The organism is Candidatus Cloacimonadota bacterium, from assembly GCA_019429305.1.
GTDB lineage: Bacteria > Cloacimonadota > Cloacimonadia > Cloacimonadales > JAJBBL01 > JAHYIR01.
Genome location: JAHYIR010000018.1, coordinates 1 through 40,509 on the forward strand (window position 1 = coordinate 1; position 40,509 = coordinate 40,509).

The 40,509-nt window shown below is 38.2% G+C and carries 24 protein-coding genes; 9 read left to right on the forward strand and 15 right to left on the reverse strand.

All coding sequences use genetic code 11. The features are described 5' to 3' along the window. Positions 1–38 precede the first annotated feature (38 nt). Both K0B81_07240 and K0B81_07245 read left to right on the forward strand, forming a co-directional pair. Positions 39–3,581, forward strand: a complete 3,543-nt coding sequence (locus K0B81_07240; GenBank protein MBW6516390.1) for a T9SS type A sorting domain-containing protein — start codon at positions 39–41, stop codon at positions 3,579–3,581. Positions 3,582–3,918: 337 nt separating this feature from the next. Further along, on the forward strand, positions 3,919–6,321 hold the full coding sequence (locus K0B81_07245; GenBank protein ID MBW6516391.1) for a hypothetical protein: 2,403 nt from the start codon (positions 3,919–3,921) through the stop codon (positions 6,319–6,321). A gap of 133 nt (positions 6,322–6,454) precedes the next feature. Here the strand turns inward: K0B81_07245 and K0B81_07250 are convergent, their stop codons facing one another. Both K0B81_07250 and K0B81_07255 read right to left on the reverse strand, forming a co-directional pair. Next, entirely contained in the window at positions 6,455–7,612 is a 1,158-nt protein-coding gene (locus tag K0B81_07250; protein ID MBW6516392.1) for an FAD-binding oxidoreductase, read from the reverse strand. Next, positions 7,602–9,692: an FAD-dependent oxidoreductase gene (locus tag K0B81_07255; protein MBW6516393.1), complete on the reverse strand. Its 2,091-nt coding sequence runs from the start codon at positions 9,690–9,692 to the stop codon at positions 7,602–7,604. The genes K0B81_07250 and K0B81_07255 overlap by 11 nt, the downstream gene beginning before the upstream one ends. A gap of 262 nt (positions 9,693–9,954) precedes the next feature. On the opposite strand from K0B81_07255, the gene K0B81_07260 reads away from it, so the two are divergent. The 3 genes from K0B81_07260 to K0B81_07270 all read left to right on the forward strand — a co-directional run bounded on the left by K0B81_07260 (position 9,955) and on the right by K0B81_07270 (position 12,711). Next, entirely contained in the window at positions 9,955–10,839 is an 885-nt protein-coding gene (locus K0B81_07260; protein ID MBW6516394.1) for a 4Fe-4S cluster-binding domain-containing protein, read from the forward strand. 18 nt (positions 10,840–10,857) lie between these two features. Further along, complete coding sequence (gene trxB, locus K0B81_07265; GenBank protein ID MBW6516395.1) at positions 10,858–11,820, forward strand: thioredoxin-disulfide reductase; 963 nt, start codon at positions 10,858–10,860, stop codon at positions 11,818–11,820. A gap of 81 nt (positions 11,821–11,901) precedes the next feature. Further along, on the forward strand, positions 11,902–12,711 hold the full coding sequence (locus K0B81_07270) for a lytic murein transglycosylase (GenBank protein MBW6516396.1): 810 nt from the start codon (positions 11,902–11,904) through the stop codon (positions 12,709–12,711). Between the two features lie 2 nt (positions 12,712–12,713). Here K0B81_07270 and K0B81_07275 read toward each other — a convergent pair whose 3' ends face one another. Further along, positions 12,714–14,174 (reverse strand): Do family serine endopeptidase, encoded by a 1,461-nt coding sequence (locus K0B81_07275; GenBank protein MBW6516397.1) that lies wholly within the window; start codon positions 14,172–14,174, stop codon positions 12,714–12,716. A 281-nt stretch (positions 14,175–14,455) separates the two neighbouring features. Between K0B81_07275 and K0B81_07280 the strand changes: the two genes are divergently transcribed. Continuing rightward, positions 14,456–16,726, forward strand: coding sequence for a sodium-translocating pyrophosphatase (locus tag K0B81_07280; protein ID MBW6516398.1), 2,271 nt, complete (start codon positions 14,456–14,458; stop codon positions 16,724–16,726). Positions 16,727–16,789: 63 nt separating this feature from the next. Further along, on the forward strand, positions 16,790–18,943 hold the full coding sequence (locus tag K0B81_07285) for a patatin-like phospholipase family protein (protein MBW6516399.1): 2,154 nt from the start codon (positions 16,790–16,792) through the stop codon (positions 18,941–18,943). Positions 18,944–18,972: 29 nt separating this feature from the next. Here the strand turns inward: K0B81_07285 and coaE are convergent, their stop codons facing one another. The 11 genes from coaE to K0B81_07340 all read right to left on the reverse strand — a co-directional run bounded on the left by coaE (position 18,973) and on the right by K0B81_07340 (position 33,579). Beyond that, complete coding sequence (coaE, locus tag K0B81_07290) at positions 18,973–19,581, reverse strand: dephospho-CoA kinase (protein ID MBW6516400.1); 609 nt, start codon at positions 19,579–19,581, stop codon at positions 18,973–18,975. Positions 19,582–19,656: 75 nt separating this feature from the next. Then, positions 19,657–20,400 (reverse strand): diadenylate cyclase CdaA, encoded by a 744-nt coding sequence (gene cdaA, locus K0B81_07295; protein MBW6516401.1) that lies wholly within the window; start codon positions 20,398–20,400, stop codon positions 19,657–19,659. Beyond that, on the reverse strand, positions 20,400–21,614 hold the full coding sequence (folP, locus tag K0B81_07300; protein ID MBW6516402.1) for a dihydropteroate synthase: 1,215 nt from the start codon (positions 21,612–21,614) through the stop codon (positions 20,400–20,402). Before folP ends, cdaA begins: the two co-directional genes overlap by 1 nt. Positions 21,615–21,846: 232 nt before the next feature. Then, a complete protein-coding gene (locus tag K0B81_07305; GenBank protein ID MBW6516403.1) occupies positions 21,847–22,623 on the reverse strand; it encodes an energy transducer TonB in 777 nt (258 codons plus the stop codon). Beyond that, the gene (locus K0B81_07310) at positions 22,620–23,036 is read right to left on the reverse strand and encodes a biopolymer transporter ExbD (GenBank protein MBW6516404.1); all 417 of its coding nucleotides are present in this window, start codon (positions 23,034–23,036) and stop codon (positions 22,620–22,622) included. The genes K0B81_07305 and K0B81_07310 overlap by 4 nt, the downstream gene beginning before the upstream one ends. Beyond that, positions 23,017–23,652, reverse strand: a complete 636-nt coding sequence (locus K0B81_07315) for a MotA/TolQ/ExbB proton channel family protein (GenBank protein ID MBW6516405.1) — start codon at positions 23,650–23,652, stop codon at positions 23,017–23,019. Before K0B81_07315 ends, K0B81_07310 begins: the two co-directional genes overlap by 20 nt. A gap of 190 nt (positions 23,653–23,842) precedes the next feature. Next, positions 23,843–25,438, reverse strand: coding sequence for a tetratricopeptide repeat protein (locus K0B81_07320; GenBank protein MBW6516406.1), 1,596 nt, complete (start codon positions 25,436–25,438; stop codon positions 23,843–23,845). 174 nt (positions 25,439–25,612) lie between these two features. Beyond that, positions 25,613–26,977 (reverse strand): GWxTD domain-containing protein, encoded by a 1,365-nt coding sequence (locus tag K0B81_07325; GenBank protein MBW6516407.1) that lies wholly within the window; start codon positions 26,975–26,977, stop codon positions 25,613–25,615. Further along, positions 26,949–28,091 carry a GWxTD domain-containing protein gene (locus K0B81_07330; GenBank protein MBW6516408.1) on the reverse strand — a complete coding sequence of 381 codons (1,143 nt, stop codon included), beginning with the start codon at positions 28,089–28,091 and terminating at the stop codon, positions 26,949–26,951. The genes K0B81_07325 and K0B81_07330 overlap by 29 nt, the downstream gene beginning before the upstream one ends. Beyond that, positions 28,078–31,563 (reverse strand): DNA polymerase III subunit alpha, encoded by a 3,486-nt coding sequence (gene dnaE, locus K0B81_07335; GenBank protein MBW6516409.1) that lies wholly within the window; start codon positions 31,561–31,563, stop codon positions 28,078–28,080. The genes K0B81_07330 and dnaE overlap by 14 nt, the downstream gene beginning before the upstream one ends. A gap of 474 nt (positions 31,564–32,037) precedes the next feature. Further along, complete coding sequence (locus K0B81_07340) at positions 32,038–33,579, reverse strand: nucleotide sugar dehydrogenase (GenBank protein ID MBW6516410.1); 1,542 nt, start codon at positions 33,577–33,579, stop codon at positions 32,038–32,040. Between the two features lie 563 nt (positions 33,580–34,142). On the opposite strand from K0B81_07340, the gene K0B81_07345 reads away from it, so the two are divergent. Both K0B81_07345 and K0B81_07350 read left to right on the forward strand, forming a co-directional pair. Further along, positions 34,143–35,102 carry a methionine adenosyltransferase domain-containing protein gene (locus K0B81_07345; GenBank protein ID MBW6516411.1) on the forward strand — a complete coding sequence of 320 codons (960 nt, stop codon included), beginning with the start codon at positions 34,143–34,145 and terminating at the stop codon, positions 35,100–35,102. 743 nt (positions 35,103–35,845) lie between these two features. After that, entirely contained in the window at positions 35,846–36,907 is a 1,062-nt protein-coding gene (locus K0B81_07350; protein ID MBW6516412.1) for an Ldh family oxidoreductase, read from the forward strand. Positions 36,908–37,508: 601 nt separating this feature from the next. On the opposite strand, the gene K0B81_07355 is transcribed toward K0B81_07350, so the two are convergent. Continuing rightward, positions 37,509–39,104, reverse strand: a complete 1,596-nt coding sequence (locus tag K0B81_07355; protein ID MBW6516413.1) for a sugar transferase — start codon at positions 39,102–39,104, stop codon at positions 37,509–37,511. Positions 39,105–40,509: the final 1,405 nt, after the last annotated feature.

Sequence of the window (40,509 nt, forward strand, 5' to 3'; positions counted from 1 at the left end):
TAAAGCTACGATTACAAAAAAAATCTTGGGAGGAAAAAATGAAGCAGAGATATATTATAATGGTAGTCCTTATCGGGCTACTAGTCATATTATCGGTCAATTTATCTTATGCTCAATTTGCCGGAGGTGACGGTTCTGAAGAAAATCCCTATCTGGTTGAATCGGCAGAGCATCTTAATGAGGTAAGAAACTATCCAAAGGATCATTTTAGGCAGATTACCGATATTGATTTAGGTGATTTTGCCCAGGGAGAAGGTTGGGAAACGATAAAAGAGTTCTTCGGTACATACTACGGTTCCGGCTATTCAATAACAAATCTCAAGATCCATAGAACAACAACTGACAATGTCGGTTTGTTTGGTTCAGCAAATGAAGCTACAATAGGAGGAATAAAACTCATAGATGTTGAGATCTATGGTCGAGATAATGTAGGTAGTCTATTAGGATGGAACGAGAACAGTAATATAGAATTGAACTATGTATCCGGTTTTATTCATGGTAGATCAAACACCGGCGGACTTGTGGGATATCAAAATAATGGATTACTCATAGAGAGTTCCTCTACATCACACGTAGAAGGGGCTCAGAACATTGGTGGTATTGTTGGATCATTGAACTATGGTGAAGTAAAGAACTGTTTTGCTTTAGGAACTATTCACGGAGAGAGATACATAGGTGGATTGATAGGGTCCTATGCTGCAAATGGAATAGTATTTAACAGTTATGCTGCCGGTAGAGTATCCGGAGAAAGAGATACCGGCGGTCTAATTGGTTATGGAAACGGCACAGCCGTTAATAGTTATTGGGATATGGAAATAACAGGACAAAGAAGGTCGGCAGGTGGTGAAGGAAGAAGAAAGCAAGAAATGACTTACCCCTACGATCCTGATACCTATGTAGATTGGGATTTTGTTTATAAATGGTTAGAAGATGAACATAATCTCAATGAAGATTACCCTTATCTTTTCAGAGCTCCGAGCGATATAATCCCATGGCCTTTATTCTCAGGCGGTGATGGAACTGAAAACAATCCTTTCTTGGTAGAAAACGCTTTTCAATTAAATTGGATCAGACATCCTAATTTTTTAACAAAGAACTATCGGCAGATAAGTGACATTGATTTAGGAGTTGCTCCATGGAATTTGAATGAGGGTTGGTTACCGATCGGAAATGCTCCCACCCCTTATGGATTTACCGGTTATTACGATGGGAATGGATATAGCATCGTTAATTTGTTTATTGATCGTAATTCCGCTGATGTGAATTGGGATCAGTTAGGATTATTCGGATTCATTTATGACTCAGCTTTTGTGCAAGGTCTAAATCTTGATAATGTTAATATCTCAGGAAGGAATTTTGTCGGTGGTCTTTCCGGTCTTATCCAACTATCGAATATTATACATGTTAAAGTATCAGGGCATATTAAGGGTATATCGTGGGTAGGAGGAATTACCGGTGTAGCTGCTCACTGCTCAATAGAAAGCAACTATTGCTCTGCTCTAATCGAAAACATAGCCGGTAGTCCTGCTTTAAGAGGAGTTTCCGGCGGTTTGGTTGGCTTTAGCAGTTGGTCGGAATTTTCTAATAGTACAGCAACGGGAGATGTACTCTCTGTATTTGGGGGTTTAGTTGGCGGACTGATAGGAGAAGCGACTCATTCAAGTGTAATTGATTGTTCAGCTACCGGCGATATTACTTCCTCAAATCACTCTTTTGTGGGTGGAATTGTAGGTTATGCAGCCAGTATTAATATCACCAATAGTTTTGCTACCGGTAATATTGAGGGCAATGAAGCGGTTGGAGGATTAGCGGGGGAAATTGTAAGCAATTCCGTGATTAATCAGAGTTATGCTACCGGTACGGTAACAGGGGATTTTGCCGTTGGAGGATTAGCAGGATACTCCGGTTTACCGGTACCATTTGCTCAACCCTGTTACATCGAAAATTCTTATGCCACAGGTGATGTACATGGCAATAGTCATGTTGGTGGTTTGGTCGGTTTTCATGGTCCAATAGGAAATGTCGAAAATTGCTATTCTATCGGACCAGTTAACCGCGGAGAAGCCGGTCACCATGTAGGTGGATTGATAGGTTATAATGCAGGTAATGTTGCCAATTGCTTCTGGGACAGAGTAACTTCAGGTCAAGAATACTCTGCTGCCGGTACCGGATTACTTACTGTTGATATGTTACCGTCTAATGATATATACACTAATTGGAATTTTCAGAACATCTGGGATCTAAGAAACTATACAACCTATCCCTATTTGAGATGGCAAGCTGATCCTGCAGTTCAAAACTATCCTCCTCATGGATATCATAAAGTCTTTCGTGATAGAATCTGGTATTGGGAATCTTTCCCGGTACTATGGGACCGTGATCAGGGAGGATATCAAGATGGTAGTATAGTACTTGATCCTCTAACTAATCACATGAATACCGTACTTGTTTATAACGAAGAATATGGAATAATGTTTTTTCATTATACTGATTGGCATAATGTTTATGATTTTCATAGTACCAGAGGATATAAACTGGGTCTTATTGATCAAAATGAGTATAGTTTAATAGTCGAAGGAGACACCGGTACTCCGGAAAACATTGAATTCGACGCTGAAGTAGCTTTATATCCCCGTAGTATGCTCCCCGAAAACTTTATCGGCTATTTCATACCACAAACACAATGTGTCTTCGATGCCTTCTCTGAGATCATTGACGATTTGGTTATTATCCAATCGGAAGAATGGGGTTTATACCGTAACGAATTTGACCAATGGGAATATGATGTTAATATCGAACCGAAGGTTCTCTATGGCAAATTTTACGCTGTAACCCCTCGCGAAGATCTGACCGAAACCATATATTTTCAGTGGAATATTCCGACAGAACCAGAATATTGGGTGCCGCGTCCTAAACCTGAATTTTTTGTTTATACAGAGAAAGCCGCTTATGAATCGTTTTTCATAGAATATATCGAAGACGATGAAGATGTACTGGAGGTTGCCGTCTTTGCCGATGACGAATGTGTCGGTGCAACGGTCTTTCTTGGCGGTTATCCCTTCGAGATTCTCGCTTATACTGATGAATCGCATATCGGTGCTGAGATTAGTTTTGTCATTCATCGTAGCGGTCAGAGAAGCGAACCGGAGGTCATAAGAGTCGTTGATGCAAAGGATAATATCAGTGGTGAATACTCATTGCAGATTCTAAAACCTCTACGACAGAGATACACTGTAGTCAGGTTAGGAACAGGCGAATATGAACCGGAGACAGAGATCAAGCCGCTAATCATGTTGTCACAAAACTATCCTAATCCCATTGTCTTTAAAACGGCAGACCGGTTCAACATAACCTCTATACCATTCTATGTCTCTCAAGACAGAGAAGTTACACTCAGTATTTACAATATCAGGGGTCAACTTGTTAAGACACTCTATTCAGGTATTGTCATTGAAGGGAGACACTCTATCGGTTGGAATGGAATGAATGATCAGAATCGTACGGTTGGTTCCGGTGTCTATTTCTACCGCTTGGAGAGCGGAGATACTGTCATCACCAGAAAGATGCTGATCATCAGGTAAAAGAATAGGGACACAGATGGGCACGAAAAAAGGATCTATAGGGCATATTGATAGATGTGCTTTTCTGTTGATAGAATGAATAAATGTATATAATCAGTAACAAAGGTATAGTATGGGGTCAATGCCCCATACTATACCGCATTTATAAGGAATAACAATGAACATAACCGACAAATGTCATTCTGAGTGTTCTGCCAGCGGCTTTGTGTTTTACCCGAGCAGAATGTATCGCAGGATGACAAATGCACAGACTGAAGTCTATGTTACGAACAACTGTCTTCCTGAGTGTTTAGCAATGAAATGGTCAGACCACTCAGGGTGACAATATGGAGTATCTATGAAATATTGGGTCTTTATTACTATTAACCTACTTATGCTATCAACTCTTCTTTCAGTGACCTGGGAGATCAAGCAAGACGGAACGGGAGACTTTACGACTATAGGAGCCGGTATTACTGTTGCTCAGGATGGTGATACACTCCTTGTCTATCCCGGTATCTATTATGAAAGGATCAACTATCAGGGGAAGAATATTACCATCACCAGTCTCTATGACGGCGATGAATATGATGAGAGTTATATCGCTAATACAGTAATAGACGGCAACCATGAAGGTACTGTGGTGATATTCAATTCCGGAGAGACGAGAGATGCAATTCTTAACGGCTTTACTATCCGTCACGGAAAAGGAGAACCACATAGTGCACCCCATTTCCCTGGTCTAACGGTTGGTGGAGGAGTTTATATTTCTGAGGCTTCACCTATCATTAACAATTGTATCATTGAAAAAAACTATGCTCTTTCCGGTGGAGGTCTTAGTTTAATGAGAAATGGTCATCCCTTACTAAAGGGTAATACCATTAGATTTAACTCTTCAAGTGTTCATGCAGCCGGTATTTTAGCTTCCAGCTTGCCAACCGATTATTCTAACATAGAATTTTCTACTCAATCGATGAATAGCATATATCTTAACAGTGGTCTGTTCGGTAATGACTTATACTTCAGCAACTCTGAACAATCTGCAGTCGTAATAGATACATTTACGGTTCTACACCCTGATGAATTTTTTATCAGATTTGGTATACATAGTGATCCAGAACTAAACATATCAATCAATAATGGTAAGATAGATCCCATATCTGCTGACCTATTCGTTAATCCCTGTGGAAATGATACAAATAGCGGATTATCCCCTTATGAGCCCCTACAAACAATATCTCGGGCAATGGCAACAATTTTACCGGATAGTTTACAGCAACGGACTATTCATCTTGCAGAAGGAGTATACTCACCATCAATCAACAATCAATTATTCCCGGTGCAATTGAGAAAATATATATCACTGCAAGGAACTGGGAAAAATGTAACCATACTTGACGGTGAATTCAAAACCCTGTTATTAGGTGTACTAGGTTCAAGAGAACAAAATGATATACCTGTTGTTAGGAACTTTTCTGTAAAAAACGTGACATTGATAAATGGTGGAAACGAAATACATTATGTCGCTGCAGGAGGCATTACTTTACAATTTACAGCAGATTTTATCTTTCATAACATTGATATAACTAATTGCCATACTGGCAATCCTAGCACTTTTCGTAGTATTAGCGCCGAGGGTAACTATTCTCTTAAAAATATTCATATTTATGATAACACCGGAGGTACTAACGCATTGAATCTCAATCATTTACGTGATAGTTATAATTTTTATGCTGAGAATATAAGGATAAGAAATCAACAACCTGGTCCATCTGATCTCGATATCGTCGGTTATGGTGGTGGGATGAGAGTTGCAATGCAAGGTTCTGAGTTTCAGCTCCCTTTAGTATCAGTAGGAACTATAGTAAATCTTGAAATTACTGACTGTTTCATTGACAATACCACTTCCGGTTTACCTTTCGGAAATCTCATGTTTATAAGACCTGGTTCTTTCAGGGTTATCAATGCAACTATCGGCAATAACCACTCTACTAATAATACCGGCGGTGGTCTATCTATTCTAGAAGAGGGAGTTCATGTAGAAGTTATCAACTCAATTATTTATGGTAATTTTCCTCATAACATAGCATTAAGAAATAACCATGAAATACCCAGCAGTCTAACGGTGTCACATTCTTTGGTAGGTGGTGGACTGGCTGGAATATATTACTCGGGTAATTTTGATGTTCATTGGGGTGAAGGTAACATCGATGCCGATCCTTTATGGCTGGAAGTGGTTGATCCTGACTATGACGGCGATTATCATTATATGTTATCGGAACACTCTCCGGCAAGAAATGCCGGTACTCTCGATATACCGAACTTCGAGTTCCCTCTCTATGATCTGGCAGGTAATCCTCGCATCTATGGTGATTCCATAGATATAGGTGCTTACGAATGGAACCCGGAAGCCAGTATAGATGATAACGATACTTATCATGCTATCTCATTACATAATTACAATCTTCATAACTACCCTAATCCTGTTGTGAGCTTAAAGGGTATGGGTAGAGGAAAAGGTGTAGGCACCAATATCAGTTTTATTATGCCGAAAGAGGGACATGTCGTGATCGATATCTATAATGTCAAAGGACAGTTTATCAGAAGATTGATCAATGCTTATATGGTAGCAGGAGAGTATAATTTCTTATGGAACGGCAAAGATGAGCAGGAGAGGATAGTTGCTACCGGATTCTACATGTATAGATTAGAGATAGACGGAGAAACAGTAGCTACCGGAAGATATACGTTTATTAAATGATATACTTAAAAAACCAAAGGAAGCAGAGCAAGTACTGTCCACTAATACACACGGATGATAAACAATAAACACGAATAAAAAGACAAATTATTATTTACATACAATCTATAAGCGACAGAAGGTCGTCTTTGATTTATTTAAGCAGTTCTGTAGATGAGAATTTGCGGTAGAGAGAGAAACCTTCGAGTATTTCGAGATCTTCAGGAGTAGTTTTCTCGAGAATTAGTCTAGTGATTAATTCTCCTAATCCGGGTCCGAGCATAAAACCCTGTCCACAAACTCCGGCGGCATTGATAAAATTAGGATGTTCTTTAGTTATTCCTACAATAGGGAAACCGTCAGGAGTCATCGGATATTGTCCGCGCCAAGTTCTTCTCACTTTGAGATTCGCCAGACGGGGATAGATATTAAGCATTCTTTTGGTTATCTGAGGAAGAAAGACCGAGGTAGAATCGTTATCAATTCCCCAGATCGGTGGATCAGGGGTTAAACAGAAAACGACCTGCCCTTCATAGTTCTGATAAAAGTAAAAATTTGCCGAATCTTTAGTTGGTCTGATATCAACAACCATGGGACCGAAAAACCTTTTAACCGGCTCTGAAATTCCTGCCTCGTGGTTGTCCGGTCTGACCGGTATTTCGATATTGAGCAATCGGGCAATTTCTGCAGCATAGTTCCCAGCAGCATTTATCACATACCGAGCAGTATAAGATCCCTTATTTGTTATAACTGAGTAGGAGCTATCAACCATCGCTTCTAAAGCAATTACCTGCTCATTGAATCGATATTGAGCACTCTGCTGCAAACTCTTATAGTAGAGAGCGTTAATGGCTAATAAAGGTGAAGCAGAGCCATCTTCCGGTGAATAAGTAGAACCACGCAGATCAGTCATATTGATACCGGGCACAAGCTCTCTGTACTCTTCAGGAGATATCCATTCAATATTCAATCCGTAGGAGTGTTGAATTTTCATCGTCTCTTTGAGAGTATGTTCATCCTTTTCCGTGTAGGCGGGAAAACTATAGCCGTTAGACATCCATTGAATATCGTCACCATGTTGTTCTTGCCAATTGGCGAAGATTTCGAGACTTCTCAGGCAGATCCTTATCTTTCCTTTATCAGAGTGAGTAGCACGTAAACCTCCGATCGCTTTCTTATTATTTCCCTGTCCGGCAGAAGGCAGGGCATCGATGACAAGTACTTTGAGTTTTTCTGCAGAGAGAGCCAGAGCTACAGGTACACCAATTGAACCGGCCCCGATAACGATAACATCATAAATACTATTCGTCATCTGATTTCTCCTTTTCTGCATCAACAAAGTATTTCAAGGGTACTTCAATAAAAACAGGCCTTTTGGTATTGGACACAATTTCAGTTTCGGGAACACCCTCTTCACGGAAGATCTGCCTGATCAAGGTATCACAGGTTTTACTCCCGCAAGGTCCCATACCAAGCCGTGTCAATGCTTTGATCTGATTGATGTCGGTCACCCCTTTTCTGATCAATTCTCTTACTTCACCGACCTTAACCCTCTCGCACAGACAAACCATAGCATCATCATTGGTTTTTGTCGTAATAACCGGTTCATCTAAAGGTTTGGTCAACTCTTCATTCTGTATTCGGAAAGCTACTATTCTTTTAGCAATTGATCTCGGAGCTTTTATTTTAACTAAATTGGTCTTAGAGTTCTTGTGAGTTATAACATTCACCACCGGTAACTCGGCTAAAGAATTACCGTCAATATCAACTGCTATGACCGTGTCACCTTTATTGACAGGATAATTAGAAACCTCATAGGGAACTGTTACGATTGGATTCTCTCTGTCCTGCCGGAAATCAACCAGTGTTATAGCTAATCCGGGACAGATGGTCAAACATTGATGACAACCGGTACAATCATTTTTGAAAATTGGTAATCCCATGATGGGATCATCAAGTAGTTCGATAGAATCGAGCGGACAAACTGTGGTACAAGGATTGCAGGGAATTTCTTGCAGACAGTGAATAACCGGAAAGACTCCCTCCTCTCTATCGGGAAAAATCTGAGGATATGTTTTACCCGGATGTCTCTTCAAAACTTCTGCTTTATCATACCACTCAGCAGGAATATCATCTATCTCTGCTCCTAAATATTTAGCTAACTTCAGTCCGATGATTTTGCCGTTGAACATAGCTGATGATGCTTCTGCTATTTCATCAGAATCTCCGGCTGCAAAAACCTTAATTCCTGCCTTCTCTGCCTCTTCAGTAAATTCATTGAGCGGTTCCAAGCCAACAGCAATGAGAATAGTATCACAGAGAAATGTTTTTTCAGTACCTCTGATCGGTTGAAAATCTTTATCTATTTCTACTATAGTAACAGATTCCACACCATCCTTTCCCTGAGCGGATAGCACAGTATGTGAGGTATATATGGGGACGCCAAGACGTTTAAGTTTGTCACTATGGACTTTATAGCCACCACATGTCGGCATAGCTTCAACCAGTCCAACAACTGTTATTCCTGCCTGTATAGCATGATATCCGGCAATTAAACCGACATTACCACCACCAACGATGAATAATCTCTCCGAAGGTCTCACTAAATCGCGATTCGCCAATGTTTGAAAAGCTCCGGCTCCATAGATACCGGGCAGAGTATTTCCAGGAAAGCGCAAAAACTTCTCTCTCGCTCCAGCGGTATTGAGAATGATCCTTGGTTCGACAATTTTATAAGAATCATCCTTTAAGATACCGACCTTTTTATCTTTAAAAACAAACAGAGCGGTGGAGTTAAGCCAAACACTACAATTGGGATATTCTTCAATTTTATTGGCCAGCATTTTCCCGATATCAATACCCCTTGTTCCGGCATAAGAATCTTCTACCGAACCGAAGAATTTATGGGTTTGAAGAACGAGCTTACCACCCAATTGGTTCTTATCATCTATAAGGATAATTTGATATCCATAATTTGCCAACTCTATAGCAGCAGAAAGACCGGCAGGTCCTCCGCCAATTATCAAGATATCGGTTTTATACTCTTTTATTTCGGATATCTTGATCGGTTCCTCTTCTAATGGTAGTTCTGGTAAACCGTCCATACTTTCGACAATCATATTCTCTTTGACTTTTACCATGCAAGATTTAACAGGAATACCGTTAGCAATTACCCCGCATTTAGCACATTGTCCATTAGCGCAGAACATACCTTGCGGAGTATGATCCAGAGGATGGTAACCAAAGATCTTTATCCCATTTGCTATTAAGGCCGAAGCAATTACCTCCCCTTTCCTTGCCTTCAGAGGTAGCTTATTCCAGTAAAATGTGACCTCTTCCTGCTGACCGATTTCGAGAACATGATGTTCTTTAATACGGTTTTTGTTATCCATCTATCTCTCCAATAATATCATTCAACTTTATTATATACCTTCGCTTTTAAAAAAAAACTCCCGGCAATGTCAATAAAAACTGAAATATCAGCTCTATAATGTTAAGCAGTGCTATATCTTATGAATTATGAGCCATTTCAAAAGATTCATGCTGCATATAAGAAAAATTTGCCATTTCATCAAAGAGTGTTACATTAAGTGATGTAGGAACTATAATAGTATTAATCTGTTTAGGAATAATACTTAGCATGAGGAATAAGCAATGAAACTATCACTGGAAAAGTGTAATCTATGTCCGAGAATGTGTAATGTCAACCGGTATGAAACAGTTGGGTACTGTAAAGCTGGTGATAAAATAAAATTGAATCTTTATCAACTGCACTTTGGAGAAGAACCAAACTTAAGTGGTCAGAATGGTAGTGGCACGATCTTCTTCGCTCACTGCAACCTCAAATGCTTATACTGTCAAAACTTCACGATCAGTCATTTCGGTTGGGGAAGAGAGGTAGAACAATCTGAACTCGTAGAGATCATGTTCAACTTACAAGACAGCGGAGCACATAATATAAACTTGGTTACACCGACTCATTATAGTTTGCAGTTAATTGGGGCTTTAAAACAGGCGAAGTCACAGGGCTTATCTATCCCGGTCATCTGGAACACTAATGCCTATGAGAACGTTGATACATTAAAAGAGCTTGCTGGCTTAGTTGATATTTATCTTCCCGACTTTCGCTATTATGATAATGAAGCTGCCAGAATTTATTCTGATTCAGAGAATTATTTCGAGATAGCATCAGCCGCCATCTTGGAAATGCACAAGCAAGTAGGTCAAATAAAAGAGAAAAAGGGTCTTGCCTATAAAGGTTTGATGATCAGACTGCTAATTATGCCAGATAATAAAAACCGTGTAGATAAGCTATTGGAATGGATATACCAAAACCTTGGTCAAGAAACCTATATCAGTTTAATGGGTCAGTATTATCCAACCTATAGAGCGGTAGCCTATCCGGAAATAAACCGTTCGGTCTCATTGGACGAATATGATTTTGCTTTAGAGGTACTGAATAAGTTTGGATTCGAAAATGGTTTTATCCAGGAACGAGGAAGTACAGACGATTGGACTCCAAAATTCATAAAAACATAGAGGACAAAAAAATAGAAAATGAAAGAACCTTTAAAGTATGATGTTGCTATTATTGGTGGTGGTCCGGCAGGTTTAGGTGCAGCTATCTATTCTGCGCGTGGAGGTTTGAAAACCTTAGTTATTGAAAAGGGGTTAATCGGAGGTCAGATACTGCTAACAGCTGATGTAGATAATTATCCCGGCTTTGAAGAAACTATCTCAGGTTATGAACTCATAGAAAAGATGCAAAAACAGGCACTTAAATTCAATGCAGAATTTAGGGAAGAAGAGGTCAGTGCAATTAGTTTAGAGGGATTATGTAAAATTGTTGAGACTGATAAGAATACTTATCGTGCAAAAGCAATCATATATTGCGCCGGAGCACATCCCCGCAAATTAGCCGTTCCTGGTGAAGAGAGATTTACCGGACGTGGTGTTTCTTATTGCGCCACCTGTGACGGGGCACTCTTCCGTGATAAAACTGTTGCAGTTATTGGTGGAGGAGATTCAGCAGTAGAGGAAGCAGAATTTCTTACCCGTTTTGCTGATAAGGTATATCTAATCCATCGGCGTGATCAATTAAGGGCAGTTCATGCCGTACAGGAACGTGCCTTTAAGAACAAGAAGATCGAGTTTATCTGGGACACGGTAGTACACGAGATTGTTGGTGAAGTTAAAGTCGAAAAACTGATTCTGTTCAACAAGAAAAAGAACATGATTTTTGATTTGAAGATAGATGGTGTTTTTGTTTATGTCGGCATTATTCCTAATAACAGTTTGATCGAATCTCGTATTGAACTGGATTCGCAAGGTTTTGTGCTTACTGATGATAACAGACAGACCAATATTCCCGGAATCTTTGCAGCCGGTGATATCATCCATAAAGTCCTCCGTCAGGTAGTTACAGCAGTCAGTGATGGTGCTACAGCTGCCTTTTCTGCAGAGAAGTGGATACAGGAAAATTTGGATAACTTTAACCCTCCAGCAAAGAAACTTAAATAAAACATCCCGTTATAGTAAGAAAAAGAGAAATGATCTATGCTTACGCTCAAAAAGTATCATATCTATTGTATCATAGCCTTAATGTTATTCATAGTTGGATTAATGGGACCGGAGAACAGTGAAGAATTCTTTGTCGAATATGCACCAAAACTAACTGAACTTGCATCAAGATTAGAAGAACGGGGTATTCCTAAAGAATGGTTTTGGGAACAGATTGAGCGTGAGAACTTTCAATTTCATGCCAATATGGAGAATTATTTTCTCAATATGGCAGAGCATCGATTTGACCGTGGAGAGATCACTGTAACTGATTATAAACAACATTTCGGTGTTGAAAGAAAAATCAGGTTAGGACGAATCTTTATTGAAGAGAACAAGGAATTACTCTCTCAGATAAAAACCCGTAACGGTATCGATTATGAGATAATGGTTGCAATTCTGGGCATGGAAACCAACTTTGCAGAACAGCGGCAACGAGGAAATTTTTATGTTTTTGACGCCTTAGTTTCTCAATATCTCCTTATTCCGAGAAGAGAGAATTATGCAGTTAATCAGTTTGTGGCTCTCTATATATTTATGGACAAAATTAATCGAGATACAGATTACTTTATCGGTTCCTTTGCTGGTGCCAGTGGTTGGGGACAGTTTATACCGGCATCATTAAACAGCTTTTTTATCTCTTTCGATGGTGTTGATGAACATATAGATATATTTTCAATTGAGGATAATCTGGCTAGCATCGAAAATTATTTACATCAACACGGTTTGCGTGAATCTACAATGCAATCTGAACAGCACCGCCGGAACGCAGTCTTCGCTTATAATAGAAACGAAGCTTATGTTCAGGCGGTTTTATACATCTACGAAGAATTGAAAAGAACCTGCTTCTAAGTTTAGTCTGCTAGATTAATCGTTATGTATCTATTGACTCCATCACGATTGAGGACATAGAGGAGGATTATATTTCGTCCTTCTTGTTCATATTGATCTTTGGCTTCTCCAATAGCTCTTTCGTAATCAGTGATCGAATTTATTCTATTATGGTTTACTTCTTTAATAACATCTCCAACTCTTAGTTCGGAACGAGAAGCTGGTGAATTACTTTCTACTGCTGAGACAACTACCCCATAATCAGAGGTGATCTCTAATCTTGTAGCAAACTCACTTTGCAAATCCCTTACTTCTAACCCCAACCAAGGTGAACTGTCCGGTTCAGAAACCTGCCTAGCAACTGTATCATCCGGCATCTCCGCTAATTCTACATATATCGTTCTTTGTTGTTTGTTACGTATGATAGTTACTGGCATTCTTTTACCTATTTCTGCATTAGCAACTAAAATTCTGAATCTTGGAACATTGTTAACCTCTTGATCATTGAGTTTGATGATCACATCACCATTTCTTAAGCCGGCTTTATCGGCTGGGGTATTACCTTCTACTTGAGCGACCAGTACACCGCCAATCTGTTCCAGACCTAATGTTTCCTGCAAATCGGGAGTAATCTCTTGTGGCAATATTCCCAAATAAGCTCTCACTACTCGGCCATGTTGTAGAAAGTCAGAAACAACTTTTTTAGCTAGATTTATCGGTATGGCGAAACCTATACCTATGTTACCACCACTTGTGCTTGTAATAGCGGCATTTATACCAATTGCTTCTCCTCTAATGTTTAACAATGGTCCTCCACTATTGCCGGGATTTATCGCTGCATCTGTCTGAATGTAATCTTGGTACAGGGGAGATGATTCCCCAAAATTGAGTGAAGCACGGCTTGTTGCTGAAATCACTCCTACTGTAACTGTTCTTTCTAATCCTAACTGACCGAAAGGATTACCGATAGCAATAGCCCAGTCTCCAATATCAAGATTATCTGAATCACCCAGAGGAATAGCAACTACCCTCTCATTTCTGGGAACAGAAATTTTAATAATGGCTACATCAGTCATCGGATCTAAACCAACAACCTCTGCCCGGTGTTTGGCTTTATCTGCTAAAGTAACAGTTATCGTTTGATTATCTCCTTTGTCGACGACATGATTATTTGTTAAAATATATACTTCTTGCCCTTCTTGTCTGAATATAAATCCACTTCCTATCGATACGGATCTTCTAGTCTCCGGCATCGGTCCAAAAAAGAAGCGAAACAGATCATCATCAAAAGGAAACCTACCTCTTGGTATGCGCGCTTCTACTTCGGCTTCAACCTGTATATGAACTACGCTCTCCCGTACATTTCTCACTACTTCCACAAAAGGGCTTTTACCATCACTGGTCAATGGATACTGTGCTCCAAGCTGTAAACTCAGCATCATTATTGCTATTACTCCGACAATCATAATACTTTTCTTAGACATCTGAAATCCTCCATCATAATTAGCATTCTCATTTTTATAATATAAATCTTTCCTTACGTTTATACTAATTTCTTATTGTTTACATAATTAACTACAGATTGCTCTTCTTTGTTACAAGACTCTGCATGTTCGTTTATGCTTGTTTGAAATAAAAAACATAGCAACTTACTGACCAAACAATCAAACTCTGGAAACAAACTCTTAAAGTCATGTCTTCTAAAATATTGACAAGATAGGTAAATTCAAAATAAATGAGATCCATTTAAATTTAGGGAGGATTCCTGATGAGTCTCTGGTTTTCTATTGCTCCTTTTGGTGCTATAAGTGCGCTTTTCTTTGCTTATGTTTTTTATAAGAATATGAAAAGCAAACCTGAAGGTAATGAGACAATGGTTGAGATTGCAGAGTATATCAGAGACGGTGCTAAGGCATATCTTAAACAGCAGTATAAAATAGTAGCTCTCTTCTTTCTCTTTGCCTTTGCTGTTTTCCTCTTTCTGGCATTATACTTCAAAATTCAGCACATTTGGGCACCCTTTGCCTTTATCTCAGGTGGCTTCTTCAGTGGATTAGCCGGTTTTATTGGCATGAAAACAGCTACTTATGCATCAGGAAGAACAGCCGAAGCTTGCCGTGAGAGCTTGAATTCGGGTCTCAAAATAGCATTTCGATCAGGAGCAGTGATGGGGCTCAGTGTAGTTGGATTGAGTTTAATAAACATCTCTATCTGGTTTGTTATTCTAAAACTTTCGATGAATCTTCCCGAAACCAATTATTTTCATGTCACGGGTAATACCGAATTAACTTCCATAATGTTAGCGTTTGCTATAGGTGCTTCTTTTCAGGCACTATTTGCCAGAGTTGGTGGTGGAATTTTTACGAAAGCAGCTGATGTAGGTGCCGACTTAGTCGGTAAGTTAGAGAGTGATATCCCGGAAGATGATCCCCGTAATCCTGCTGTCATAGCAGACAATGTAGGTGATAATGTTGGTGATGTTGCTGGCATGGGAGCAGATCTTTACGAATCATATAGTGGTTCTATATTGGCTACTGCGGTATTAGGAGCTGCTGCTTTTATGGCTACACCTAATTTACAAATGAACGCTATAATATTACCGATGTGTCTTGCCGGCTTGGGAATTTTATGTTCAATAGTCGGTATTCATGTAGTAAGAACCCACGAATCATCAAGCCAAAAGGAACTCCTAAGGTCTCTGTCAAAAGGTGTTTGGTTGAGTTCTGCTTTCATTTTCATAGCATCTTATTTTTTAGTACGATTTCTTTTACCAGATAATACAAATCTTTGGCGATCAATTATTGTTGGATTATTGACTGGAATCATTATTGGTAAATCAACAGAATTTTTTACTTCGCATGAGTATTATCCAACCAGAGGAGTAGCTAAACAGGGTAAAACAGGTACTGCTACATTGATTATTGATGGAGTATCTGTTGGTATGATGTCAACAAGCGTACCTGTAATAACACTTGGTATGGGAATAATCCTTAGTTTTGGATTTGGTAATCGCTGGAATTGGCATGATCTAGCTAATGGTCTCTATGGTATCGGGATCGCAGCTGTTGGTATGCTCTCAACTTTAGGTATAACTTTAGCGACAGATGCCTATGGTCCCATTGCCGATAATGCAGGTGGTAATGCCCAGATGAGTAATTTGGGAGAAGAGGTCCGGGAAAGGACTGATGCCTTGGATGCCTTAGGGAATACAACTGCTGCCACCGGTAAAGGGTTTGCTATTGGTTCTGCTGCACTAACTGCTATGGCTCTTTTATCTGCCTATATAGAAGAGGTCAAAATGGCTTTAAGTAGGACAGGAGTAGAAGAGTTTATTATTGGTGGTACTAATATTATTCAAACCTCAACTGCCTCGATACAGCACTTTATTGAGTTTTATAACATCACTCTTGTTAACCCAAGAGTGTTAATTGGTCTCTTTGTCGGCTCGATGACAGCTTTTGTTTTCTGTGCTTTAACCTTGAAATCAGTTGGTAGAGCAGCTGGTAAAATGGTCAAAGAGGTAAGACGGCAATTCAATGAGAAGAGTGGTATTCTTGATGGTAAAGAGAAACCTGATTATGCTATCTGTGTGGAGATTTCAACAAAGGCAGCTCAAAGAGAAATGATCCTTCCCTCTTGTTTGGCATTTGTGATACCATTAATTGTGGGCTTGACATTAGGTGTTGCAGGTGTTATGGGTTTATTAACAGGTGCCTTAACATCCGGATTCACCTTAGCAATCATGTTAAACAATTCCGGTGCTACCTGGGATAATGCCAAAAAATATATAGAAAGTAACAAATATGGCGGCAAAGGTTCAATTGCCCATAAATCTGCTATAACTGGCGATACTGTAGGCGATCCTTTCAAAGACACTTCAGGCCCTTCTCTTAATATTCTGATAAAACTAATGAGTATGGTAAGTATAATTTTTGCTGGTATAGTAGTATCATATTCACCATTTGTTGAGTCCTTCTATGATAGACCACAACAACAAATCGAACAACATTATTATCCAGAAGAGAGTATTGACTAAAAAAACTACTGTTCGGTCTATTGATTCTGTTATTTTTGATAAGTATTTGTGAGAAATGTAAGGATGTTAAAGAAAGTATTCTTATCCCTTGCTCTTGTTTCTATTATCATCAGCCTTAGTGGTATTGAACCTAAGGTTGGATTAGCTCTGAGTGGTGGTGGAGCCAGAGGATTAGCACATATAGGTGTGCTAAAAGTAATCGATGAAGCGGGTTTACAGATAGATTACATATCGGGAACAAGTATAGGAGCTGTTGTTGGTGGACTTTATGCAGTTGGGTATTCAGGAGAAGAGATTGAGGATTTATTCCTCAATCACTTTGATTGGGATCTAATGCAACTTGATACTGTCGCCCGTTCTGATTATTATATCGGAGAAAAACGCTGGAGTAATCAATACAATTTTAGTTTTCTGTTAAGTGATAATTTCATTCCATCTCTTCCACAAGGTTTTATTGATGGGAACAAATTGCTTGGTCAGCTCTTTGATTATTTCTATCCTTACAGCCATATTGAAGACTTTAATTTTCTTCCCATTCCATTTTCTTGTACTGCAACAGACCTTTTAACCGGTGAAACTATAATCCTGAATTCAGGAAATCTACTGGAAGCGATTCGTTCATCAATGTCGGTTCCATCTATTTTTGCACCCTTTTCTCTTGATAATAGATTATTAATAGACGGAGGAATAAAAATGAATTTACCGTCTTCAATTCTGTTGGATAAGGGGGCTGATTTTATTATAGGGGTAAAGGTTACTTCTGAATTGCGAGATAGAGATCGTTTAACTAATCCGATCGCAGTCCTCGATCAAACAATTAACATTAGTTCTTCAGAAAAAACTTTGGAAGCCATTGATGAATGTGCTCTCATAATTGAACCGATCTTAGATAATTTTTTGGCTACAGATTTCAAACATGCTCAAGCTATAATAGCTGCTGGAGAAGAAGCAGCCAAATCTATCATGAATGAACTAATTTCGCTATCTAACCAGCAAGAAAAACTTAATGATCAACAGATTAGTATTTTACCTGATGTTATTGTTTTTGATAATATTTATGTTGAAGGTAATCAATTTATCAGCAGCACAAAAATCAGAGATTATAGTGGTTTGCTATCCAATACCCCTTTAACAAAGAATGATATATTAGCAGGAATAGAAGCAGTCTATAACTCTAACCTTTTTAGATATGTCTATCCGGTTATCAATCAAACAGAAGAAGGATATACCCTAACTCTACGGGTCACTGAGAAAGCCCGTAATCAATTAGGCATAAATATCCGTTATAACGACAGAGATGATCTGATTCTGGGTGGAGTTATTGAGATGCGTAATTATATAGGCAAAAACTCCAACCTTATGGTAGGAGTGAGCATTGGCGGTCAACGCGAGCTGCTATTCGATTACGTTAAGAATTTTGGCAGAGAATGGGGCGTGTATTTCCGTATTTTCCCCTATCTCAATGAACATACTCTCTATTTTTACAACGAGAATCAAGAAAAGATTTATAGTAGTAATTCCCTTGAATATGGCTCTGTTATTGGGATTGGTGCTTATGCGTTTAATCGTTTTATAATCGAGTCATATCTTTTTCATTTTAATAAGAAACTCTATCGTGATATCTCTGAATATGAAATTGATGATGATTTCGTCTCTTCAGGTGTTGGTATCAAATTTTATCATGAAACTCTTGATGATTTAGTATTTCCAATGACCGGACATCAAGCTCTAATAAAGTACTCATACGCTGATGAAAACGTTCTGAGTGATTTTTCATATAACAAGTTCTATGGCAGATTTCAGATTATTCTTCCACTAAATCAAAACTACTCTCTTCGATTACAGTTTGAGTATGGTTCTTACTTTGACGAGGATACTATTAATTTTGATCCTTTTTACGTTGGTGGTTTTGACAGTTTCTTAGGTCTGTACCCTTATGAAAAAAGTGCTCCAAATATCAAGATCTTAACTGTAGGTAATAGGTATCGGCTCGGAAAGAATATATTTGCTGACTTACAATTCAATATTGGTAATACAGGAATATACGATCTATGGGAGATTGATTCAACGACTCTACTTGGTGGAGGATTAAAAATTGGTTATCTGAGTATAATAGGCCCTTTAAGGGGTGGCTTCGGTTTCAATCGGCAGGGTGGCTTTGTTTCTTATATATCAATTGGTTATGATTTCGATATCTTTGAGTTTTCCAGAAGGTAATGTTGTATTAAGTTAAATACATTGTACTCTTATTCATCCCTACCAAATAAGAATTGTCCAAGAACTTCTAATTGGTTGAATAGACATTCTTTGCGGCAGTTGTTTTCAACCGTAATATCAGCCAGTTCTCTCTTGGTCTCATCAGAAAACTGAGAACGAAATCTCTGCTCAATTTCTGCTGCGGATAATTTATCACGTTCAACTAACCTCTGCAATCTAACCTCGTGTGAAGCTGAGATATTGATAATCAAATCAAACATGCCTTCAATTCCGGTTTCGAAAAGTAATGGTACCTCGAATACAATAACTTCAGTGCTTGAAGAATTGATCAAATCTTGAATTTGAGCTATAATTAAGGGATGTAATATACTATTCAGGATTTTTAACTTCTCAGGATCATCAAAGACAATGTCTCCCAATTTTTTTCGATCTATTTGACCATCCAATAGTATCTCTTTCCCAAAAACCTCAACTACTCTCTCTTTAACTTTCTCCTTAAGCAAAAGATCATGTCCGACAATATCTGAGGAAACAGTTATAAAGCCCTGTTTTTTGAACCATTCTACAGCTAAGCTTTTCCCGCTTCCGACACTACCGGATATTCCAATAACAAATAGTTCTCTCTTATTGTCATTCATTTCTTGATTTTACCTTTTTTTTACCTTATTAATCACATACATAATTCTCTTAGTTTCTTTTTCATAAATGCCTTACTATTTAGTTGAATCAGCGATAATCTGAGCTAACAATTCAACATTTATACCTGCCTGAATGACTCCATTCATAGCTACAGATATTCGTCCTGTCTCTTCAGAAACTACAATTGACAAAGCATCACTCTCCTCAGTGATACCGATGGCAGCTAAATGACGAGTTCCATATTGTCTGCGATATTCGATGTTTTGAGATAGTGGTAATACTACTTTAACAGCTATAATCCTCTCTTTACGTATAATTATAGCTCCGTCATGTAAAATGCTATTCTTATCAAATATTGAAGTAATAAGCTTGCTAGAAAGAATCGCATCAATTTTCTCTCCCGTTTCAATAAATTTGCTTAGTTTGATATTATTCTCAATAACAATAATAGCACCTTTCTTGAGGAATGACATTGTATCTACTGCATTTGTCAGAGGAGCATAAATAGATTTTTGGGGTATTCTTTGGAAGGGTGTTAGGATATTTGTATGACTAATCTTGGCTAAGATATTTCTGATCTCGGGTTGGAAGAGTATTATTATAACCAGTAACCAGTAATCTTTCAGTATCCCTATTACTGCCAAGATCATTTCCAAGTTCAGTAATGAGGCAATAAGAAAGAATATTACTAGTAATACTACTCCGATAAGAATCTGATATCCGCCAAACTTTTTGGCTAATAGGATCAGCCGGTATAAAATCGCCCAAACAATTAATATATCAATAATATCGGTAACACTAGGTACTAAAAACTGCATCATTCTCTTCTATCGGCTGAGTAAATACTCTGCAAAGTTTGTAGTAATTGTTGGTGATCTTTTACATCATGAATTCTTACTAAATGTACCATCTTCTGAAAAGCCAAAGCAGTAACAGCTAAAGAACCATTCAACCGTTCTTGTGAAGATGAACTATATATTCTATCTATAAAACTCTTCTTAGATGCTCCAAGCATGACCGGAACACCTAAGGATTGAAACTCCTTCAAGCGCCGTAATATCTCCATATTATGTTCGAAAGCTTTCCCAAATCCAATACCGGGATCAATTATTATCCTCTCATCATTTATCCCTTCTTTTAAGCAATAGGTTATTCGTTCTTCAAAAAAATCAAGAAGTTCATCAACAACATCATCATATCTGGGGTCTTTTTGCATATTTTGCGGTGTGCCTTGCATATGCATTAATATTACTGGTACATCAGGATAATCTCTGAGAACTTCAGTCATCTGTATATCAAACCGTAAAGCGGTGATATCGTTTACGATATCTGCTCCTGCTTCAATGGCTTTTCTTGCTACACTGGCCTTGTAAGTATCAACAGAAATGATTTTTTCCGGTTTCAACTCCCTAATTCTTATAATTACTGGAATTATCCGCGCCAATTCTTCTTTTTCATCTATAGGTAATGCTCCGGGTCTAGTCGATTCTCCACCCACATCAACTATATCAGCACCCTCTTTATACATCTGTAATGCCTGTTTAACGGCATCTTCAAGTTGTAAAAACTCTCCACCATCTGAAAAGGAATCAGGAGTAATATTGAGAATACCCATCAGCTTAACCTGATTTAGAAATAATACCTTTTCACGGCAGTTTAGTTTATATTGATAACCGTTGCTGTGAATTTTCATTAGTTTTGCTAAATCAGTTCTGATCTTGGGAATACCGAATGTTGTGTAATGAGACAGTTTTTGAATCAGTTTGCGGATTTTATCAACTGTTCCCAATAAAATTATATCTGTTTCTTTTCTTTTGCCTTCAACAATACCGCGAGCAATAGCTGCATCACCACCAACTGTTAACATCTCTTGTTTGATAATATTGGCGGCACCTATTTCAACACCGGTTAACTTGACTGGTAAAGCAAACGCTTTGGGTATCATATTCTCAACACCTTGTGAAGAGACATCGATACCTTTCAAAACTCTTCTCATATCTTCATAAGAAGACGGATCTATTATTCTATTCATAGTTCTTTATCAAAACCTGAGTTTTAAGTTTCCTAATTCGTTTACTTTGTCAAGCTGAGTGATATTCGGAATTATTACTTGCTAATCCTGTCTGTGCATTTATCGAAAGTGGCAAAACAACTTAACTGTAAGAGATTTGTTATCCTTTTTTGCATCTGATCACTAAAAGTTAGACATAAAGTGAAAATAAGTGTCTATTTTTTCTTAATGTTTAGTAATATCTATCTGCTTCTTACTGCAACTGATAGACAAAAGTAATCTGTCCTTTTTGGATAATATTTTGAGGGATAGAATTAAATTGCCACTGAGCTAAGGAATTAAGACTTAACTCCTCTAAAATGGCTTCATCTCTTTTTATGATGATCAGATCTGCTACAGAACCATCGGGATACACACTGAACTGTATTGTCACAGTAGCATTTCTTTGTAAACCGGCAGGATAATCCGGTACTACCTCTTTTACGATAGTTCTTTGTAGTATCTCACCTTCTAAGTAATAAGCTGTAGGAGAATCACTGCTCCCCCCTATCAGCGATGCCAAATGGTCGAGATAATCATCTCCCGGCGCAGTAAGTGGTTGTTCCTGGATCCTTGTAGCATCTAAATCCCGGGCATCTTGAGCAATGCTACTTTTCATTCTGCTCATAGTATTACCAATATCATCACTTAATTTTATGGGAGTTGTAGCAACTTCTTGTTGTCGAGGTGTATCAATCCTTTCCAAAGGGTCATCAAATTCAGTCATAACTTTAGGTAAATCAACTCTTAAAGGGGCTAAATTTGTACTCTGTCCTTCGGTAAAATCCCTAATTGCTGGCTCTCCAATAGTCCGTACCGGACGATAATCAGTAACTCGAGTAACAGGTATTCTTTCCATCCGAAAATCGAGAATTTCGATCTGTCTGAACAACTGTTCAGGAATAATTTCGTAGTAGATAAAAAAGCCGATAAGAATCAACAGGACATGTATTCCGATGGAGACAATAAGGGCTTTTCTTATATCTGTCATTGAAACTCCTCCGAGCTTATGATCTCGGTTGCAATAAAGAAACGATTCGTACCCGATAGCTTTGCTATATCGAGTAGTTTTACAACCTGCTTTAGCGGAATTTCCTGATCTGCTCTGATAACTACAACCTGCTCCGGATCATCAATCAACATTTCATTGAGAACTGTTGGTAAGGTTTCCCAAGTCACTGCCTGATCATTTACATACAAGTCTTCTTCTCGAGTTATAGTAACACTAATATTCCTATTATATTCATTCTGCAGCGTACTGGATGCAGGAAGGTTGACTTTTATCCCGGAATGGGTAATAAAATTAGATGAAATGAGCAAGAAGATCAGCAGCAGAAAAATCACATCAGCAAAAGAAATAAGCGTTACTGATGAAACTCTTTTCTTAGCGAGACTTAGTTGCATTTTTCTTTCTCCTGAAATCTAAAAGGAAATGATTTACATAATCCTCGATCTCTCTTGCCAGTGTTTCTAATCTTCCAACCAGATAATTATAGAACAGTATAGCGATAATCCCGACAGTCAAACCACCTACTGTTGTGAGTAGAGCTTCCCAGATACCCTGAGCTAATAAGCTGATATCAACCCCGCCCCCGGTTGATTCGATATTCATAAATACTTTAACCATACCGGTTACCGTACCAAGAAAACCTATTAGAGGTGCAACTGCCGCTATAGTAGCTAATCCACCCAGATTTTTCTCTAATTTATGTATTTCACTCTTGGCAGTAGTATCAACTACTTTCTCAACCTCATCCATATTAACCGAAAAGGCATCAATACCTTTAGCAAGGACATTTGCTAACGGATTTTCTGGATAATTTTCACATAATTTGATTGCTTTTTCCATCTGCTTGCTTTCTACTGATTCTTTTACTTCATTAAGGAAGATATCATTAGGAAGTGAAGCTTTGTTAATTTTTAAAAGTCTTTCGATGATTATTGCTATTGCTACTATAGAAATAATTAAAAGAACGAGCATTAACCACCCGCCCTTCACAGCGATTTGAATTAAGGTCATATTCCCTCCGGATATGAAGTCATGTAATGACAAGTTCCTTTTGTAGTATTAAACTTGTCAATTTATCTTTTTCTTTCTGCATTCAAATGACATCGTCAGTTATTTTTTTATCACAAAAAGGAGGTGCGATAAAAACTCGCACCTCCTTCAAATCATTGATTCTCTACAATTATTCACCCATTACGCTTAATTAATCAAAGAATGTTGGTCTTGTTTCCGTTATCAGCTGACCCAATAATTGTTTTCTGGTAGTTATATCCCTAGTTACAGATGGCTCGGAAGTTCTTGCTCCTGCAGAATCAAGATACTGATCAGCTCTATTAAATAATTGATTTGCTTCATTACGAGCATTGTCTCTTTCACTTATTAGTCTATCTGCTTCGGCGCCATAAGCAGTTCTTGCTTGTTCTTCCAGAGTCAGAAATGTCTCATACTTGCTATAACCCCTAATCTGATAAATCTGAGAAAGCAACATATATGGCTCATACACATTAGGATTTAGAGAGATCGCCTTATTGGCATCATTCTCTGCCTGATTTAGATTATTCATAGCAATTTTCACATCTGCTAATCTGATATATACTGTTGGATTATTCTCTTCAAAAGCTAACAGTTGATTGAGAGTTTGTAATGCTTCTTGATTTCTTTCTAAGGTTCTATAAGACCCGGCAAGGTTAAGATAGGCAGTAGTATTTTGTGGGTCTCTTTCAATCTGATTACGATAATTGACAATAGCATTATCAAGCTGACCTGTTCTTAAATAAGCAGCTGTTAACTTACGATTTATCAAATCATCTTCAGGATATCTCTCTGAGATAAATTCTAAGTGTGAAATTGATTCCCTGAAGTAGTTATTGTCAAATTGCAGAACACCGAGTCGGTAATGGGCACGTTCAAATTCCGGATTTAATTCTAAAGCTTCTTCAAAAGCTTCTATTGCTTCATATATGAAGTTCATTTCAGCATATATATTGCCTATTCTGAACCAAACCATTTCATCCGGTTTGATTTCTGCCAATCTCCTTAATGTCACTATTGCATCTTCATATTTACGAGAGAGACGTTGAGTTTCGGCTAGATTATTCAATATCCTTTCATCTTCGGGATTTAGTTCCAGTCCACGTTGATAGTAATACTCAGAATTTTCATAATCATTAATCATGAATTTGATATATCCAAGATAGAAGAAGGCATCTATATTAGTTGGATCGATGTTAACTATTCTCATAAAGGTATCTCTTGCACCGGTATAATTATTGGTGCTCAACTGTTGTTCACCAATATTAAACAGTCTGATTAGCTCACCACCGGCTAATTCTCCGATCTTATCGATCAACTCTGTCTTTAATCCTTGTTGTCTATCAGCACTTCTCTTTCTCAAATTAAAGGTTAACTGACTGATACTGCTAGATCTAACATTCATGACATTAGCTAGGACCCTTATTTCAGTTGCTGACAAGTCAGATATTGTTCCCCAAATAAGGATATCGGCACCAAGCTCTTGACCAATGACACCAGCTTGTGTACTAGTTATATTCTTAATGCTTGATAAACCTAAATTAGACACTAATCTACTCGCCTGATTTTGATCTATCAACTCAAATTGTGGATAGTCCCTTAAAATAACAGTAAAATCACCTCTTCTGGCATCCATCATCTGATTAGCCACAGTACGAACAGCTCTCTCTTGTGGCTCAAAATCCAATACAGCTACTTTTTGTACATTTGCATTTAACAAAGTGCTACTGAATATCAGCAACACTATACTGATTACCATTAATTTCATTCTCATATACTCCTCCACTATACCTTCTTCGCTTAGTCGAGTAGATTCCTGCTCCATTTAGTTACTAAACGCTTTTATTTATAATTATTACATATAAAATAATACCAAAGCACCTTACAACCAACAAAAAATGGTTCTCTGCATGGTAATTTTCTCTGTTTTAATTCAAACCGGTTACTCTAGTTTACTCATATCGAAATCTTCACCAAGAAATCTTGTCCAATTGCTTGCCGTATGTTCCATGTCATCATTTCTACTATATATAAGTCGAAAGTTACCATTCCCTTGAATATCTATGAAGAGATATATCATATTGAGATCTCTATACCTCCAAATCTGATATTCTTTTCTCGTTAACCGTGTATCAACATCAGTAATATTCTTTTCTGTCTCAGTTGGTTCACCATTTCTGATGTAAATTCTTCCCATATCTGTTTCCCAGCCATCTCGAAAATGCGAGTAATGTTGATTTGCATAGTTAACCCTTTCTCTTACTGTTTCAATAAACTCATTTCTTTCAGACTGAGGATTTGGATCATTCAGTGTCCAGAATCTATCAATAAAGTTTCTTTTTGCCTCATTGCTCATATTATCCCAATTACGAAATCTGGAAGAGGGTAAAAAATAACGAATTAGCTGTTGTTCCTTTTCCAGATCTGCAAATAGACTCTGAGTTGTAAAAATCCTTTCGCTGACCACGAAATAGTCAGAAACCATGCTTTGTCTATTAGTTACTCTGTCTAAAACACTAACTTCAATGTTATAATATCCCAACCCTAAGGTATCTGCCGGAATTTGATGTATCATGTCAAAAGTAGTACCTTGACCTCTAATGTTGTTCGTTATTGTTGAGTCATACAATTCATTAAAAATTCTAATTGTTTCTGTAATATAAGTAAATTGATCAACTGCAGGAAAAAGATTCTGAATCTCATAATAGAAGAAGATCGTATCTTGGTGTGCTCTCTCATAAATATGCAACGGATCGACATAGAACTGATAATCACCTCTGCGAAATTTTTCAAAACCCTGACTAGGAGGTTCTTTAACGATTCTTGATGAAAACTCCAGATCACTGATCATGCTATCAGATGAAAGATTCTCTAACACATTTGACCATTGAAAATGGTAATCTGTCAATCTGTCTTTAAAATCCAGAAGGAAATTGATGCCCGATTGTTCTTGAGATAGAGTCAGTTCAATTTTATCCAGATAATATTGTGTTCTGGAAAAAGTAGTTTCCCTATCTCTTACTCCAATATAATGAGCAAATTCGTTCAAGACAGTGCTATTTCCATCTTCATCTTCCACACTGATCGTCACATCAACTGTTGCTAAAAATCCTTCATCTATTTCTACAAAAGCTATCTGATTGTATGGTATTTTGTAGTTAAAATGATACACAGTATTACCATGCTCATCTAAAAATCGATTTTGATCAATATGCATCTCAATGGTCTCTGCTCCGATTAGAAACGGGAACAAGATCAGTGAGATAATTATAAAGGGTTTAATCCATCCATTTGTCTTTAAGTTCATAATTTCCATATCCTCTTAAATCATAGAAGATAAAAACTCTGTTAAGACTGTAGTAATACCATGTTATACTCGGCTCTCTTCCAATGGGAAAGACATCAGATACTATTTGATCCGGTTCCCCATACATGATATAGATTCTTCCCCTGTCTGTACGCCAGCCCGGTAGATATCTCCTGATTTCATAATTATTATCAGCGTAACGAACACGTTGATAAAAAGTTTCTTGATAAACATTCTCGGGAGTATAAGGATCAGGATCCATACTCCTCCAATAATCGTTAATAGCATTCTGTAGCAGATTTTCCGGCAATGATCTGAAGTACTGATATTCATTTTGATTTATAATATAACGCAATTGAGCCAACTGGTCCCTGGGATTATATTTTTGCTGATAGAAATAGGCAACATTGGGGTAAATGGGGAAACTAATGTACTTCCTCTCACCATTATAGTTTTCTACTTCTAAACTAACCTCAGTTTCATGATCCAACAATTCATGTAATTCTTCTATGTCCCCTACAATTATCTGATCTTCACTATCTTTGATGTTAATTACAATTCTTGTTGAGTCTGGTTGAAAAGTAAGATGTTGCAGCATTTGGATTGAGTCGTACTTACTTAGTAAGTATCTTTGATCCTTAATAATAAAAGCAAATTCATCGATTCTCACTTTAAAGAAAAGAAATCCAACTGTTTTAGAAGTATTTGGAAATATGAACGATTCTCTCAGCTCTTTCTTTCGCCCTGAAGCGTTATCCAAAATACTTATATAGAGTTGATACTCTCCCGGTTCTAGTTCCATCTCAAACTGTAATGGATAATATTCCTTAGTGTAACTTATAGGCAGTAGATTATCCAATACCTCTGGTTTTAAGGTAAATTTCAGCATAGTCTGAGTTTGATAATTGATCTGTTCTTCGTCAGTATAGATAATGATAGATATACTGTTATCATAATTTATCTCTCTACCACTCACCTGAAAAAACAGATCACTATATGGGATTAGGATCATGTTCTTCGCATAATTATCTATATGTTCAGAAATGAATTCCAACGCGGATAACAAAGCCGGCGAGATCAATAAGAGAAGGAATATCAGTTTAAAAACTTTCATTTATCCGTACATTAACCTTAGCTTGATCATTAAACAGCTCTTTTACCCTCGAATTGAATTTTGAGCCCGGGAAAAAACTGTACTTCTGAGGTGTGATCTGCAAATAGTCATACTTTGAGGTCTTAACGTTAAGGTTGATATAAAATTTTCCCGGTGACTCACGAGCTATATCTTCTAATGCCCCTATCATATCATGATTGAGTAATTCCTGCTTAATATCCATTGTAATTTCACCTTTGAAGTATTTTGCCAGTTCGTCAAAGCAGAGAATTTTATCGGGATAGATTCGTAGTATTGATGTATCAAAGTTATTTCCCACACCACGATAATCATTAGTTTTTCCAATAATGAGATATTTTCTTCCCTCATTCATGAGAGGTTCAAATTTTGCCACACTGCGATTAGGGATTGCAACTTCAAATCTACCATATTGGTCTTCCATGACCATCACATATGGTACTTTGTTTCTATTATCTTTCCTTTTAATAATCTCGCTTACAACTCCGGCAATTAATATCCTTTCTTTAGTATTAACTGCTCTCCTTTCCGAATATTTCTTTGTATTCATATTAGTAAAATATTCAATCTCTGTCTGGTATTTAAAAAGAGGGTGTCCGGAGAAATAGAATCCGAGTACCAGTTTTTCTTTTTCCAATTTCTCGGTCAAAGTCCACTCGTTTCTTTGCGGTAACATAGGTTTACAACCATTGGGAACAGATCCATCATCATCATCATCTTCCAGAATTGTGAATAGAGTTTGTTGTCCCCTCTTGCGTTCACTGCTGACACTATTGCCGTATTCAATAGCACAATCAAGCCCTGCTGTTTTTTCCGAACGATTCCCTTCCAACTCATCAAGTGCTCCGGCATATATTAAACTCTCTATCACAGCCCTGTTGACAGCAGTAAGGTCTATCCGTGAGCAGAATTCGAATAAATCTTGGAAATTGCCATTTTCCTCACGTTCTTCAATTATCTTCTGGATAGCTACATCGCCGACATTTTTAATCCCTCTTAAACCAAAGAGTATTTTATCTCCTTGCACAGTAAAATCTTTTAGGCAGAGATTTATATTGGGAGGGATAACCTCTATTCCCATATTTTTACACTCTTCTAAGAAATAAGGGATTTTAGCCGGATCATTCTCCAGAGATAAGATAGCAGCCATAAATTCAATCGGATAATGACTTTTCAAGAAAGCTGTTTGAAAGGCAACATAGGCATAGCAAACTGAATGGCTCTTATTAAAGGCATATTTGGCAAATTCTATACACTTATCCCAGATCTTTGCTATTGTCTCTTCCGGAACCCCTTTATCTTGAGCACCTTTAAAATACTTAGATTTTAGTTGGTGCATAACTTCCATATTCTTTTTTCCCATAGACTTGCGAAGAGTATCTGCCTCTCCTCCCGTAAAACCAGCCATTTCTCTGGAAATCTGCATTACCTGTTCCTGATAGACTATAACTCCATAGGTCTCTTTCAGTACTTTCTCTATGAGTGAATGATCATAATTTACCTCTTCCTGCCCGTTTTTACGTCTGATGTAGGAATCGATATATTGCATCGGACCAGGTCGGTAAAGTGCTACCATCGCTACTAGATCAGAAAAAACATTTGGTTTGAGGTCTTTTAAGTATTTTTTCATTCCGGCAGATTCAAATTGAAATATGCCGTCTGTCTGACCTTTGGAAAACAATTTATACGTTTTACTGTCTGTCAGATCGACATTATCAATATCAAGTTCAATCCCTTGTGATTCCTTTATCAACTTTAAAGTTCTCTTAATAATCGTTAATGTTTTCAACCCTAAAATATCCATTTTCATCATCTTCAGAAAACTAAGCCATTTTCCTTCATACTGGACTAAAACAGCCGGTGGTCCTACTTTTTGATTACTGATAGCTAATGGAACATAATTAGAGAGATCGTCCGGTCCGATAACTACACCCGCAGCATGGATCCCATGTTGCCGAATCAAACCCTCTAACACCAAGCCATATTTGATAATCGATGAATAGAGGGGATTGTTATCCATTAACTCCCTGAATTCGGAATAATCTTCCAGACACTTTTCCAGGGTAATTTTGGGAATATTCGGCATCAGCTTAGTTATCTTATTCGCTTCAGCAGCAGGGATTTCCAAAACTCTAGCTACATCCTTGATGACTGACTTAGCCGCCAAGGTATTAAATGTAATTATTTGCGAGACACTGTTTCTTCCATACATTCTGATAACATAATCGATGATTTTGTTTCTCCCCTCAGCGCAAAAGTCGATATCAATATCAGGCATCTCGATACGGTCAGGATTAAGAAATCTTTCAAAGAATAGATTATGTGGCAAAGGATCTATTTTCGTAATACCTAATAGATAAGAAACTATACTACCTGCAGCAGAACCTCTACCCGGTCCAACAGGAATATCATTTGCTCTGGCTGCATCAACAATGTCCTTAACTACCAGAAAATAGTTTTCGTAACCAAGATTATTAATGACCTGCAACTCATACTCTAACCTTTCTTTAATCTCATTAGTAACTTGCGGATACAAAATAGGTAGGTTATCAAAACACAACTTCCTCAGATATGTTGTGTTATCGTTATATTCTTGTGGAAGCCGGCATTTAGGAATCAGAAAAGATTGATAGTTTAGTGTGAAATCGATCTGCTCTGCTATCTTTATTGTGTTCTCGTAAGCCGCCGGTTCGTTGGGAAATAATCCTCGCATCTCCTCTTCTGTTTTGAAGTATAGTTGATCAGTTTCATACTTCAACCGGTTAGTGTCTTTTTGTGTTTTGGCAGTCTGAATACAAAGCAGAATGTCGTGGGCTTCAGCATCCTCTTTTTGTAAATAGTGACAGTCGTTGGTTACAACAAGCGGTGTATCAGTTCTTTTTGCCAAGTCACATAAATCCGGAATGACTATCTTTTCCTCTTCCAGGCCATGATCCATTATCTCAATATAGAACCTGTCTGGGAAAATTTCTTTGTAAAAATCAACAACCTTTTCTGCTTCTTTTGTTCTCTTTTCTAATAATAATGACGGAATTTCCCCTTTAAGACAGGCAGATAAACATATCAACCCTTCTGAATACTCTCTCAGAAGATTTTTGCTAATTCTCGGTTTGTAATAAAATCCCTCAAGATAGGATCGCGATGATAGTTTAATCAGATTTTGATAGCCAACACTGTTTTGTACAAGAAGAATCAGATGATGTCGTCGATCATTCTTTGCTGCCGGACTATCCAGATCATTATTGATTATATATGCTTCGATCCCAATGATTGGTTTAACACCATTTTGCAGAGCAGTCTCGTAAAAATCTATTGCCCCTGCCATCGTACCATGATCAGTGATAGCTACAGCGGGCATTCCATATTGCTTAGTCAGATTGATTATTTTGTCAGTCCGGCAAGCACCGTCCAAAGCGCTGTATTGAGTATGATTATGTAAGTGAATAAACCCCATTTCCAACCTATCTTTTTCTTAACATTGACGTTATCTGATATATAAACACTTTGTTCGTCCTCGCTCTAAACAATTAATAAGAATTCACTTTTCCTGTCAAAAGTTAATCCATAAAATCTTTGATATTCTTCGTAACCCCGATTGGCAAGAGATTTTGTTGTAATCAATACGACAAAAAATTAATAACTCGTATCAAATGTGCTGCTTTAAGTTAGTTAAAAAGGGCGACCACCGGTCGCCCCTACAATGTATTTATCTGTTTTATTCTTACTTTTCCGTTTACTCCGCGCTCTTTTTCCCCTCGCTAAACTTCAGTAGGTTTTTTCTCCGATCACTGATTACTGATCACAGATCACGGTTTTATTCTCCCGCTGGGGCATTATTGTACATCCTTTTTTAATCTGTGTGCATCCGTGGTTAATGCTTGCTCCTCTTACAATAGACTTGCTATCCTCCTCCGAGCTTTTCTACCTACTACATACTTTTCCCAATATGCCCTTTACCAACACCCTTGACCTTACATCCAAGCTGTAAATACTGTCCTATCTTCTTATCGGTCAAGAAATTGGAACAATCAATGATCAATGGCTTTTTACCTGATAACTTTACAATTTCAGTCGGATTATACTCTATGTATTCATTGTGCCCGACTGCGAAAATTATTACATCTGCTTCTCTTAAAGCTTTCTTTTTATCACTGAGTACTGGAATGTTCTCCATTTCAGCCCAATAATCAACATAAGGATCATGTACTTTTGCAATAGCCCAAGACTCATTGAGAATTCTCACTAATGTCTCTGATGGAGAATGTCGGGTGTCTCCTAATTCTTCCAAATATGATACACCCAAGACACATACGACGACATCTTCTAGCTGTGGAAACTCTTCTTTTATCAATTCAATTGTGTGTAAAGGCATAGTATCATTAATATTCACCGAATTAATAGCCATTTTCAAGGAACTGTTGAGATTAAAAATTGCATTCATAGCCCAGTTAGCAAGTACAGGATCCTTTGTCAGGCAATACCCGCCTACCCCTAAACTCGGTCTCAGCAGATTATCGTGTGTTCCCTTTCTTTTTCTGATCGCTTCTCTAACCTTGAAAATATCTACTCCGATTTTCTCAGCAAATTTTGCCCATTCCAATGTGAGAGCAATGTTGGTAGCCCGATATGAATTTTCCATCACCTTTGCCAACTCAGAGGCATTAGTATTCTCCAACTCTGTTAACGGGAAATTTTTCGTATCTAAAACCCGATTTAGAAACTCTTTCGCCAATTCCTTACTCTTCTCGTTTACGCCAGAATAGACTCGCCAGAAGTTTCTGATCGACTTAACATAGTTTGCCCCCGGCATTACTCTTTCATAAGAATGAGCTATCAACGGCGGGTTCTTTTTAATATTTATCCCTCTTTTAATAAATTCTTCTTCTATGATCGGTTTTACAACTTTCTCACAAGTTCCCGGTGGAACTGTTGTTTCCACCAATATCATACATTCCGGTTGGATATGTTTACCGAGCGTTCGCATTCCATCACGAAAAGCTGATAGGTCACAGTACCCTCTCTCTGCTTCTCCAAAAGCCGGTTTAGTTGCATCGAGTTGAATATCTACAACAACTATATCGGCAACTTCAAAGGCATAATTCAACCAGGTTGCCCGGAAACTTTTCTTCTTTACAACAGTCCTCTTGAATATCTCCGGAACCTCATCATCGGATGATTTAACAGGCGAAACACCACTGTTTATTACCGGCACTTTCCAATAAGATCTGGCAGAAGCTCTCTGCTGACCATGAACGAAAAACAACGGTTCTCCTTTTTCATTTTCCGCATCTGCTATTACAGTTGCCATCATACAACCAACAAAACCCATACCCTGTACTGCAACTATTTTTCTTCCTAACTGTTTCTGCTCCTGAGTGATCTTTTCCAGCAATTTCCTCTCTTTTTGAGAATCCTTTTCAGTGGGGAGCACATATTCCTTCCCATCCGGTGCTAAAGAGATATTCTTCATACTTAACCTTCCTTTTCTTGAATTAATTGGAAAAAATTAGACCCTGTAGAATTGGCAAGGAAAAGTTGACTTCTAAACTCAATCCGGGAAGAAAAGAAAAATTGTGCATCCCACAGAAGCAAAGCAGGCCTCACCCACGGATGCACACAGATAACTGCTTTTTAACCGTTTGATCTATTTTTTACGGTTAAATCAGTGTTCTACACTCTTCCTGCTATACTCCCTTTGGGTTTTCATTAGTAACTAATCGCTGGTAATTATAACCATTTATTACTTGCTTAACTCCAATAGCACCCTGAAGGAGTGCCATCTGATAGCCTGCGACTTCAGTCGCAGGTATTGGTCACAGACCAATTTGGGTGGCGGGCGGGTATAGATCATCTTTATTCCAGACATTGAAATGTCTGGCTATCTTATTTCATACCCCTCCGGGGCATTTATTCCCTTCTTGCTACTCTTCCAATGGAATTGCTACCCTTTATTCCAATGATTTTCATTGACTGTCTTACCCTCGAAAATTTTATGTTTTTTTATTATCAATGACACTTTAAATGGAGGAATAAATGATTAGAACAGCTGAATGTGTATCTCCGATGCATCCTGATAAAATGTGTGACCGCATCTCGGACGCAATTCTCGATGCAGCTCTTAAGGAAGACCCTAAATCCCGCTCTGCTGTCGAAGTTATGGGTGGACACGGTATTGTAACTATAACCGGCGAAATGACTACTCATACCTATGTCAATGTCCGTGACATAGTAAATAGAATAGTAATAACAAAATATGGCATACAGAGTAATATAGTTCGTCAATCTCCGGAAATATCTCGGGGTGTAGATGTTGGTGGAGCAGGCGATCAGGGAATTATGGTCGGTTATGCCTGTGCTGAAAATGAAGCTATGATCCCTCAAGAACTATATCTCGCTCGTAGTCTCTGTCGCTTTTTATATCACGAATATCCCTATGATGGAAAGACTCAGATCACTCTTAATAATGAAGGTCAGATAACTGCCGTAGTTGCAAGTTTTCAAAACTCTGAACAGGAAATACTCTCCGATTTGACTAAAGAGTGGGCTAAGAATAATAATCTGGTATTGTCCCATAACTATCTCTATTTTAATCCGGCAGGAGATTGGGAAGTAGGAGGATTTGAGGCAGATACAGGTCTAACCGGTAGGAAATTGATCATAGATAATTACGGACCTCGTATCCCTATAGGCGGTGGAGCATATTCCGGAAAAGATGCCACCAAAGTTGATCGCAGTGCCGCTTATATGGCTCGCAAGATTGCCGTAGATATGCTTCGTCAAAAAGGTGCTCAAGAGGTTCTCGTTTATCTTGCCTACGCCATCGGAGTCGTTGAGCCAGTGATGGCAGTCGCTAAAATTGACGGCATTGACGAGAAAATAAATGGGTATAACCTAACTCCCAGAGGCATAATTGACTTTCTCGGACTTGAGAAACCGATCTTCGAAGCCACTGCAGAATGGGGTCATTACGGTAATAACTTCCCTTGGGAATAATCACATAGTAACAGAATTTTCGAATTATATGACACTTTTCTCTGTGTCATTTCGACTGAATACACCTTTATTTGTTATCTCGACTGGAGTGACACTCCTCCATTTTGTCATCTCGACTGGAGAAAGATTCACGCAGTGAGTCTTTCGTAACCGAGGAAATTCCTTCTTTGTGGCTGCTTCCGAGCTCGACGAAGTCAATGGAGAGATCTCAGCACCGACCAGAATAATAAATCAACAATACAGATTGCTTAACCAACCACCGTGATGAGATGTCTCGACTACTCTTCGCTCCGCTCGACATGACAAAAAGGGGGCTTCTCATAACATGACGCTTTTCACTGTGTCATCTCGACTGGAGAAAGATTCACGTAGTGAGTCTTTCGCAACCGAGGAAATTCCTTCTTTGTGGCTGCTTCCGACCTCGACGAAGTCAATGGAGAGATTTCAGAACCGACCAAAGTATTAAAAACATAATACAGATTGCTTAACCAACCACCGTGATGAGATGTCTCGACTACGCTCGACATGACAAAAAGGGGATAGTGCTTCACTCGAACCTAGGAAAACGCTTCATCGTGGTTACTTCCGATCCTTCGACAAGCTCAGGACAGGGTTGACGCAGTCACATGACAAAAGTTAGTTAGGAGATATTGACTACATTAACTTAACTTGACACAACAAAGGTAAATAAACATATTTGAAACCTCTACAAACAAAGTATAGGAATAAACATGGCAAAATTCATGACGATTAACGAAGTATATGATCTGATAATTACTGTCTTTATCAACCTTGGTGTACCGGAAGAAGAAACGAAAATCTGTGCTGATATATTGATCGCTTCCGATCTCTCTGGCATTGAGTCGCACGGTATAGGTCGTTTGAAGATGTATTATGATCGTATCAAAGCGGGTATTCAGAAACCTATAACCAAGATAGATATAATCTCCGACAAGGCAGCTACAGCAGTTTGGGACGGCAATCACGGTATGGGTCACGTTATCGGTCATCACGCTATGCAAAAAGCAATAGAAAAAGCTCGTCAATTCGGGATAGGTTCGGTAGCTGTCAGAAACTCAACTCACTACGGGATCTGTGGTTACTATGCCAAAATGGCTATAAAAGAAAATATGATCGGTCTCACCTTCTCCAATGCCAGACCTTCCATAGCTCCTCTTTTTGGAGTAACACCCCTCTTGGGAACTAACCCTATCTGTTTCGGTGCCCCTTCTGACATGGATTATCCCTTTCTCTATGATGCCGCAACCTCAATAACACAACGTGGTAAAATAGAGGTTTATGCCCGTGAAGACAAAGCAACTCCGGAAGGTTTAGCCATAGACAAAGAAGGTAACCCCCACACAGAGTCGGTTCAACTTTTAAGGGATCTTACTCAAGGAACTGCCTCTCTTCTCCCAATCGGAGGAGACAATGAAATCACCGGCGGACATAAAGGATATGGTCTGGCTGCAATGGTTGAGATTCTCTGTGCTGCATTACAGAACGGTAGTTATATGGATCAACTAACAGGTTCGGAAAATGGTAATTTGGCACCTTACAAATTGGGACATTTCTTTATGGCGATCAATATCTCTTTCTTTATCGATCCTCAAATATTTAAACAGACAGTCGGTAACATAATGCGAAAATTACTTGCTTCTCAGAAAGTTGTCGGACAAGAGAAGATCTATGTTGCCGGAGAAAAGGAATACCTTAACGAACAGCGCGTTAGAAAAGAGGGTATCTATATAACCGATAAACTCGAACAAGATATCGAATTCATGAAAAGAGAACTAAGTATCTGATACATCAAAATATTTAAGGGTAGCATGAAATATTGTTTATCAGTATTCTTAATCCTTCGATACATTCTGCTGTCAGTTAAAGCAAGAAACTATCAGCAGAACACTCAGGACGAAACAATTTTGTTAATATACGACAGTATTGAGGAAGAATGGTTGAATTAAATTGAATCTTTCATCCGCTTGTATTCTTTTTTTTATCTCTTCTAAGCTATCCTTCAAGTGGACTTCTCTACCTACTACTTACTTTTTTTCGCTCACTCTCTTAGTCTCTCCCTCGACTTTATCCCTTCAGCAAACTTTTAAGATGACACACATTTTTCTGTTGATTTCCGATTGCAGACAATAGAGCATCTCTTTTTTTAAAGCAGCTAGTTAAGTTTGATCGTAGACCAATATTGGATGGTGGGTGGGATTCGATCATCCGGTATTACAACTAATGGTGTTAAGAAAACCGTACGAGAATCTGCTTCGCAGCTACTGTTAGACGGGCGAAGCGAGATGTTTAGCGAAAAAAGCAGATGCGAGAAGGTTTTTAACCGTTAATTGTAGAGCCGGGAGGTTTTCTTTGCCTATTTCTTTTTCCGAAGAAAAAGAAAAAACATCATTGATAACAATCCAACGACTTCACTCTCCGGGTCAGGATATTAAACAGTGCCTTACAGAGATAAACACAATCGGTAGTAAAAGGTTTTTTCATGTGTCTTTCTAAATATTTCCTTTCCGATACAAGTAAATCGGGTAAATTAGTTACCTTATCTGCCGTATATACAGGGATCAGTCCCGGCTTGATCTTCAACCTCATCTCTTTTATATCGTTCGGATATTGCTCAAAGAAATGCACACTTAAAGCCCTCGTGCCGATTATCCGCAAATCACCTCTGAATAGGTTAATAAATTGTGGTAACTCATCAATCCAATATCTTCTGAAAAACCTGCCCCAATCCGTGATCCGGAAATCATTGGCAAATTTGCCGGAATTGGAGACGGAATGAAGAGTGTGAATATATTCTTGCAGATATTCAGAATAAGGATGCATCGTACGCAGTTTATAGCAAAAGAAGATCTTTCCGTTGAGCCCTACCCTTCGTAATTTAATTATTGGTCCGTAGGATGGATTAATATCTTGCGACGGTTCTTTTATCTTTTTTACAATGAAATACATCATCCCATCGATATCTTTATATCCCAACAGCTTGAAGCCGCAGAAATATAGCCGACCCAGAATCTCTGTTTCGGGTAAGGAACGATTTTTCCCTTGGGAAAGGGCAAAATAGAGTCCCTGAGTTAAGGGAATCTTAGGCAAAATTCTTCGATAAATAAAGTCAAAGAAATAGAAGATATTTCCGAATAACTTCCCGAAACTCCTTTTAAACCTGTTATAACGTTGCCCTATCGTTTCACCGCAACAGATAAAGACACCACCTTCGGCCAGATTCTCATTAACCTTGATGAAATAACGATTGACCCTTCTAAAATCATTCACCGGATGCAGATTGATAAACAACTGCTGTGATCCGGGATCAAAATGCTCAATATTGAAGATTGTCGAGCTCTTAAGCACCATACTCGCTCTGTCGGAGAATGATGTTAAGCTGACAGTGTCATTTATGAAGTTGAACAATTCCGAACATTTATTCAGATAGTTTCTCCATAGTTTAAGCATTACCGTATCCGCGACTACATCCTCGCCAAAGGGAGGAACATACGGTAATACTTCCGCTAAATTTGAGCCGTTATTAGTATAGAAAGTACCGGTTCTCAATTTATCCGACTGAGTGATAAAAACTCCCCTCTCATCAATGTCAGTATCCTTATAAAACCTGAAAGTATAATAAACAAGAGTAAAGATTATCAGTTCTAAAATAGTTGTTAGAATTATGGTACCAAAGACGATCAATCTGGAGTAAAAGAATAGTTGGAAGAAGTACATTGCCACAAAGACAATGGCTAAAGCCATAATATTGTCTCGCATTACACAAATAATTACATTGATCAATTTCTTTGGTGGTTTGAAGTCGTATTTACACCCTAAAATTGAAACTACAATCCAGATAATGGTAAACCCGATCAAAGGTCGCGAATAATTACGAATTATAATCCTCGTACCTGCCCGATGCCAAGCTACCAAAAAGAAAGCAAAGCCGACGATAAAGATATCAAGCAGGCAAAGAAAGCAACCATAAATCTTGTACTTCATATACTCCTGACCATCCGGACAAAGATACAACTACATTTTTCTCTGAGCAATAGCATTAACCTTAGATGTGTACTACTACTCATTTTTTATTATTTACTTACCAATCATTTTTTGTCAACATATTTCACCCCCAACTTTTCTCTCCCTGCTTCGCTCCCAATCGACTTGCTTAACTCCCTTTGGTTTTTTGCTACTTACTATCTACTACTTACTTCTTTTTCGCTCCCTCTCCCCCCTCGATTTTTCCTTCCAATGGACTTGCTATTCTTCTTCATGTTTTTTTACTAGTAGCTAGTAGCTGGTAGCTAATAACTATTTCTTCTTGCTACCCTTCCTCTGGTTTTTTCGCTCGTAACTTTTTTTCTCCCTGCTAATCCTTTCGCTAGTGCATCATATTTTTTTTCTCCGTGTCCTCTGTGTCTCCGTGGTTAGTCTCCTTCTTGCTACACTCCCAATGGACTTGCTTTGCTTCTTTATGTTTTTTACTAGTAGCTAGTAGCTGGTAGCTAATAACTAGTAACTATTCTTTCTTGCTAATCCTCCCAATGGACTTGCTTCACTTATAAAGGTTTTCATTATAAATTCTACATTATACATTATACATTATACATTGTAAATTACTGCATCGCAGCTAAGCTCCCGCTGGTGCATCCGTGTGTATCCTTTTCTAATCTGTGTCTATCCGTTGTTAATGCTTGCTATCCTTCCTCTGGTTTTTCCAGTTCACTGATCACTGATCACATCCTTCTACTTATATATGCATCACAAAAATCACTTTTCGGCAAAAATTCCTTTTTTTCCTCTTTATATTATCTCGTCAGTACCCTTATCTGTAAAGTATTTCAGAGAATCTAAAAAATAATCAAAATTCTTCCGGAACGCAATAAACCGGCATCTTGATTTCTAACATTTAGCTACACAATCACTTCAGCACCTTTATGGGATTATTTTTAGTGAAGTTAACAAACAAATCATGACTTCTATTTTTTTTATTTTATAGGAATGTTTAGAAAGATTATTCTCTTTATCACTGGCTGAAGCCGGTGTTCCAATCTTCCTGCTACACTCCCAATGGACTTGCTTCACTTATAAAGGTTTTCATTATAAATTCTACATTATACATTATACATTGTAAATAACTGCATCGCAGCTAAACTTCCGCTGGTGCATCTGTGTTCATTATTTTTCATCCGTGTCTATCCGTGGTTAATGCTTGCTATTCCTCCCAATGGACTTGCTTCGCTTCTAAAGATTTTCATTATAAATTCTACATTATACATTGTACATTGCTGCATCGCAGCTAAGCTCCCGCTGGTGCATCCGTGTGTATCCTTTTCTAATCTGTGTCTATCCGTTGTTAATGCTTGCTATCCTTCCTCTGGTTTTTCCAGTTCACTGATCACTG

Excerpts from the sequence above, each read along its gene's own strand:
- K0B81_07330 (MBW6516408.1), bottom strand. The coding sequence starts at position 28,091 with ATGAAAGTTTTTAAACTGATATTCCTTCTCTTATTGATCTCGCCGGCT.
- K0B81_07255 (MBW6516393.1), bottom strand. The coding sequence starts at position 9,692 with ATGGATAACAAAAACCGTATTAAAGAACATCATGTTCTCGAAATCGGT.
- K0B81_07310 (MBW6516404.1), bottom strand. The coding sequence starts at position 23,036 with ATGCAACTAAGTCTCGCTAAGAAAAGAGTTTCATCAGTAACGCTTATT.
- trxB (MBW6516395.1), top strand. The coding sequence starts at position 10,858 with ATGAAAGAACCTTTAAAGTATGATGTTGCTATTATTGGTGGTGGTCCG.
- cdaA (MBW6516401.1), bottom strand. The coding sequence starts at position 20,400 with ATGCAGTTTTTAGTACCTAGTGTTACCGATATTATTGATATATTAATT.
- coaE (MBW6516400.1), bottom strand. The coding sequence starts at position 19,581 with ATGAATGACAATAAGAGAGAACTATTTGTTATTGGAATATCCGGTAGT.
- K0B81_07245 (MBW6516391.1), top strand. The coding sequence starts at position 3,919 with ATGAAATATTGGGTCTTTATTACTATTAACCTACTTATGCTATCAACT.
- K0B81_07355 (MBW6516413.1), bottom strand. The coding sequence starts at position 39,104 with ATGAAGTACAAGATTTATGGTTGCTTTCTTTGCCTGCTTGATATCTTT.
- dnaE (MBW6516409.1), bottom strand. The coding sequence starts at position 31,563 with ATGGGGTTTATTCACTTACATAATCATACTCAATACAGCGCTTTGGAC.
- K0B81_07320 (MBW6516406.1), bottom strand. The coding sequence starts at position 25,438 with ATGAAATTAATGGTAATCAGTATAGTGTTGCTGATATTCAGTAGCACT.
- K0B81_07350 (MBW6516412.1), top strand. The coding sequence starts at position 35,846 with ATGACGATTAACGAAGTATATGATCTGATAATTACTGTCTTTATCAAC.
- K0B81_07270 (MBW6516396.1), top strand. The coding sequence starts at position 11,902 with ATGTTATTCATAGTTGGATTAATGGGACCGGAGAACAGTGAAGAATTC.
- folP (MBW6516402.1), bottom strand. The coding sequence starts at position 21,614 with ATGAATAGAATAATAGATCCGTCTTCTTATGAAGATATGAGAAGAGTT.
- K0B81_07275 (MBW6516397.1), bottom strand. The coding sequence starts at position 14,174 with ATGTCTAAGAAAAGTATTATGATTGTCGGAGTAATAGCAATAATGATG.
- K0B81_07305 (MBW6516403.1), bottom strand. The coding sequence starts at position 22,623 with ATGACAGATATAAGAAAAGCCCTTATTGTCTCCATCGGAATACATGTC.
- K0B81_07240 (MBW6516390.1), top strand. The coding sequence starts at position 39 with ATGAAGCAGAGATATATTATAATGGTAGTCCTTATCGGGCTACTAGTC.
- K0B81_07345 (MBW6516411.1), top strand. The coding sequence starts at position 34,143 with ATGATTAGAACAGCTGAATGTGTATCTCCGATGCATCCTGATAAAATG.
- K0B81_07285 (MBW6516399.1), top strand. The coding sequence starts at position 16,790 with ATGTTAAAGAAAGTATTCTTATCCCTTGCTCTTGTTTCTATTATCATC.
- K0B81_07250 (MBW6516392.1), bottom strand. The coding sequence starts at position 7,612 with ATGACGAATAGTATTTATGATGTTATCGTTATCGGGGCCGGTTCAATT.
- K0B81_07340 (MBW6516410.1), bottom strand. The coding sequence starts at position 33,579 with ATGAAGAATATCTCTTTAGCACCGGATGGGAAGGAATATGTGCTCCCC.
- K0B81_07315 (MBW6516405.1), bottom strand. The coding sequence starts at position 23,652 with ATGACCTTAATTCAAATCGCTGTGAAGGGCGGGTGGTTAATGCTCGTT.
- K0B81_07260 (MBW6516394.1), top strand. The coding sequence starts at position 9,955 with ATGAAACTATCACTGGAAAAGTGTAATCTATGTCCGAGAATGTGTAAT.
- K0B81_07325 (MBW6516407.1), bottom strand. The coding sequence starts at position 26,977 with ATGAACTTAAAGACAAATGGATGGATTAAACCCTTTATAATTATCTCA.